Annotated in this window: 55 protein-coding genes (2 of these 55 only partly in view); 26 read left to right on the top strand and 29 right to left on the bottom strand. The window is 63.9% G+C overall.

Translation table 11 applies throughout. From position 1 onward, the window contains the following. The 3 genes from CI41S_RS38975 to CI41S_RS38985 all read left to right on the top strand — a co-directional run. On the top strand, positions 1–900 hold the 3' portion of the coding sequence (locus CI41S_RS38975; protein ID WP_139864310.1) for an ABC transporter substrate-binding protein. It extends 288 nt beyond the left edge of the window; 900 of the gene's 1,188 nt are visible here — the last part of the coding sequence; its start codon lies off the left edge, out of view; its stop codon occupies positions 898–900. 70 nt (positions 901–970) lie between these two features. Further along, a complete protein-coding gene (locus tag CI41S_RS38980; protein WP_139864311.1) occupies positions 971–2,119 on the top strand; it encodes a thiolase domain-containing protein in 1,149 nt (382 codons plus the stop codon). Beyond that, entirely contained in the window at positions 2,119–2,505 is a 387-nt protein-coding gene (locus CI41S_RS38985; protein ID WP_139864312.1) for a Zn-ribbon domain-containing OB-fold protein, read from the top strand. Before CI41S_RS38980 ends, CI41S_RS38985 begins: the two co-directional genes overlap by 1 nt. Before the next feature lie 308 nt (positions 2,506–2,813). Here the strand turns inward: CI41S_RS38985 and CI41S_RS38990 are convergent, their stop codons facing one another. Further along, positions 2,814–4,004 (bottom strand): CaiB/BaiF CoA transferase family protein, encoded by a 1,191-nt coding sequence (locus CI41S_RS38990; RefSeq protein WP_139864313.1) that lies wholly within the window; start codon positions 4,002–4,004, stop codon positions 2,814–2,816. A gap of 25 nt (positions 4,005–4,029) precedes the next feature. Next, entirely contained in the window at positions 4,030–5,328 is a 1,299-nt protein-coding gene (locus tag CI41S_RS38995) for an enoyl-CoA hydratase-related protein (protein ID WP_139864314.1), read from the bottom strand. 124 nt (positions 5,329–5,452) lie between these two features. On the opposite strand from CI41S_RS38995, the gene CI41S_RS39000 reads away from it, so the two are divergent. The 5 genes from CI41S_RS39000 (at position 5,453) to CI41S_RS39020 (ending at position 10,386) form a co-directional block, all read left to right on the top strand. Then, complete coding sequence (locus CI41S_RS39000) at positions 5,453–6,634, top strand: acyl-CoA dehydrogenase family protein (RefSeq protein ID WP_139864315.1); 1,182 nt, start codon at positions 5,453–5,455, stop codon at positions 6,632–6,634. 70 nt (positions 6,635–6,704) lie between these two features. Next, positions 6,705–7,463, top strand: a complete 759-nt coding sequence (locus tag CI41S_RS39005) for an SDR family oxidoreductase (RefSeq protein ID WP_139864316.1) — start codon at positions 6,705–6,707, stop codon at positions 7,461–7,463. An 18-nt stretch (positions 7,464–7,481) separates the two neighbouring features. Further along, positions 7,482–8,276: an enoyl-CoA hydratase-related protein gene (locus CI41S_RS39010; protein ID WP_139864317.1), complete on the top strand. Its 795-nt coding sequence runs from the start codon at positions 7,482–7,484 to the stop codon at positions 8,274–8,276. A gap of 11 nt (positions 8,277–8,287) precedes the next feature. Further along, positions 8,288–9,217, top strand: coding sequence for a 3,5-dioxohexanoate:acetyl-CoA acetone transferase (kce, locus tag CI41S_RS39015; protein ID WP_139864318.1), 930 nt, complete (start codon positions 8,288–8,290; stop codon positions 9,215–9,217). Positions 9,218–9,240: 23 nt separating this feature from the next. After that, complete coding sequence (locus tag CI41S_RS39020) at positions 9,241–10,386, top strand: acyl-CoA dehydrogenase family protein (protein WP_139864319.1); 1,146 nt, start codon at positions 9,241–9,243, stop codon at positions 10,384–10,386. Between the two features lie 36 nt (positions 10,387–10,422). On the opposite strand, the gene CI41S_RS39025 is transcribed toward CI41S_RS39020, so the two are convergent. From CI41S_RS39025 to CI41S_RS39035, 3 genes are read right to left on the bottom strand one after another with little or no spacing between them, the layout of a single operon-like run. After that, positions 10,423–11,607: an acyl-CoA dehydrogenase family protein gene (locus CI41S_RS39025; RefSeq protein WP_139864320.1), complete on the bottom strand. Its 1,185-nt coding sequence runs from the start codon at positions 11,605–11,607 to the stop codon at positions 10,423–10,425. After that, a complete protein-coding gene (locus tag CI41S_RS39030) occupies positions 11,600–12,481 on the bottom strand; it encodes an HpcH/HpaI aldolase/citrate lyase family protein (protein WP_139864321.1) in 882 nt (293 codons plus the stop codon). Before CI41S_RS39030 ends, CI41S_RS39025 begins: the two co-directional genes overlap by 8 nt. Next, positions 12,478–12,930 (bottom strand): MaoC family dehydratase, encoded by a 453-nt coding sequence (locus CI41S_RS39035; protein WP_139485248.1) that lies wholly within the window; start codon positions 12,928–12,930, stop codon positions 12,478–12,480. Before CI41S_RS39035 ends, CI41S_RS39030 begins: the two co-directional genes overlap by 4 nt. A 125-nt stretch (positions 12,931–13,055) precedes the next feature. On the opposite strand from CI41S_RS39035, the gene CI41S_RS39040 reads away from it, so the two are divergent. Next, positions 13,056–14,069, top strand: coding sequence for an NADP-dependent oxidoreductase (locus tag CI41S_RS39040; protein ID WP_139864322.1), 1,014 nt, complete (start codon positions 13,056–13,058; stop codon positions 14,067–14,069). An 11-nt stretch (positions 14,070–14,080) separates the two neighbouring features. Here CI41S_RS39040 and CI41S_RS39045 read toward each other — a convergent pair whose 3' ends face one another. After that, entirely contained in the window at positions 14,081–14,956 is an 876-nt protein-coding gene (locus CI41S_RS39045; RefSeq protein WP_139864323.1) for an SDR family oxidoreductase, read from the bottom strand. A 136-nt stretch (positions 14,957–15,092) separates the two neighbouring features. Between CI41S_RS39045 and CI41S_RS39050 the strand changes: the two genes are divergently transcribed. Beyond that, the gene (locus tag CI41S_RS39050) at positions 15,093–15,896 is read left to right on the top strand and encodes an enoyl-CoA hydratase/isomerase family protein (protein ID WP_210242735.1); all 804 of its coding nucleotides are present in this window, start codon (positions 15,093–15,095) and stop codon (positions 15,894–15,896) included. Between the two features lies 1 nt (position 15,897). On the opposite strand, the gene CI41S_RS39055 is transcribed toward CI41S_RS39050, so the two are convergent. The 3 genes from CI41S_RS39055 to CI41S_RS39065 all read right to left on the bottom strand — a co-directional run bounded on the left by CI41S_RS39055 (position 15,898) and on the right by CI41S_RS39065 (position 19,378). Continuing rightward, positions 15,898–17,523: an AMP-binding protein gene (locus tag CI41S_RS39055; RefSeq protein ID WP_139864325.1), complete on the bottom strand. Its 1,626-nt coding sequence runs from the start codon at positions 17,521–17,523 to the stop codon at positions 15,898–15,900. A gap of 126 nt (positions 17,524–17,649) precedes the next feature. After that, entirely contained in the window at positions 17,650–18,450 is an 801-nt protein-coding gene (locus CI41S_RS39060) for an enoyl-CoA hydratase/isomerase family protein (RefSeq protein ID WP_139864326.1), read from the bottom strand. 46 nt (positions 18,451–18,496) lie between these two features. After that, complete coding sequence (locus CI41S_RS39065) at positions 18,497–19,378, bottom strand: SDR family oxidoreductase (RefSeq protein WP_139864327.1); 882 nt, start codon at positions 19,376–19,378, stop codon at positions 18,497–18,499. Positions 19,379–19,590: 212 nt separating this feature from the next. On the opposite strand from CI41S_RS39065, the gene CI41S_RS39070 reads away from it, so the two are divergent. Further along, the gene (locus tag CI41S_RS39070) at positions 19,591–20,115 is read left to right on the top strand and encodes a MarR family winged helix-turn-helix transcriptional regulator (RefSeq protein WP_139485236.1); all 525 of its coding nucleotides are present in this window, start codon (positions 19,591–19,593) and stop codon (positions 20,113–20,115) included. A 49-nt stretch (positions 20,116–20,164) separates the two neighbouring features. On the opposite strand, the gene CI41S_RS39075 is transcribed toward CI41S_RS39070, so the two are convergent. After that, positions 20,165–21,067, bottom strand: coding sequence for an SDR family oxidoreductase (locus CI41S_RS39075; RefSeq protein ID WP_139864328.1), 903 nt, complete (start codon positions 21,065–21,067; stop codon positions 20,165–20,167). A 199-nt stretch (positions 21,068–21,266) separates the two neighbouring features. On the opposite strand from CI41S_RS39075, the gene CI41S_RS44795 reads away from it, so the two are divergent. Next, positions 21,267–21,770 carry an FAS1-like dehydratase domain-containing protein gene (locus CI41S_RS44795; RefSeq protein ID WP_244626829.1) on the top strand — a complete coding sequence of 168 codons (504 nt, stop codon included), beginning with the start codon at positions 21,267–21,269 and terminating at the stop codon, positions 21,768–21,770. Positions 21,771–21,814: 44 nt separating this feature from the next. Further along, positions 21,815–22,120 carry a MaoC/PaaZ C-terminal domain-containing protein gene (locus tag CI41S_RS44800; protein ID WP_244626854.1) on the top strand — a complete coding sequence of 102 codons (306 nt, stop codon included), beginning with the start codon at positions 21,815–21,817 and terminating at the stop codon, positions 22,118–22,120. A 1-nt stretch (position 22,121) separates the two neighbouring features. Here the strand turns inward: CI41S_RS44800 and CI41S_RS39085 are convergent, their stop codons facing one another. From CI41S_RS39085 to CI41S_RS39095, 3 genes are all read right to left on the bottom strand, one after another. Beyond that, complete coding sequence (locus CI41S_RS39085; protein ID WP_139864329.1) at positions 22,122–23,084, bottom strand: Bug family tripartite tricarboxylate transporter substrate binding protein; 963 nt, start codon at positions 23,082–23,084, stop codon at positions 22,122–22,124. A gap of 180 nt (positions 23,085–23,264) precedes the next feature. Then, on the bottom strand, positions 23,265–23,699 hold the full coding sequence (locus CI41S_RS39090; protein WP_139864330.1) for a hypothetical protein: 435 nt from the start codon (positions 23,697–23,699) through the stop codon (positions 23,265–23,267). A 55-nt stretch (positions 23,700–23,754) separates the two neighbouring features. After that, complete coding sequence (locus tag CI41S_RS39095; RefSeq protein WP_172628371.1) at positions 23,755–24,732, bottom strand: amidohydrolase family protein; 978 nt, start codon at positions 24,730–24,732, stop codon at positions 23,755–23,757. Between the two features lie 168 nt (positions 24,733–24,900). On the opposite strand from CI41S_RS39095, the gene CI41S_RS39100 reads away from it, so the two are divergent. From CI41S_RS39100 to CI41S_RS39135, 8 genes are read left to right on the top strand one after another with little or no spacing between them, the layout of a single operon-like run. Further along, positions 24,901–26,118 carry an NAD(P)/FAD-dependent oxidoreductase gene (locus CI41S_RS39100; RefSeq protein WP_139864332.1) on the top strand — a complete coding sequence of 406 codons (1,218 nt, stop codon included), beginning with the start codon at positions 24,901–24,903 and terminating at the stop codon, positions 26,116–26,118. 22 nt (positions 26,119–26,140) lie between these two features. Then, positions 26,141–27,412: an aromatic ring-hydroxylating oxygenase subunit alpha gene (locus tag CI41S_RS39105; RefSeq protein WP_139864333.1), complete on the top strand. Its 1,272-nt coding sequence runs from the start codon at positions 26,141–26,143 to the stop codon at positions 27,410–27,412. A 14-nt stretch (positions 27,413–27,426) separates the two neighbouring features. Then, positions 27,427–27,912, top strand: a complete 486-nt coding sequence (locus tag CI41S_RS39110; protein WP_139864334.1) for an aromatic-ring-hydroxylating dioxygenase subunit beta — start codon at positions 27,427–27,429, stop codon at positions 27,910–27,912. A gap of 13 nt (positions 27,913–27,925) precedes the next feature. Beyond that, entirely contained in the window at positions 27,926–28,687 is a 762-nt protein-coding gene (locus CI41S_RS39115; protein WP_172628372.1) for an SDR family oxidoreductase, read from the top strand. A gap of 8 nt (positions 28,688–28,695) precedes the next feature. Beyond that, positions 28,696–29,010, top strand: a complete 315-nt coding sequence (locus CI41S_RS39120) for a non-heme iron oxygenase ferredoxin subunit (RefSeq protein WP_139864335.1) — start codon at positions 28,696–28,698, stop codon at positions 29,008–29,010. A gap of 1 nt (position 29,011) precedes the next feature. Next, the gene (locus tag CI41S_RS39125) at positions 29,012–29,695 is read left to right on the top strand and encodes a TetR/AcrR family transcriptional regulator (protein WP_139864336.1); all 684 of its coding nucleotides are present in this window, start codon (positions 29,012–29,014) and stop codon (positions 29,693–29,695) included. Then, complete coding sequence (locus tag CI41S_RS39130; RefSeq protein ID WP_172628373.1) at positions 29,692–30,576, top strand: VOC family protein; 885 nt, start codon at positions 29,692–29,694, stop codon at positions 30,574–30,576. Before CI41S_RS39125 ends, CI41S_RS39130 begins: the two co-directional genes overlap by 4 nt. Positions 30,577–30,588: 12 nt before the next feature. After that, positions 30,589–31,449 (top strand): VOC family protein, encoded by an 861-nt coding sequence (locus CI41S_RS39135; protein WP_139864338.1) that lies wholly within the window; start codon positions 30,589–30,591, stop codon positions 31,447–31,449. 372 nt (positions 31,450–31,821) lie between these two features. Here CI41S_RS39135 and CI41S_RS39140 read toward each other — a convergent pair whose 3' ends face one another. From CI41S_RS39140 to CI41S_RS39175, 8 genes are all read right to left on the bottom strand, one after another. Then, positions 31,822–36,171, bottom strand: a complete 4,350-nt coding sequence (locus CI41S_RS39140) for a translocation/assembly module TamB domain-containing protein (protein ID WP_139864339.1) — start codon at positions 36,169–36,171, stop codon at positions 31,822–31,824. Continuing rightward, positions 36,171–38,171, bottom strand: a complete 2,001-nt coding sequence (locus tag CI41S_RS39145) for an autotransporter assembly complex protein TamA (protein WP_139864340.1) — start codon at positions 38,169–38,171, stop codon at positions 36,171–36,173. The genes CI41S_RS39140 and CI41S_RS39145 overlap by 1 nt, the downstream gene beginning before the upstream one ends. Positions 38,172–38,558: 387 nt before the next feature. Next, positions 38,559–38,981 (bottom strand): hypothetical protein, encoded by a 423-nt coding sequence (locus CI41S_RS39150; RefSeq protein WP_244626830.1) that lies wholly within the window; start codon positions 38,979–38,981, stop codon positions 38,559–38,561. A gap of 30 nt (positions 38,982–39,011) precedes the next feature. Then, positions 39,012–39,944 (bottom strand): DUF2950 domain-containing protein, encoded by a 933-nt coding sequence (locus CI41S_RS39155; protein ID WP_244626831.1) that lies wholly within the window; start codon positions 39,942–39,944, stop codon positions 39,012–39,014. Continuing rightward, positions 39,941–41,611, bottom strand: a complete 1,671-nt coding sequence (locus CI41S_RS39160) for a DUF3300 domain-containing protein (protein WP_139864341.1) — start codon at positions 41,609–41,611, stop codon at positions 39,941–39,943. Before CI41S_RS39160 ends, CI41S_RS39155 begins: the two co-directional genes overlap by 4 nt. Positions 41,612–41,765: 154 nt before the next feature. After that, positions 41,766–42,146 carry a hypothetical protein gene (locus tag CI41S_RS39165; protein ID WP_244626832.1) on the bottom strand — a complete coding sequence of 127 codons (381 nt, stop codon included), beginning with the start codon at positions 42,144–42,146 and terminating at the stop codon, positions 41,766–41,768. 56 nt (positions 42,147–42,202) lie between these two features. Further along, positions 42,203–43,435: an HlyD family secretion protein gene (locus CI41S_RS39170; protein ID WP_139864342.1), complete on the bottom strand. Its 1,233-nt coding sequence runs from the start codon at positions 43,433–43,435 to the stop codon at positions 42,203–42,205. Then, the gene (locus CI41S_RS39175; RefSeq protein WP_139864343.1) at positions 43,428–43,871 is read right to left on the bottom strand and encodes a hypothetical protein; all 444 of its coding nucleotides are present in this window, start codon (positions 43,869–43,871) and stop codon (positions 43,428–43,430) included. The genes CI41S_RS39170 and CI41S_RS39175 overlap by 8 nt, the downstream gene beginning before the upstream one ends. A gap of 156 nt (positions 43,872–44,027) precedes the next feature. On the opposite strand from CI41S_RS39175, the gene CI41S_RS39180 reads away from it, so the two are divergent. Beyond that, complete coding sequence (locus tag CI41S_RS39180) at positions 44,028–44,483, top strand: hypothetical protein (protein WP_139864344.1); 456 nt, start codon at positions 44,028–44,030, stop codon at positions 44,481–44,483. 124 nt (positions 44,484–44,607) lie between these two features. Next, positions 44,608–45,408, top strand: a complete 801-nt coding sequence (gene ppk2, locus CI41S_RS39185) for a polyphosphate kinase 2 (protein WP_139864345.1) — start codon at positions 44,608–44,610, stop codon at positions 45,406–45,408. 36 nt (positions 45,409–45,444) lie between these two features. Here ppk2 and CI41S_RS39190 read toward each other — a convergent pair whose 3' ends face one another. From CI41S_RS39190 to CI41S_RS39200, 3 genes are all read right to left on the bottom strand, one after another. Further along, positions 45,445–45,879, bottom strand: coding sequence for a hypothetical protein (locus CI41S_RS39190; protein ID WP_139864346.1), 435 nt, complete (start codon positions 45,877–45,879; stop codon positions 45,445–45,447). 33 nt (positions 45,880–45,912) lie between these two features. Next, positions 45,913–48,663, bottom strand: coding sequence for an aminotransferase class I/II-fold pyridoxal phosphate-dependent enzyme (locus CI41S_RS39195; protein WP_139864347.1), 2,751 nt, complete (start codon positions 48,661–48,663; stop codon positions 45,913–45,915). Positions 48,664–48,834: 171 nt separating this feature from the next. Then, positions 48,835–50,529, bottom strand: a complete 1,695-nt coding sequence (locus CI41S_RS39200) for a SulP family inorganic anion transporter (protein ID WP_139864348.1) — start codon at positions 50,527–50,529, stop codon at positions 48,835–48,837. 145 nt (positions 50,530–50,674) lie between these two features. On the opposite strand from CI41S_RS39200, the gene CI41S_RS39205 reads away from it, so the two are divergent. Both CI41S_RS39205 and CI41S_RS39210 read left to right on the top strand, forming a co-directional pair. Continuing rightward, complete coding sequence (locus tag CI41S_RS39205; RefSeq protein WP_139864349.1) at positions 50,675–51,562, top strand: alpha/beta hydrolase family protein; 888 nt, start codon at positions 50,675–50,677, stop codon at positions 51,560–51,562. 58 nt (positions 51,563–51,620) lie between these two features. Beyond that, on the top strand, positions 51,621–52,169 hold the full coding sequence (locus CI41S_RS39210; protein ID WP_347339296.1) for an invasion associated locus B family protein: 549 nt from the start codon (positions 51,621–51,623) through the stop codon (positions 52,167–52,169). Between the two features lie 16 nt (positions 52,170–52,185). On the opposite strand, the gene CI41S_RS39215 is transcribed toward CI41S_RS39210, so the two are convergent. The 3 genes from CI41S_RS39215 to CI41S_RS39225 form a co-directional block, all read right to left on the bottom strand. Then, a complete protein-coding gene (locus tag CI41S_RS39215) occupies positions 52,186–52,647 on the bottom strand; it encodes a response regulator transcription factor (protein WP_347339297.1) in 462 nt (153 codons plus the stop codon). A 102-nt stretch (positions 52,648–52,749) separates the two neighbouring features. Then, complete coding sequence (locus tag CI41S_RS39220) at positions 52,750–53,382, bottom strand: response regulator transcription factor (RefSeq protein ID WP_139864351.1); 633 nt, start codon at positions 53,380–53,382, stop codon at positions 52,750–52,752. A gap of 74 nt (positions 53,383–53,456) precedes the next feature. Further along, positions 53,457–55,220, bottom strand: coding sequence for a sensor histidine kinase (locus tag CI41S_RS39225; protein WP_172628375.1), 1,764 nt, complete (start codon positions 55,218–55,220; stop codon positions 53,457–53,459). Between the two features lie 329 nt (positions 55,221–55,549). On the opposite strand from CI41S_RS39225, the gene CI41S_RS39230 reads away from it, so the two are divergent. Further along, positions 55,550–56,218 carry a helix-turn-helix domain-containing protein gene (locus tag CI41S_RS39230; RefSeq protein WP_139485207.1) on the top strand — a complete coding sequence of 223 codons (669 nt, stop codon included), beginning with the start codon at positions 55,550–55,552 and terminating at the stop codon, positions 56,216–56,218. An 8-nt stretch (positions 56,219–56,226) separates the two neighbouring features. Here CI41S_RS39230 and CI41S_RS39235 read toward each other — a convergent pair whose 3' ends face one another. Further along, positions 56,227–56,655, bottom strand: a complete 429-nt coding sequence (locus tag CI41S_RS39235; protein WP_172628394.1) for a potassium channel family protein — start codon at positions 56,653–56,655, stop codon at positions 56,227–56,229. Then, positions 56,655–56,847, bottom strand: partial view of an AI-2E family transporter gene (locus tag CI41S_RS39240; protein WP_139864354.1) — the 3' portion only. 887 nt of this gene lie beyond the right edge of the window; the window shows 193 of its 1,080 coding nt (coding positions 888–1,080); the start codon falls outside the window, past its right edge — the gene reads right to left on this strand; the stop codon is at positions 56,655–56,657. The genes CI41S_RS39235 and CI41S_RS39240 overlap by 1 nt, the downstream gene beginning before the upstream one ends.

A 56,847-nucleotide genomic window follows, 5' to 3' on the forward strand; every position in this document is an offset into this window, starting at 1 on the left:
GACGACGACGGCGTCCTTGCCGAGGTCGGAACCGTCGGCACCGTCCCCAACGTCGCCGTTCAGAAATATCTGAACCAGAACAAGGTGCCGCAGGTGTTCATCTCGGCCGGTGGCCGCCGTTTCAACGATCCGCAGAATTTCCCCTGGACCGTGCCGTTCTATCCGCCGTTCGAAATGGAAGGCGCGACTTTCGGCAAGTTCATCGCCCGGAAGCTGCCCAACGCGAAGATCGCGGTGCTCTATCAGAATGACGATTACGGCAAGGACTATCTGACCGGCTTCAAGTCGGGCCTGGGCGCGGATAGCGCCGCCAAAATCGTGGCGGAGGCGTCCTATGAGCTAAGCTATCCGACCGTCGACTCCGAGGTTCTCAAGCTCAAGGCCTCCGGCGCGGACACGATCGTTTATTTCGCGACGCCCAAGTTTGCCGCACAGGCGATCAAGAAGGCCAACGAAGTGAACTGGAAGCCGGCGCAGTTCCTCGCCAGTCCAGTCAACTCGATCCAAGGCGTGCTGATGCCGGCCGGCCTGGAGAACGTCCAGGGTGCCTACACGACCCAGTTCACCAAGCAGGCTAGCGATCCGGCCTGGGCCGACGACCAGGAGGTGAAGGACTACATCGCCTTCATGAAGAAGTGGGCACCGAATGACAGCCCCAACGATTTCATCGCGCTGTCCGGCTACATCAATGCGCAGGCCATCGCCAAGGGCCTGCAGCGATGCGGCGACAACCTGACACGCGAGAACCTGCTGGCCCAGGCCACGAGCTTCAACAAGGAGCGGGTCGGCATGCTGCTGCCGGGAATCGAGCTCTCCAATTCAAAGGAAAATTTCGCTCCTTACCGCACATTGCGCATGGCGATCTTCGAGAAGAACTCATGGAAGCTTCTCGAAGAGTAGCGCCGCGCCGTGCCTGCCGGGCATGTCCCGGCGGGCCTTTATGCATTCAGAAGCGTTGGCGGAGACCGAGTTGAGCATCAAGGGCAAAGCCTACATCGCGGGAATCTATGAGCATCCCACCCGGCATGCGCCGGACAAATCGATCGCGCAGCTCCACGCCGAGGTCGCCAAGGGCGCGATCGAGGACGCCGGGCTGAGCAAGGACGACATCGACGGCTATTTTCTGTCCGGCGACGCGCCGGGCGGGACCTGGCCGATGGTCGACTATCTCGGCCTGAAGGTCCGTCACATCGACAGCACCGATACTGGCGGTTCCTCCTACATCATCCAGCTCGGCCATGCGGCCGAAGCGATCGCGGCCGGCAAATGCTCAGTCGCCCTGATCACGCTGGCCGGCAAGCCGCGCACCAGCCACACGCCGCCGCGTGCACCCGGCGCGGAAGCCGATTTCGAGACAGCCTATGGCGCGACCACCCACAACGCCTACGGCATGTGCGCGATGCGCCACATGCACGATTACGGCACCACCTCCGAGCAGTTGGCCTGGATCAAGGTCGCGGCCTCCCATCATGCGCAATACAATCCGCATGCGCTGCTGAAGGAGGTCGTCACCGTCGAGGACGTCGTGAACTCGCCGATGATCTCCGATCCGCTGCACCGGCTCGATTGCTGCGTCGTCACTGACGGCGGCGGCGCGCTGATCGTGACGTCTCCGGAAATCGCCAAGAGCCTGAAGAAGCCGCAGGTCCGGTTGATCGGTCACGGCGAGGCCATGAAGGGACCGAACGGCGGCAAGGATCTCGACCTCACCTATTCCGCCGGCGTCTGGTCCGGCCCGCGCGCCTTCGAGGAAGCCGGCGTGACGCCAGGGGACATCAAATACGCCTCGATCTACGACAGCTTTACCATCACCGTGCTGATGCAGCTGGAGGATCTCGGCTTCTGCAACAAGGGCGAAGGCGGAAAGTTCGTAGCCGACGGCAACCTGATCTCCGGCGTCGGCAAGCTGCCGTTCAACACCGACGGCGGCGGCCTCTGCAGCAACCATCCCGTCAATCGCGGCGGCATGACCAAGATCATCGAGGCGGTGCGGCAGCTTCGCGGCGAGGCGCATCCGAAGGTGCAGGTCAGGAACTGCGATCTCGCCATCGCCCACGGCACCGGCGGATTGCTGGGCGTGCGCCACGCCGCCTCGACGGCCATTCTGGAGCGTGTGTGATGAGCGAGAAGACATATCCAGCACCCGTGACAAATCCCGAGACGGCGCCATTCTGGGAAGCTGCCAAGGCCGGCAAGCTCATGATCAAGCGCTGCACCGCCTGCGGCGACGCGCACTATTTTCCGCGTTCGATCTGCCCGTTCTGCTTCTCCGATCGGACCGTATGGGAGGAGAGCTCGGGCGAGGCCACGATCTACACGTTCAGCCTGATGCGGAAATCGCCGACTGGACCGTACGCGATTGCGTATGTGACGCTGAAGGAAGGTCCCTCGCTGCAGACCAACATCGTCGATTGCGATCTGGAGAAATTGAAGATCGGACAGAAGATGAAGGTGGTGTGGAAGCCGACAAGCGGCGCACCGCTACCGTTTTTCACGCTGGCCTGAAGCGCGATGAGATTGGATCGAATCATCATCGCGCTTTAGCTCTTTGTTTTGAGCATGATCTTTTCGGAAAACCGCTTCGCACTTTTCCGGATCATGCTCTAGAAAGTACCTTCTCCCCTTGTGGGAGAAGGTGGCGCGTAGCGCCGGATGAGGGGTATCTCGCCATGCGGCACTGTCCTTGCGGAGCCAACCCCTCACCCGAATGAGTCTGTGGCTGCATTCTCGCAGCCCTCTCCCACAAGGGGAGAGGGCGCAGCAACTCACGCCGTCGCCGCGGAGGCGATCACGGAAGGTGCGCTGCATCACGATCAGCTGATGACTTCGTCGCGACGCAATTCTGCGATGCTCTCGTTCGAAAGGCCCATCTCCCTCAACACATCATCGGTATGTTGCCCTAGCATCGGCGGTGGCAGGCCGGGCGCCCGGTCCTCGCCAACGAATGTCACGGGGTGGCCGACGCAGTTCAAGCGGCCCGCGGCGGGATGCTCATATTGCATGATCAGCTTGTCCGCCTTGGTGTGCGGGTGATCCAGCAGCTGCGCGAGCGTGTTGATCGGCGAGCAGGGAATGCCGACCGCGTTCAGCACCTCGTTCCAGTCCGCAACCGTCCGCGTCGCGATGATCCCCTGCACGTGCTGCAGCGTTTCGGCGCGGTGCCTGACCCGCTCCGCGTTAGTCCGGAACTTCGGGTCGTCGACGATCGCGTTCAAGCCGGCGATCGCGCAGAACTTGCGCCAGAGATTGTCGTTGGCGACGCCGATCATGATCGGCCCGTCGGCGGCTTCGAACGCCTGATAAGGACAAAGCGACTCGTGGCTGGAGCCGCATTTGGCCGGCTGCGTCCCGCGCTGCCAATAGGTCTGCAGATTGTAGCCGAGCAATCCCAGCGCGGTGTCGAACAGCGACACCTGGATCGCCCCGCCCCTGCCCGACTTCTCCCGCGCGAGCAAGCCGGCCAGGATGCCGCTGAAGGCATGTACGCCCGTCATCTGGTCGATCGGCGAGATCGGGCTGCGGATGTACCCGCCGCCCTCGTCGCCGGTCATGGACATGATGCCGCCGAAGGCCTGCAGGATGACGTCGTAGCCAGGCGAGTTCTTGAGCGGTCCGGTCCGGCCGAAGCCGGAGATGCTGCAATGGACCAGCCGGCTGTTGAGTGCGCAAAGGGTAGCGGCATCGATGCCCAGCCGTTCGGCAACACCCGTGCCAAAACTTTCGATGGCGACGTCGGCGGATTTCGCCAGCTCGTGCACGAGCTTTCGTCCCTTCTCCGACTTCATGTTGATCGCAATGCTGCGTTTGTTGCGATTGGCGCTCAGGAACACGGTGCCGAGGCCGGGCGCAGGAAACGGCGGCCACCCCCGCGTCTCGTCGCCCTGCCCCACCGCCTCGACCTTGATGACCTCGGCACCGAGGTCGCCGAGATATTGCGCGCAGAGCGGGCCGGCAAGAACCTTTGAGAGATCGAGAACCTTGATGCCATCGAGCGGTCTTGACACGACAGTCTCTCCCTTAGAGGCGCGATCAATTCAGCCCGGCGGCAAACAAGCCGCCGAGATAGGCCGGAAAGCCTTGTTGTGTGACCAGCACGTAGTCGGCGGCGCGCCGCTCCGCCTCGTCGAGCTCCGAACGCCAGGTCGCGGCCACGGCGTCGGCATCGGCGAGCCGGGCGCGCAGCAATTCCTTGCCCCAGGTTTTCGGCTCGTCGTCGTGCCAATAGACGCCGCCAGCGATCCGGCCATCAAAGCTCGCCTTGCGCTGTCCGTCGCCACGAAAGCCGGCTCGCGCAAACGCCTCGTCAAGCTCCTGTCCTGATCCTGCTTGCGCACGCAGCGCATGCGAGACCGCGCCGACGGCCTGCATGATCCTGGGATCGAGCCCCTTCTTCTTCAGCCGCTCGTAGTCGAGCCTGCCGAGAAACAGCGTCCTGATCATGTTGCGCGGCTCCCGCCGCTGAATCAGTTTTGCAAAGATCTGCATCTCGGTCCGGATCGCCGTATCGAAATCTTGCGGCAATCCCTGCGCGACGCAATCGAGGATCGCCGACGGTGCCGGATAGTGGCCGAGGGTGTCGGCGAGCATTTTGGTCCGGCATGCATCGACCTCGCCTGCGACGCGCTGTGCGGCAGCCGGACGCCAATCAGGTCGATCCCAGGGCTGGGTGGGAGCAGGACGCGACAGGACCCACCGTTCGGCGGCCGCAACCTCGTCGCCCGGCGCGACCAGTTCATGCGCAAGGCCAGCGGCGATCGCGGCCTGCCCCTTGATCCGTGCGCCGTCGAGCAGCACCGGAAGCGCAGCTTCGATTCCGATCAGGCGCGGCAGCCGTTGGGTTCCGCCGCCGCCCGGCAACAATCCGACCAGCGACTCCGGCAAGCCGAATGTGGCCTGCGGCTGGTCGGCGAGCACCCTGTGATGGGCCGCAAGCGCGAATTCACAGCCGCCGCCCAATGCGAGGCCGGAAACCGCGACCGCAATCGGCTTGCCGGCGGTCTCGAGCCTGCGCAAAGCATGGCTCAGCCGAAAGAAGTGGTCGAAGGCAAGACGGTCGCGTTCACCCGGCGGCGCCGCCATGATCATGTCGTACGCCGTCTCCAGCTCGGCCAGATCGGCGCCGGCACAGAAGGCCGACGATTTTCCGGAGCTGATGACGACGCCGGCCACGTCGCTCTGCCTGAGCCAGTCCGCAAACACGCCGAGCTCTTCGATCGCCGCGTTCGAGAACACGTTCATCGACCGCCCCGGCATATCGAAGATCAGGTGCAGGACGCCGTCCCCCGAAGGCTCCATGCGAAACTGCTTCAGCTCCGGTCCGATCGGCATCCTCGCCTCCTCAATTACAGTTCATTGGTGTACGATCACGCTTGCGCTGGCCTAGTTTCGGGTTGTATACCCAATCTAGATACTGTACACTAGCGAACTAAATCAGACAGGACGCGTTTTGACAATGATCGAGCGCACGATCTTTCGCGAAGAGCATGAAATTTTCCGACAGACGGTCCGACGCTTCGTCGACCGCGAGATCGTGCCGTTCCACGCGCAGTGGGAAGAAGACGGCATCGTTCCCCGCGAGCTGTGGCTGAAGGCCGGCGCCGCCGGCCTGCTCTGCTGCACGGTGCCCGAGCAATATGGCGGCATGGGCCTCGATTACCTGTTCGACGTCGTGGTGTTCGAGGAACTCTGGCGGGCCGGCGCGAGCGGCCCGGGCTTTCTGATTCACACCGATCTCGTCGCCACCTATCTGCTCTCCTTCGGCAGCGAGGCGCAGAAGCGCAAATGGCTGCCGAAAATGGTCTCCGGTGAAGCGATCGGCTCGCTCGGCATGACGGAACCGCATGCCGGCAGCGACCTCAAGGCGATCCGCACCAAGGCGGTGCGCGACGGCGACGAATTCGTCATCAACGGCCAGAAGGTGTTCATCTCCAACGGCCAGCTCTGCGACTTCATCGTGCTGGCGACCAAGACCGACAGCCAGGCCGGTGCCAAGGGCGTGACCCTGTTCATCGTCGAGAGCAACCGGCCGGGCTTCAAGCGCGGCCGCAACCTGGAAAAGCTCGGCATGCGGGCGCAGGATACCTCCGAGCTGTTCTTCGACAATGTCCGGATTCCCGCCAGCAACATGCTGGGCGCGGAAGGCAGGGGCTTTGCGCAGATGATGACCAAGCTGGCCCAGGAACGCCTCGCCCAGGCGATCCGGTCGGCCACGGTCACGGAGACCGTGATCGACTGGACGCTGCAATATACCGCCGAGCGCAGCGCCTTCGGCCAGAAGCTCGCCGACTTCCAGAACACCCAGTTCAAGCTCGCCGAGCTGAAGACCAAGGCGGCCGTGGCGCGCGTCTTCACCGACAAATGTATTGCGCTGTTCATGGAGAACAAGCTCGATCCCGTCGACGCCGCCATGGCCAAGATGTTCACCTCCGAGCTGCACTGCGAAACCGTGGACGAATGCCTGCAACTATTCGGCGGCTGGGGCTATATGTGGGAGTACCCGATCGCGCGGGCCTATGCCGACGCGCGGGTGGTGAAGATCGCCGGCGGCTCGATCGAGATCATGAAGACGATCATCGCTCGGCAGATGTATTCGCAGCGCGGCTTCGACATTCAGAAGAACGGGTCGGCCACATAGCCTCTTACCTTCCGACCATCGAAGACCGGCGGCGAAGCGACAGAACGACAAACGACAAGGGAGATCAGCGTTGAAGGGCCTATCTGGAAAGGTTGCCGTCGTGACCGGCGGCGGACAGGGCATCGGACGAGGATTGACGCTGCGGCTGGCGGAAGAAGGCTGCAAGATCGCAATCTTCGACATCAATCCGCAAGGCGGCGAAGAGACCGCCAAGCTCGCGCCGCAGGCGGTCATCAAGACCTATGCGGTCGATGTCGGCGATGCCGCCTCGGTCGAGGCCGCCGTCGCCAAAGTCGAAGCCGAGCTCGGCCCGATCTGGCTGCTGGTCAACAATGCCGGCTGGGACCGCCCGATGCCGTTCCTGAAGACCGACAGGGAGCTCTGGGACAAGATCATCCGGATCAATCTCTACGGCCCCCTCAACACCCATAAGGCGATCGCGCCATTGATGGCCGAGCGCGGCGGCGGCCGCATCGTCAATATCGCCTCCGACGCCGCGCGCGTCGGCACCAGCGACGAGGCCGTCTATTCGGCCTGCAAGGGCGGCCTGATCTCCTTCACCAAGTCCTTGGCGCGGGAGCTGGCGCGCAAGAACGTCCTGCTCAACGCCGTCTGTCCCGGCCCGACCAACACGCCGATGATGGCCGCAGTGCTCGGCGAGGGCGAGCACGCCGTGAAGTGGAAAGATGCGATGGTACGCGGCATTCCGCTCAAGCGGATGGGCGAGCCGGACGATTACGGCGGGATCGTCGCGATGCTCGCCTCCGACGACGGTAAATTCATCACCGGACAAACCATTTCCGTCTCCGGCGGAATGAACATGATCTGATCAGCGGAAGGAAACGCCATGACCGATCCGAAGCAATTCACCGACGTCGTCTATGAAGTGCGCGACCGCGCCGCGTGGATCATCATCAACCGGCCGAAGGTCTATAACGCATTCCGGGCACGCACGCTGGACGAGCTCATTTGGGCTTTCCAGCTCGCCGGCAACGATCGCAACGTCGCCAGCATCGTTCTGACCGGTGCCGGCGAGAAGGCTTTCTGCACCGGGGGCGATCAGTCGGCGCATGAGGGACAGTATGACGGCCGCGGCGTCGTCGGGCTTCCGATCGACGAGATCCAGGGCCTGATCCGCGACGTCCCGAAGCCGGTGATCGCCCGGGTCAACGGCTTTGCGATCGGCGGCGGCAACGTGCTCGCAACGCTGTGCGACCTGACAATTGCCGCAGACCACGCCCAGTTCGGCCAGGTCGGCCCCAAGGTCGGTTCGGTCGACGCCGGCTGGGGCACCGCGTTCCTGGCGCGCCACGTCGGCGACAAGAAGGCGCGCGAGATCTGGTTCCTCAATGAACGCTACACCGCCGAGCAGGCGCGCGAGATGGGCCTCGTCAACAAGGTCGTCCCGATGGCGCAGCTCGATGCGGCCGTAAAGGACTGGACCGACAAGCTCGCCCAGCGCTCGCCGACGGCGATTGCGCTCGCCAAGCGCTCGTTCAATGCCGATTCCGATAACATCCGCGGCATCAGCAATTTTGCGCTCCACGCCGTCAAGCTGTTCTATGACACGGCGGAGTCGAAGGAAGGCGTCGCGGCCTTCAACGAGAAGCGCGATCCGGACTTCCACAAATTCACGCGCTGAGCGGCCCCATCATGGCGCCTCAGAAGGTCATCATCTCCTGCGCGGTCACGGGATCGATTCATACGCCGTCGATGTCGCCGCATTTGCCGGTGACGGCGGCCGAGGTCGCCGAGTCCGCGCTCGGCGCCGCGGCGGCGGGGGCCGCCATCGTGCATCTGCACGCCCGAAATCCGACCGATGGACGGCCGGATCAATCCCCGGAGGCATTCGAGCCCTTCCTTCGCGTGATCAAGCAGAGCTCCAACGTCGTCGTCAATCTGACCACCGGCGGCTCGCCCTACATGACTGTGGAAGAGCGCGTCCGTCCGGCAGCAACCTGGAAGCCGGAGGTCGCGAGTCTCAACATGGGCTCGATGAATTTCGGCCTGTTCCCGATGCTGAAGCGCTACAAGTCGTTCAAGCACGACTGGGAGCCGCAGATGCTGGAAGGTTCCCACGATCTCGTCTTCCGCAACTCGTTCAAGGATATCCGCTACGCACTGGAGACGCTGAACGGCACCGGCGCGCGCTACGAGTTCGAATGCTACGACACCAGCCATCTCTATAATCTGCACTACTTCTGGACCGAGGGGCTGGTGAAGGCGCCGCTGTTCATCCAGACCTGCTTCGGCCTGCTTGGCGGCATCGGCGCGCATCCGGACGATGTCATGCACATGAAGCGGACGGCCGATCGCCTGTTCGGTGACAACTACCGCTGGTCCGTGCTCGGCGCCGGCCGCGCCCAGATGCAGGTCGCGGCAATGGCCGCATCGATGGGGGGCCATGTCAGGGTCGGTCTCGAGGACAGTCTGTGGATCGGCGCCGGCCGCCTCGCCGAGACCAACGCGGCGCGAGTGACGCAGGTGCGCAAGATCATCGAAGGCCTTGGGCTCGAGATCGCAAGCCCCGACGAGGCACGCGACATTCTCCAGCTCAAGGGCGGCGACACGGTCGCCTTCTAGCTCCAACAGACGGTTCGACGGACATGCTGCCAAATCGCCCGGTCTACGACGAAGAGCACGCCCTGCTGCGCGACAGCGTCCGCCGCTTCGCCGCGGCCAAGATCGCGCCGCGCTTCCAGGAATGGGAGAAGGCGGGGATCATCGACCGCGCGCTGTGGCCGGCGGCCGGCGAGGCCGGCCTGCTCTGCCCGCAGGTGCCCGAGCAATATGGCGGGATCGGCGGCGATTTTCGCCATAACGCCGTCGTCATCGAGGAGCTCGCCTATTCCGGCTTCGCAGGTCCCGCGACTGACTTCTCCGTTCACAACGACGTCTGCTGCGGTTATCTCCTGAGCTACGGCACCGAGGAGCAGAAGAAGAAGTGGCTGCCGCGCATGGTCGCCGGCGAGACCGTGTGCGCGATCGCGATGACCGAGCCCGGCACCGGCAGCGATCTGCAGGGCATTCGAACCCGCGCTGTCCGCGACGGCGACGACTACGTCATCTCCGGCCAGAAGACCTTCATTTCGAACGGCCAGATGTGCGATCTCGTCATCGCCGTCACCCGCACCAATCCCGATGGCGGGTCGCGCGGCATGAGCCTGATCCTGGTCGAGACCGACCGCGCCGGCTTCCGGTACGGCCGCAATCTCGACAAGCTCGGCCACCTCTCCTCTGATACGTCGGAGCTGTTCTTCGATCAGGTCCGCGTTCCCGCCAGCAATCTGCTGGGCTCGGAAGGCGGGGCCATGGCGGCGCTGATGAGCGAGCTGCCGCAGGAGCGGCTAACGATCGCGCTCCACTCGATCGCGTCGGCGCAAAAGGCGTTCGACATCACCAAGGCCTATGTGCTGGAGCGCAAGGCATTTGGCCAGGCGGTCGGCACGTTCCAGAACACCCGCTTCAAGCTGGCCGATCTGAAATCGGACCTTCAGGTCGGCTGGGCCTATGTCGACCAATGCCTGGCGCAACACATCCGCGGTGAGCTCACCACCTACGCCGCATCGACAGCAAAACTCTGGACCACCGAGATGCACGGACGGCTCGTCGACCAATGCCTGCAGTTCTTCGGCGGCTATGGATTCATGCGCGAATACGAGATCTGCCGGCTGTTTGCCGACGCACGCGTGCTGCGCATCTATGGCGGCACCTCGGAGATCATGCGCGAGCTGATCTCGCGCAACCTCTGACGCGGGCCGCGCCATCGCGGCCCGCGCCTTTGCGGGTCAGTAGCTCTTCGGCAGATCCAGCACCTTCTCGGCGATGAAGCTCAGGATGAGCTGCTCGGTGATCGGCGCCAGGCGCGTGATCGAGACCTCCCGGAACAGCCGCTCGACGTGATATTCCTTGGCATAGCCGAAACCGCCGTGGGTCATGATGGCCTGCCAGGCCGCATCGTGGCCGGCGCGCGCGCCCAGCAGCTTCGCACTGTTGGCTTCGGCCCCACACGGCTTGTCTGAGTCGTAGAGCCAGGCCGCGCGCATCGCCATCAACCATGCCGATTCCAGATACATCCAATTCTCGGCCAGCGGGTGCTGGATCGCCTGGTTCTGCCCGATCGGACGGTCGAACACCACGCGCTCTCTCGCGTAGCGCGTCGCCCGGCGCAGCGCATCCTGCCCGATCCCGATGGCCTCGACCGCGATCAGGATACGCTCGGGGTTGAGGCTGTGCAGGATGTAGGAAAAACCCTTGCCTTCCTCACCGATCCGGTCGGCTTCCGGAATGAACAGGCCGTCGATGAAGATGGCGTTGGAATCGACCGCCTTGCGTCCCATCTTTGGAATGCGGCGCACCTCGATCTTGGAGCGGTCGAGGTCGGTGTAGAAGATCGTGATGCCGTCGGTCGGCCGCTTGCAATCCTCGTACTTCGTCGTCCGCGTCAGCAGCATGATCTTGTTGGCGACCTGCGCGGTCGAGGTCCATACCTTCTGGCCGTACACCAGATAGCCGCCCGGGACTTTCTCGGCAAAGGTCTTGATGCGCGTGGTGTTGAGCCCGGCATCCGGCTCGGTGAAGCCGAAGCAACATTGGTCCTCACCGGACACCAGCCGTGGCACCCAGCGCCGCTTCTGGTCGTCCGTGCCCTTCACCACGATCGGATGCGGCCCGAACAGGTTGATGTGCACGGCCGAAGCCGAGGTCATGCCGCCACCATGGCTCGCCACCTCGTGCATCATGATCGCGGCTTCGGTCACGCCCAGACCGGAGCCGCCATATTCCTCGGGCATCGTGATGCCGAGCCAGCCGGCATCCGCCATGGCGCGGTGGAATTCGCGCGGGAATTCGCCATCCTCGTCGCGCGCCAGCCAATACTCGTCATCGAAGCGCGAGACGACGGCCCGGACACCCTCGCGAATGGCAGCGTGATCTTCGGGCACGTCGAGCTGATTGGCAAAGGATCTATCCATTCGAACTGCCCTCCCCGACCGACGCCAAGGTTCGTTTCGCGGCGACCAGATGCGGAATGTCGTACATCTTGCCGTCGATGCCGACGGTGCCGACATCGGGCGCGGCCGCGAATGCGGCGACGACGCGCCGTGCGTGCGCCAGATCGTCATCCGACGGCGTGAAGCAGGTGTTGATCGTCGCGACCTGATCCGGGTGGATCGCAATGCGGCCGACAAAGCCGTCGCGGCGGGCGATCCTGCAGCTTTCCGCCAAGCCCTGCTGATCCCTGAAGTCGACATACAGGGTTTCGAGCGCCGCAGCATCGGCGGCCCCCGCTGCAAACAGGCACTGCGCGCGCGCGACCTGATAGGGGAAGGTCCAGCTCCCGTCGGCTTCGCGCGGCGTCAGCGCGCCGAGCGCCGCGCTCAAATCCTCGCCGCCCCAGGTCAGCGCCACCAGGCGCCTGTTCTTGCGCGAATAGCCGCTGAAGCCGATCATCGCCGCCGGCGTCTCGGTCGCGACCGTCAGCAGCTTGACATGACCAGGCGGAACTCCGTTCGCGACCTCGAGCGCGTCGACATAATGCGAGACCAGATCGACATCCTCGATGCCGTTGACCTTGGGAATCAGGATGCCGTCGAGGCCGGGACGGACCACGGCTGCAAGGTCCTCCAGTGTCAGACCGGTGCCGAATGGATTGATCCGGACCAGGAACGACCAGTTCCTCGGACCTCCGCCCAGCAGATTCTTGACCGCGTCGCGCGCAAAGGCCTTCCGGCTCGGTGCTACGGAATCCTCGAGATCGAGGATCAAGGCATCGGCGCCGATGCCGTCCGCCTTGGCGAATTTGCGTTCGCTGTCGGCGGGTACGAAGAGGAGCGAGCGCAGTTTCATGCCGGCCTCCGCATCATCAAGCCGTTTCTGCGGCAATACACCACTTCCTCGTCGCGTTGATTGAAGCCGCGATGCTCGAAGGTCACGATGCCCTGCGTCGGCCGCGACTTGCTCTCGCGCACGGCGACGACCTTCGTCTCGGCGCGCAGCGTGTCCCCTGCAAACACCGGCTTCGGGAATCGCGTGTCCTCCATGCCAAGGTTGCCGACGGTGGTTCCCAGCGTCGTGTCCTGCACCGACAACCCGATGATGAGCCCGAGGGTGAAGATCGAATTCATCAAGGGCTTTCCGAACTCGGTGCCCTTGGCATAGTCGTGATCGATATGCACCGCCGCCGGATTGTAGGTCAGCGACGAGAACAGGATATTGTCCATATCGGTCACCGTGCGCCGGATCTCATGGACAAAAGTTTGTCCGACCGAAAACTGCTCGAAATAGAGCCCCGCCATGTCGTTGCCTCTTGTGCGTCTTGCAGGGTTGCCGGCGGCGACGCCGCCCGGATTTCCTTGTCTCCTGCCGGTTTTCTACCGTATAGTCATATCGTACACAAGCGTACTAATTATGAGGAACGCTCATGTCCGTTCGCGAAAATCGGCAGGTCCGGCTGACCGCCCGGCCGCGCGGCATCCCGCAGCCGGAACATTTCTCGCTTTTCACGGGGCCGGTGGCTGACCCCGGCAAGGGCGAGCTCCTGATCCAGAACCGCTATCTGTCGGTTGATCCGGCGCAGCGCGGATGGGCCAATGATGAGGGGAACTATAGCGCCCCGGTGCCGCTCGACACCCCGATGCGCGCGCTCGCGGTTGGCGAGGTCATCGAGAGCAATGTCCCGGACTATCGTACGGGCGAGCACGTCTACGGATGGTTCGGCTGGCAGCGCTATTGCGTTGCGACGCCAGACGCGGTGCTGCGCCGCGTCGTGCCGTCGAGCCTGCCGCTCAGCGCCAATCTCAGCGTGCTCGGCATGAATGGCATCACCGCCTACCTCGCCTTTCACGGCCTCGGCGATCCCAAGCCCGGCGAGCAGGTGCTGGTGTCGACCGCGGCGGGCAGCGTCGGGAGCTTTGTCGGCCAGTTAGCACGGATCGTGGGCTGCCGTGCGGTCGGATTGACCGGTTCCGCCGAGAAGGCCGCGTTCGCGAAAGCGCGCTACGGCTACGCGGACATGATCAACTATCGCGAAGTGGTCGATCTCGGCGCCGCGATCCGATCGGCCTGCCCTGACGGCAACGACATTTTCTTCGATAATACCGGCGGCGCGATCGCCGACGCGGCCATTCGCACCATGCGCTTACGCGGACGGGTGATCCAGTGCGGCACGGCCGCGAACGCATCTTGGACCCCTGTGCCCACCGGCCCGCGCCCCGAGCGCGAAATTCTCACCCGCCGCCTGCGCTGGTCCGGCTTCATCATCTTCGATCATCTCGCCGAGTTCGAAGCAGCCGCGGCGCGGCTCGCCGAGTTCGCGTTGGCTGGCAAAATCGTTCACGACGAGGAGGTTCTACCGGGTCTGGAGCACGCTCCCGGCGCGATCGCAAAACTCTACCGCGGCGAGAACCACGGCAAGCTGATCATCGAAGTCGACTGAACGCGGCCGGGCTACGCGCTGGCCTTGCGTTTCATCACCTCCGGCAGCTTCACGCGATGAAAACCCTCGAACGGCACGCTGCGGCTGTGCGGCTCGAGTTTCCAGGTGGTGCGCGCGTTGGGCGTTCCGCCGTCGACGCGCAGACACGAGCCGGTGATGTAAGCCGCCGCCGGCGACAGCAGATAGGCAATGGCGGCCGAAATCTCGGCCTCGGTGCCGAACCGTTGCAGCGGCACGCGCTCGGTGAAATCGTGCAGCTTCTTCTGCATCTCCGGTGTGTAGGTATCGAAGCCGCTGGAGACGATGCCGCCGGGGGCCACCGCGTTCACGCGCACGCCCGAGGCCGACCATTCGCAGGCGGCCGTCTCGGTCAGGGTCAACATGCCGCCGCGCGCCGCAGCCGAATGGCCGAATTCGGGCCAGCCGTGCCAGATGTCGGCGATGATGTTCACGATCGCGCCGCCATTGGCCTCCATCCAGCGATTATAGACCTCGCGCATGAAGATGAAGCCGCCGGTCAGATTGTTGCGCACGACGGCTTCGAACCCCTTGGTCGAGATCGCCTTCAAGGGCGCGCGAAATTGCCCGCCGGCATTGTTGACCAGACCGTCGATCCGGCCGTAGCGTGCCAGCACTGCATCGACGGCGCCGACCACCATCGTCTCATCGCGGATGTCGCAGGCATGGCTCATCGCCTGCCCGCCATCCTCCTCGATCTCGCGCTGCACCTCGACGAGCTTCTCCATGGTCCGCCCGACGATCGCGACGTTGGCGCCCAGCGCTGCGAGCTCGTGCGCGGTGCAGCGCCCGATGCCGCTGCCGCCGCCGGTCACGATGATGGTCTGGCCCTTGAACAGATCCGGCCTGAACACGGATTGATACGGCATCCCTGGCTCCCTGAAGCTCTTCAACGCCGGTTATTGCCCCCTGTCTTTTGGCCACAGGAGGCTTCGGCGAGCATTGCGCCCGATGATAGTACACTTTATTACTATCTCCAAGGACAATGAACGATGGGAGCGAGACGTGGCGCAAACCAACACCATCACGACCGAAACGAAGGGCGCGATCGACATCCTGACATTGAACCGTCCGGCCGAGCTCAACGCCGTTTCGCCTGACATGATCGCGGAACTCACCGCCTATTTCTCTGCCCTGCACGACCGGCCAACGACGCGCGTCGTGATCCTGCGCGGCAACGGCACTCAGTTCTCCGCGGGCGCCGAACTCGGCTCGGATGCATTCGCCGCACCCGGCAAGGGCCGGCCGCAACGCCAGCTCAAGATGCAGCAGAACTATTCCGGCGTGATCCGCCTGATGCGATCCTGCCCGCAGCCGATCATTGGCCTCGCCCACGGCGCAGCCTGCGGCGCGGGCTTCTCCTTCCTACTCGCCTGCGACGTCCGCTTTGCCGCGCCCGATGCAAGAATGAACGCCGCCTATATCAAGATCGGCGTCGGCGGCTGCGACATGGGCTCGGGCTATCTGCTGCCGCGCCTGGTCGGGTTGTCGGTAGCCTCGGAATTCCTGCTCACGGGGCGCTTCATCAAGGCCGAGCGTGCCAAGGCGATCAGCCTGGTCAGCGACATTGTGCCGGCGGAAGAGCTCCTCGCAAAAGGCATGGCGTTCGCCGAAGACATGCTGCGCGTTTCGCCGATGGGCCTGCGCATGACCAAGCAGGCTCTCAACACACTGATCGATGCGCCGAGCCTCGATGCGGCGCTGATGATGGAGGACCGCCAGCAGGTCATCCTGCTGGAGACGCATGACCACGCGGAAGCCGTCGCCGCGTTTCGCGAACGACGGTCTCCGACCTATCACGATCAGTAAGCTATTTCGCGTCGGAGAACGCGACGGCGATCTCGCGCAGCTTGAATTTCTGGATCTTGCCACTCGCCGTGCGGGGAAGCTCGGTGACGAGCTCCACGCGTTCCGGCCAGAACTGCTTCGCCATCTTCGCCTCGCCAAGATAGGCCTGCACTGCCGCCAGATCGATCGTGCTTCCGCCGCGGGGAACGATGAACGCGCAGCCACGCTCGCCGAGCCGGGCGTCAGGAAATCCGACCACCGCCACGCCGGAAACGGCAGGATGCTTGTAGAGCAGGTTCTCGATCTCGACGACGGGCACGTTCTCGCCGCCGCGGATCAGGATGTCCTTCACCCGGCCGGAGATCCGGATGTAGCCATCGCCATCCATGTAGGCGAGATCACCGGAATCGAACCAGCCGTCGCTGTCGAAGGTCTGCAGCTCCGGCCGCTTGTAGTAGCCCTTGAACATCTGGGCGCCGCGCACCAGCAACCGGCCCGACTCTCCGGCCGGCAAGGGCCTGCCGTCGGCGTCAACGATCCTGACCTCCATGCCTTCGAGCGCGCGGCCATCCGTGCTCGCCGATTTCTCCGCCGCACGCGCCGGCTCGGTGAGCGTGCCCGACAGGACTTCGGTCATGCCCCAGAGCGAACAGACGGTCAGACCGAGTTCGCCGGCGGCGCGCTCGATCAGGACCGACGGGATCGGCGCGCCGCCGCACAGGAAGGAGCGCAGGCTCTTCGGCTGCGGCGCACCAACCTTGACCGCGTCGCAGATGTCGCTGAGGAATGGAGTCGAAGCTGCACTATAGGTGACTCCCTCGCGCGCCATCAGGCCGACGCCGCGCCTGGCCTCCCAGACGTCCTGAAGGATCATCGTGCCGCCGAGATAGACCGAGAGCAGAACGATGGCGGCATAGCCCGTCATGTGACCGACCGGAGACGCCACGAGCAGCACATCATTGGAATCCAGTCCGAACCGGCCCGACAGCGCCTTGCAGCAGGCGATCAGCGAATTCGAAGTGTGCATGACACCCTTCGGCTCGCCCGTGGTGCCCGATGTAAACATCAGCACGGCCATGTCATCCGGATGCAAGCCAGACGGCAGCCCGGACACCTCCGACGACAACAGAATGCGCTCGAAGCCGGTCTCGCCCTCACCATCGGCGACGATCACGTGCCTGAGATGCGGCAGCTCGGTGCGCATGCCGTGCGCCATCGCGGCATAATCGAATCCACGATAGCTCTTCGGCACGATGAAGACCTTCGCCTCGCAGAAATTCAAGATGTAGAGCAGCTCGCGCTCGCGCAGGATCGGCATCACGGGATTCATCACTGCGCCGATCTTGCTGCAGGCAAAGGCCGTGACCACGAACTCCCACCAGTTGGGCAACTGCACCGTGACGACGTCGCCGCGCCCGACGCCGAGCCGCAGCAGCGAGCTCGCGGCGCGATCGGCAAGATCGTTCAATTCCCTGTAGGTGAAACGCGGCGCCTGGTCGCGATCGGCCCGGTCCGCGACGATGGCGACCTTGTCGGGTATTTTCGCGACAGCCTCCGTCAGGAACTGGTCGACGGTCTTGTCGAGCCAATAGCCGGCTTCGCGAAAGCTCGCGTCGAACGTGTCTCGTATGGCGGCGACCACGGTCATTTCTCCCTCCTGCGGTGTCGTGTCTACTCCGGCTTCGCCGCCGGTTATTGGTTCATGTGTGTACGTTATTGCAGAGTATGATTGGCTGCCAATGCGCAAGATCGTCGCTTGCGGCAGCGTCGCGGGTCATTTCCCCGAGAACATCGGCTTGCGTTTCTCGACGAAGGCGCGGACGCCCTCCTGCGCATCCGCCGTTCGCGAAATCGCGGCCAGCGTCTGCGCCTCCTCCTCGAGCTGACTTTCGAAGGAGCGGTCATTGGTCTGGGAGAACAGCCGCTTGATCGCGCCGAACGCCTCGGTCGGCCCGGCGGCGAGCTCCGTTGCGATCCGCGCAGCCTCGGCCCGCACCGCGCCGTCCGGAACGACGAAGTCGACAAGGCCAAGCGACAGCGCGGTCGCGGCATCGAGCGTCTCGCCGAGCAGGAAGAACCGTCTCGCGCGCGCAACACCAATCCGTCGGGTCACCGTGGTCGTCGATCCGCTGTCCGGACTGAAGCCGATCCTGGAGAATGCCGCGGAGATTTTCGCCGATTCCGCCATCACGATGAGATCGGCCGCGGCCATCAGCGACACGCTTCCGCCCGCGACATTGCCGTGGACGGCAGCGACGACCGGCGCGCGCATGCGCACCATCCGGGCGATCGCGACATGAATGTCGGCGGTCCAGGCCTTGATCGTTCCCGGCAGGGCGTCGCTCTGCTTGACCAGCGACATCAGGTCGCCACCGACGCTGAACAGCCGTCCGCGCGCCGAGAGCAGCACCGCGCGAACGTCCGCACGCTCGCTCAGCTCGGCGATGCCAAGCGCGAACTCGCGACAGAAATCGCCGTCGATCGGATTGCCGCGGGTGGACTGATCCAGCACAATGTGCGCCAGCTCATCCTCGATGGTGCATTGGAAACTCTTGGTCGCAATCCCCAGTCCCATCGGCTCTCCCTTCCAAGGCGTTTGCGTAACGTCGGTTGGCTGAGGCTCAGATCGATCGCGCCTGCTTCTCTTTCTGCACAGATGCCTGGATGGCCTCCCGCGCCCGCTGCCAATCGGCCGGCGAGAGCTTGGAAAGCCCGGCAAACGTGCTCGGCGCCGCCAGATGGTGACCGCCATCGATGCTGATCGTGTCGCCGGTGATGTAGCTGCAGCCGTCCGACATCAGGAAGATCAGGAGATTGCGCAGCTCGTCCATCTTGCCGAAGCGCCGCAGCGGCACCTCGTCGGCCTGGGTCGCGCCGACGCCGGTCACCGCCAGCGGATTGAGCTTGTCCCAGGCGCCTTCGGTCGGGAACGGCCCCGGTGCGATGGCATTGACGCGGATGTTCTTCGGGCCCCATTCGACTGCGAGCGACATGGTCATGGCGTGCACGGCCGCCTTCGCCATCGCCGCCGGCACCACATAGGCCGATCCGGTCCACACCCAGGTGACGAGGTTGCTGATGATGACGCCCGGCAGGCCGGCGGCGATCCAGCGCTTGCCGCAGGCGAGCGAGGCGTAGAACGAGCCGTCCATCACCGTCGAGCGAACCGCCTCATAGCCGCGCGGCGACAGGCTTTCGGTCGGCGCCAGAAAATTCGCGCCGGCGTTGTTGACGAGACCGGTGAGCGGCCCCTCCGCCCAGATGCTCTCCATCATCGCTTCGATGCTGTCGGGGTCGCGCACATTGGCGAGCAGCGCGGACGCCTGTCCTTTTGACCGCGCGCGGATATCCTGCGCAGCCTGCTCGAGCACCTCCTTGCGTCGCCCGCAGATATAGACGTGGGCGCCATGGCCGGCGAAGCCGACCGCCATCTCCTTGCCGAGCCCGGTCCCGCCGCCGGTAATCAGGATGCGCTTTCCCTTGAGCACCGCAGCGTCGAACATGGGGTGGCTCCTTCCCTGTGGCTGATCCTCTGCGGCAGCTTCGCCTGGCCGCCATCGGCGATATTAATACACTAGCGTACTTCTTTTGTAAATCCGCCGCTGGCACCTGATTCGAAGCTTTTCTGCCCATTCCTACGGCCTTCCCTTTAAAATACGCTGGTGTATGGTATTAGTGAACCGGCGGCCCGAATGGGCCTGGAAGGGAAATATCAATGGTTGAACAGCCCGATTGGGATCTCCGGCTCGGATATCTCATCCACGACGTGTCGCGGCTCAGGAGGATGATGTTCGACCGCGCGCTGGCGCCGCTCGGGATCACCCGCTCGCAATGGTGGGTGCTGGCCTTCATCTCGCGCAAGGACGGCCTGCCCCAGACCCAACTCGCCAATGAGCTCGATGTCGGCAAGGTCGCCGTCGGCGCCCTGATTGACCGGCTCGAGGCGTCCGGCTTCGTGCTGCGCCAGGCCGATCCGGTCGATCGGCGCGTCAAGCGCGTCTATGTTACCAAGCAGGCGCGCGGTTTCCTTGAGAAGCTGCGGAAGGAAACCGACAAGTTCAACGCCAAAATCGTCAACGGCATCGACCGCAAGCAGCTCGAGGCGGCATCCGAGGCGCTGCTCGCCATGAAGCACAATCTCATCGCCATGTCCGACGGTGAGACCCCCAGTGGCGCGAACGACGAAGAGGAAGAGGCCCAGCCTGCCAAGACCCGGAAGAAGAAGCGGGCGGCGGCTTAAGGCCTATCCGCCCGCCCCGAGTGCACTCCGGGAGGAGTTTCGCAGATCGCTATGAAGCGATGTCGCGTCCCCAGATGTCGGCGTTTGGACGCGCTCTGCGCACCATCTCCAGGACCTTGGGGCCGAGTTCGTTCGGGTCCTCGACGGGATCGATGCCTGGGCCGGCATGCCAGCCTTCGGCAACCTTCAGGATTCCGTCCCCCGCTTCGAACACGCGGCCGGTTACTTCGCCGGACTGTTCGCTCGCGAGCCAGACCACGATCGGGGCGACCCAGCGCGGATTCCGCCGCTTGATCTCCTCCTCGGTCCGCTCGCGCAATCCCTCCGTCATCCGGGTCTGCGCGCGGGGGGCGATCGCGTTCACCGTGATGCCGTACTGCCGAAGCTCCATCGCGCTGATGATCGTGAACGCGGCGATGCCCGCCTTGGCGGCTCCGTAGTTGCTTTGGCCAACATTGCCGAAGATCCCGGAGGCCGACGAGGTGTTGATCAGGCGGGCGCTCACCGGCTTGCCCTGCGTCTTGGATTGCTGGCGCCAGTACTGCGCGGCATGATGCGACGGCGCGAAGGTGCCTTTCAGATGCACCTTGATCACGGCGTCCCACTCCGCCTCGCTCATATTGACCATCATGCGGTCGCGCAGGATCCCGGCGTTGTTGATGAGCACGTCGAGCCGGTCGAAGCTGTTGACTGCGGCGTCGATCAGCGCCTTGGCGCCCGCCCAGTCGCTGACGTCGTTGCCGTTGACGATGGCCTCGCCGCCGGCGCGCCTGATGTCATCGACGACCTGCTGGGCGGGCGAAAGATCGGCGCCCTCACCCGCCGCGGTGCTGCCGAGATCGTTGACGACGACCTTGGCGCCCTGCTCCGCCAGCATCAGCGCATATTCCCGCCCGAGTCCCCGGCCGCCGCCCGTCACGATCGCGACCCGTCCGGCACATAGTCGTCCCATTCGTCGTCTCCCTCTTTCAGTTCTTCGCAGCGCCGCTCATGACGTCACCGAACAGGTGCCAGGTCTCGCCCTCGAAACGCATCGGTGGAGCCGGCCCGCTTCTATTTTGTACACTACTGTATTATATGATATGATATCATTGCAACTGCCTTTGCGGCAGCGCGATGCTCAGTCGCGCTGGCAGGTATGGGAGGACGCCTTGAATCTTGAAGCCGTCAGAAATCTTCGCTTCGAGCCTGTCACGCAGAATTACACCCGCCGCGATACGATGCTTTATGCGCTGGGCCTCGGTTATGGGTCCGATCCCCTGGATCCGGCGCAGCTCGACTTCGTTTACGAAGCAAATCTCCGTGCCGTGCCGTCGATCTGTTGCGTGCTGGCCCATCCGGGCTTCTGGGCGAAACGGCCCGAGCTCGGCATCGACTGGCTCAAGCTGCTGCACGGCGAGCAGAGCTTTGAAATCCACCATCCGATCCCACCCGAAGGCACCGTGAGAGCCAGCTATCAGATCGCGGCTGTGGCGGATAAGGGCGCCGGCAAGGGCGCGATCCTTCACCTCGTCAAGACGCTCGCCGACGCGAGCACCGGCGCAAGGTTGGCGACGGTGCGCAGCGTGCTCTTCCTGCGCGGCGACGGCGGCTGTGGCGGGTTCGGCGATGCCCCTACCGAGCCTGCAGCGATTTCCGAACGGCCCCCACGCTGACCAGGGATATCGCGACGCTGCCGCAGAGCGCGCTGATCTATCGGCTGAGCGGTGACTACAGTCCGATCCACGCCGATCCCGACGCCGCGGCCAAGGCCGGCTTCGACCGACCAATCCTGCATGGCCTGTGCACGCTTGGCGTGGCAACGCGCGCCGTTCTCGCCACGTTCGCTGATGGCGCAGCCAAACGTCTTGTCTTGCTGTCGGCGCGCTTCAGCCGTCCGGTGTTCGCGGGTGAGACGATCAGGACGGAATTTTTCGCTGACGACGGCCAGGTCCGTTTCCGCTCACGGGTGATCGAACGCGACGTCGTCGTGCTCGATCGGGGAACGGCCGTGTTGCGCGATTGAGCTACTTTTTCTCAATCTTGGCGATCGCGACGATCTCTGCCCAGCGCCGCGTGTCAGCCTCCTCGAAAGCCCGTAGCGCATCGGGCCCCGCTGGGAACGGCTTGGCGCCCACCGACGCCAGATAGCTCGCGGTCTCCTTGTTGTTTACGAAGGCCAGCACGGTCTGGCTGAGCTTAGCGATGATGTCGGAAGGCGTTCCGGTTCGGACGAACACGCCGACCCAGGCCGCCAGCTCAGCGCCGGACAAGCCCGCTTGCGCCAGGGTCGGGATGTCGGGCATCCCTGCCAGCCGCTCGCTGCTCGTCACGGCAAGGACGCGCAACCGGCCGTCCTGGATCAGTCCCTGCGCGCTGGCGGGGTCGGCGAACACGCAATCGATCTGCCCCGCCAGCACGTCGGTCAGCGCTTGCGGCATCCCACGGTACGGCACATGCTGCATCTCGATCCCGGCCCGGGCGCGAAACAATTCCGCAGCACCCCGGCTCGACGTGTTGCCGCTACCGAATGACAGCGGCTTCTGCCGCGACTTCGCCAGCGCGATGAATTCGGCAACGGTCTTGGCCGGAAACTCCGGCTTGACGGCCAGCATCATCGGAATGGTCATGATCCCTGCCACAGGCGCAAAGTCGGTCGCGGGGTTGTAGGGCATCGTGTTGAACAGGCTGACATTGGCTGACTGCGTCGAGTTCGTGGTCACGAACACCGTGTAGCCGTCGGCATCCGCCTTCAGAACGGCGAGTGCCGCCAGATTGCCGTCGGCACCCGGCTTGTTCTCGACCAGCACGGTCGCCCCGGTCTCGGTGCGAATGCTCTCCGCAAGACGCCGCGTCACGGCATCGGTGGCGCTGCCCGCAGGGAACGGCACGATCAGATTGATGCGCCGCGATGGATAGACTTCCGCCGACGCGGGTGTGCCGATCAAAACGGCGATCAGCCACATCACGATCGCAACACGAAGCCGCATGAATTCTCCTTCAGCCTGAAGCGCTTGACGTTTCCATGCGCGGCTCAGCCTCGAACCGCAGTCCCGCTTTGTTCCAATCGTACTCTATCTTACGATTGATAAGAACGTCTGTTTACAGGACAGCTGTCCGGTTTGTTGCCGTACCATGCCGAAGCTGACCTTGCTGCCCCACACGACGGGCTATCCGCACGGCTCCGATTCGCCGCTGGTGCGGCTCAGTTCGACGCGATCGAGATTCGCGAAGAGCCCGTCGTCGAGCCGAATGTCGGCCGCAAAATGCATGGGATCGGCATGGCCGCAGATCACGTCCGGAAAATGCCAGCTCGCGGTGCCCAACACCGTCTCTCCGGCAAGCACCGCGAGCTTCAATGGATGCCGGGCGCCTACGCCTCGCGCGCTCTGATAGCCGTCAGCAATGCAGTAGAGTTCGAGCCGCATTGTGTTCTCGGTCACCCGCTGCACCGATAGCTCGATGTCGCAGAAGCCGAAGGCGGGATCGTCCGTCGAACCATCGGCATAGAAGTAGAACGCGCCGATCTTGCCGTGCGCGCATGGACCAAGCTTGGTGTCTTTCGGCACCTGCGGATCCGGCCGTGCCGGCGTGCGCGGCGGCAAGGGACCAAGTGAGCAGAACTGCCGATTGGAATAACAGCGGGCCAAATTCTCCTCCCTACCCGAGCGCGAGCAGCCGCGCGGCATTGGCCGACAGTGCTGCACGCCCGATCGACAAGGCGTTCTCGGCAAACTGCGCGGGCTTGTCCTGTTTGACCGTGAACGGATAGTCGGAGCCCGCGACGAGGCGATCCGTCCCGACCTTGTCGGCCAAATAGCGCAACGCTGGCCCATCGTAGAGGATCGTGTCGTAGTAAAAGGACCGCACGGCATCCGTCGGGTCTCTCGGAAACAGGCTCCGCAGCGGCGGCCCCATGCCATAGGCGTGGCATAGCCGTGGCAGCAGCCAGGACAACGCACCGCCGCCATGGCTGAGCAGGACCCGCAATTTTGGAAACCGCTCCAGCACTCCGTTCGTCATCAGCGACACCGCGGCAAACGCCGTCTCCAGCGGGAATGCCGCCACTGCCGCAAGCTCCGGACGGCCGCCCATCCGCTCCAGCCCGAGCGGATGCAGCGGATGGATCATCACCATCAAACCTGCCTGCTCCGCCGCGGCATAGACCTCGTTGAGGCGCGCATCGCCGAGCGGCATGCCGTTGATATGCGTGCCGATCTCGATGCCGCGCAGACCGAGCGACTTGATTTCTTCCATGCGCCGCGCCGCGAGCGCGACATCCTGCATCGGAACCATGCCGATCCCGATGAAATGCCGCGGATGTTCTGCGCAAAGGGCAGCGATTCCCGCATTGACATGACGACACAGTGCGTCCGCGTCGCTGGATGGAAACCAATGTGACAGCAATTCCGGCATCGGCGAGACGACCTGCACATCGACGTCGTCGGCCGCCATATCATCGAGCCGGCGATGGGCGTCCCAGCTTCGGTAGTCGACCACGCGAAACACCTTGCCGCCGACCATGACGGCCGCCGATGCATCCCGGAGCTCGACCGAAGGCCAAAGCGGGTTGCGACCTGGTTCCGCCGGAATGTGCTGCGGAACGAAATGGGTATGGGTGTCGATCGGTTCGACCACGACGTCTCCTCGGCGGATTTTTTGCGCTGCACTCGGCGCCGACAAGCTCCCGCAAGGGGAGCTTGCCTACTTACAAGCAGGTTGGACTGTTTTTATTTTCTATGCAATCCATTATTCGTATGCTAGTGCACTATCTAACCAACCTAGCGATCAGGGAGCGAAGCGAACGTGGCGCGAACGATCAACGACATCGTGATCGCAGGAGCCGGTCAGGCCGGAGCGCGCGCCGCCGAAGCGCTGCGGGCGCGCGGCTTCAAGGGGTCGATCACGATGATCGGCGACGAGCCCCACCCTCCTTACGAGCGGCCGCAGCTGTCCAAGGCCATGCTGCAGTCCGCTGACGTGCCTGTCGCCTACATCAAGCAGGCGCAAGATTGGAACGAAGCGCTGGATATCCGAATCCAGACCGGCTCTGCTGCGATCGATGGCGATGCCGATCGCCGCATCGTGTCCACGGCGGACGGCCGCCGCTTTCCGTTTGACGCCCTTCTGCTTGCGACCGGCACGCGGCCACGACGGCTGCCCGCGCTCGACGACACGCAACTCGAGGTTCAGTATCTGCGCAACGTCGAGGACGCGCTCCGTTTCCGCCGCCATATCCGGGCGCGATCGCGCACTGTGATCGTCGGCGGCGGCGTCATCGGCCTGGAAGCGGCTTGCGCAGCCGCCAAGGGCGGCTGCCATGTCACGGTGATCGAGAATGAAGCGCGGCTGCTGGCGCGCGCATTCCCCATCGTGATCAGCGACCTCGTTGCCGACAGGCACCGCAATCACGGCGTCACGTTCGTGTTCGGTGCGACGGTGACGGGAAGCTCCGCGCGCTCCGTGACGCTCAGCAATGGCGCGGAGATCGCAGCCGATCTGGTGCTGATCGGTATCGGCGTCTGCCCTTCAAGCGACCTGGCCAGCCGGCTTGGTCTGCCCGTCGCCGACGGCATCGCGGTGGACGCTTGCGGCCGCACTGCGGCTCCCGGTATCTTCTGCGCCGGCGATGCCGCCTTGCAATGGAGCCGCTGTCACGGCCGCGCGATCCGTGTCGAGACCTGGGCGAATGCCCAGAACCAGGCGATCGCGGTCGCCGCCAACATGATCGGCGAGACGCGGGACTACAGCGACCCGCCGTGGTTCTGGACCGATCAATACGACCTGAACATCCAGGTCGCCGGCGACATGCGCGACGCCGAACACATTGCGCGCGGCGATCCGGACAGCGGCCGGTTTTCGATCATTGCCATGCGCGGCACTGAGCTTGTCGGCGCGCTCTCGGTGAATGCTGCCAAGGACTTGGCCATGCTGCGGCGGATCATTGCGGCTAATGCAAAGCCACAGCGCGCTGATCTGGAATCACCGGATTACGACTTGCGCACCGCGTTGAGGGCACCATGACTAATTCGAGGGAGGGATGGCAATGAATGCATTCCAGCGAATGGACACCGCGTTGATGGTCGACGAGAGCAAGCAGATCTTCAAGGTGTCGCGCCAGGCCTTCGTCGATCCCGACATTCTCGAGGCCGAGCGCACCCGCATCTTCGACAAATGCTGGCTCTATCTCGGCCACGCCTCGGAGCTGCCTAAGCCTGGCGACTTCGTCACCCGCCAGGTCGGCGGACGCAGCATCCTGTTCGCGCGCGACGCCAAGGGGACGCTGCGCGCGATGTTCAACACCTGCCCGCACCGCGGCGCGCAGGTCTGCCGCGAGAAGCACGGCACCGCAAAGTCGTTCCAGTGCTTCTATCACGGCTGGGTGTTCGGGCTCGACGGCGCGCTGCGCAGCCAGCCCGGCGAAGCGTCCTACGCGCCCGACTTCAAGGAGCGCAGCACCTCCAACATGCAGCAGGTGTCGAGGTTCGAAACCTATCGCGATTTCTGCTTCGTCTGCTTCGACAAGAATGCCGAGCCGCTCGACAGCTATCTCGGGCCGGTGAAGGAATATCTCGACGTCATCGCCGACCAGGCCGAGATGGGCATGACCATCGTCGGCGGCACGCAGGAATACTCCATGCGCGCCAACTGGAAGCTGCTCACAGAGAACTCGATCGACGGCTACCACGCACTCACCACCCACGCGACCTATTTCGATTACCTCAAGGCCACCAATGGCGGCCTCGCACCGGTGCCGCTGGAGGGCGCTGCGCGCGATCTCGGCAATGGACATGCGGTGCTGGAGTATAAGGCGCCATGGGGGCGGCCGGTCGCGCAGTGGATTCCGATGTGGGGCGACGATGGCAAGCGCGAGATCGACCGCCTCTATCAGGGACTAGTGACCCGCTTCGGCGAGGAGCGCGCCAGGCGGATCGCGCTCTACAACCGCAACCTGTTCATCTTCCCCAATCTCGTCGTCAACGACATCATGGCCGTGACGATCCGCACCTACTATCCACATGCGCCCGATTTCATGACCGTGAGTGCCTGGGCGCTGGCGCCTAAGGAGGAGACCGATTGGGCCCGCAAATACCGCCTGTTCAACTTCCTGGAATTCCTCGGCCCCGGCGGCTTTGCCACGCCCGACGACGTCGAGGCACTCGAGCAGTGCCAGCGCGGCTTTCGCAACTCGACGGAGGCGCAGTGGAACGACATCTCCAAGGGCATGGGCAAGGCGACGCCGGCCTATGATGACGAGCTGCAGATGCGCGCGTTCTGGTCGAACTGGAACAAGCACGTCTTCGCGGCGTCGGCTTGAGCCGGGAGGGACCCATGCAGAATATCTCGCGGGCCGACGTTGAGGATTTCCTGTTCGCCGAGGCCGAGCTGCTCGATGAGTGGCGACTGCCGGAATGGCTCGAACTGTTCACGGATGATGCGATCTATTACGTGCCGTCGACCGACGTTCCCGCCGACTCCTCGCCCGACAAGAACCTGTTCTATGTCGCCGACGACCGCTTCCGCCTCAGCGAACGCGTCAAGCGCCTGATGAAACGGACCGCGCATGCCGAGTTCCCGCATTCACGGACGCGGCATCTCGTCAGCAATGTACGGATTCGCGGCCGCAGCGACAACGAGATGGAGGTCGCGGCCGCCTTCATCACCTACCGCACCAAGGACGGCGTCACCGATACCTATTTCGGCAGCAACCGCTACCGGCTGGTCGCCGAGAACGGCCGGCTGCGGATCAGGGAGAAACGCTGCCTGCTCGACAGCGAAGGCCTACGCACGCAGGGGCGCGTCAGCATCATCCTCTAGGGAACGTTCAGTCGTGGACAAGAAGCTCAGGAACAACATTGCTGTCGTGACGGGCGCCGCAAAAGGCATCGGCCTAGCGATCGCCGAACGGCTGGCGAAAGACGGCGCCAGGCTGGTGCTGGCCGATCTCGACGAGGCTGGGCTGGAGAAGGCCTCAACACATCTCACCAGCCGGTTCGATACCGAGGTTGCGACCCAGGCCGGCGATCTGTCCGATCAAGGCGTCGCCGAGAAGACCATCAAGCTCGCCTCCGCGCGCTTCGGCCGCCTCGACATCCTCGTCAACAATGCCGGCGGCGGCATCATCAGGCCGTTCGCAGAGCACACGCCGGAGACGCTGAAAACCACGATCGACCGCAATCTGTGGACCCTACTGTGGTGCTCCTGGTATGCGGTCACGCCGATGCGCAAGCAGGGGTATGGCCGCATCGTCAATCTCGGTGCCGACTCCGTGCGCAACGGTCTGTGGGACCATGCCGCCTACAACGCCGCCAAGGGCGGCATGCACGGCCTTACCACGGGCATGGCGCGCGAGTTCGCCAGGGACGGCATCACCGTGAACACGGTTGCCCCGTGCGCGGTGAACACACCGCAAATGGTCGCCATCACGAAGAGTGATCCCGCGCTCGCCGCCAAATTCGTAAGCGTCATCCCGATGGGCCGGCCGGCCGAAATGGAGGAGGTCGCCTCGATGGTCTCCTATCTCGCCTCCGCCGAAGCGTCGTTCGTGACCGGCCAGGTCATCAGCGTCAATGGCGGCAGCACCATGTTGTAGGGTTCGCGATGGCTGAAACGATTATTCTCTGCACGGCTGACGAGGTCATCGAAGGCGAGATCAAGCGGGCGCCCCTGCCCGACGGCACCAACGTCGCGCTCTATCGCGTGGCCGGCACGATCTACGCCACCGCCGACATGTGTACCCATGGCGAGGCATCGCTGGCGGAGGAAGGCATCATCACCGGCAAAATCGTGGAATGCACCTTCCATTTCGGAACATTCGACGTCACCACCGGGGAACCGACCGGCATGCCCTGCGAGATTCCCCTGAAGACATATCCCGTCACGGTCGTGGACGGGCGAGTCCAGATCGAGGTGTGACATGGCCCGCCGTCCTGATCACGCGCCCACTCCACTCAAATCCGCCCGCCGCCCGCTGGCGCCGCCGCGCCGACGCACCCAGGCCGAACGGACGGCGGAGACCCGTCTGCGTATTCTGAAGGCGGCGGCCAATCTGATCCGCCGCCGCGGCTATGCGCGGTTCAGAACAGCCGAGGTTGCGGCCGAGGCCGGCCTGTCCCGCGGCGCCCAGCTGCATCATTTCCCGACCAAGGACGCGCTCGTCGTCGCCACGCTCGAATATGTATTCGAGCAGGCCCAGATCGTCAGCCGGCGCCGCGCCGCCGCGGTCAACCGGCCGCGCGACCTGATCGAGGCTGTCATCGCGGACGCCAGGGAGTTCTTCTTCAGCGAACACTTCATGGTGGCGATCGATATCGTGCTCTCGACCTCCACCGACCAAGCCGTGCGCAAGCAGATCCTCGACATCTCGCGCAGAGCACGCCGTCCCGTCGAGGCGGCCTGGGCCGAAGCACTCGTGGCCGGCGGGGTTCCAGCAACCGTCGCGGCCGACGTCGTCGCGCTGACCCTCGGCGTGGTTCGTGGCATGGCGCTGCGCACGCTCTGGGATAACGATCCGAAGTGGTTCGATCATCTGTTCGGGCTATGGCGGCAGATGATCAGGGTCTTCCTCGAAGCCGAGCAGAAGCGAGGGCGGCTGCGATGAACGCCGTCTTGAACGGATCGAATCCGCTGATTACGTCCGTCTGCTACGTTCGTCATGCGGTCGGCGATCCGCAGGCCAGCGCGCGCTTCGTCTCCGATATCTTCGGGCTGCAGAAGGTGATCGGTCAGGACGGCGAATTCTCCTTCCGCTCCGACGATCGCTTCCGAACCTTGAGCCTGAGCGGCGATCACGACGGCGGCACCAGCATCGGTATCGAGGTCTGGGACGACGCCGCGCTCGAGGCAATCGGCGGGCGGCTGAGCGCACACGGCTTCGCCGCGCGACCGGCGAGCGCAGACGAGTGCCGGCGGCGCTACGTGCAGTCCGCCCTGCTTGCCGGCGATGCGTCCGGCAATCGGATCGATTTCGTGACCCGTCCGACCCGCAGCGGCCGCCGCTACTTTCCGCCGCGCGATGCCGGCATCGTGCAGTTCCAGGGCATCGGGCTGCGCAGCACCGACCACACCGGTGATCTCGCCTTCTGGCGGCTGCTCGGCGCCGGGGTCAGCGATTGGGTCGGCGACATCGCCTATCTCTGCATCGACGATCTGCACCATCGCATCGCGCTCTACCCGTCGCAGCGCAACGGCCTGCTCTATGCGGCCTTCGAGGTGGAGTCGCTCGATCAGATCATGCAGAACAGCTACTTCATGCAGGAGAACCAGGTGAAGATCGTGCAGGGGCCCGGCCGCCAGTCCGCCTCGCAGCAGATCTTCCTGCATGTCGAAGGCCCCGACGGACTGATCCTGTCCTATGTCAACGGCATGGCCGAGATCGGCGACAGTGCGCGACCGCCCCGGCAGTTTCCGCTTGATCCCACCTCGCTCTGCAACTGGGGCAGCGAAAGCAAGGGCGTCCCCGAACTGAGTGCGCAGCGCTAACAGGAGAGATGCATGATCCAGCTGAAGGACGTCAGCTATGTCCGCCTCGGCTCGCCGGATCTCGAGCAGGCCGAGCAATTCGCCACCACCTGCCTCGGGCTGCAGATCGCCGGGAGTGGCAAGGCCGATCTTTACCTGCGGTCCGACGCGCGCGCACACACGCTGTGCTACACGGAGGGCGATCCGAGGCGGCAGACGGTCGGGTTCGAGGTCGAAGACGAGGCGAGCCTGCAGGATGCGGCGTCCACCCTCGACGCGCTCGGCCACGCCGTCCACGCCGGCACCGCGGAGGAAGCCGAACGGCGCAAGGTGAAATCCTTCATCGGCTTCCGCGATCCCACCGGCAACCATATCGAGCTGGTGGTTCGCCCCGAGCGCAGCGGCCGCCGCTACTTCGCGAGCCGCGACGCCGGCATCACCGGCTTCAGTCATGTCGGCCTCAACTCGACCGATCCCGCGCGCGATGAGCTGTTCTGGACCCAGGTCTGCAACGCCCGCGTCAGTGACCGCATCGGCGACATCCCGCTGATGCGCGTCAACGCCATCCATCACACTATCGCGCTGGTCCGCGCGCCCCAGGCCGGCATCCAGCATATCAATCATCAGGTCGAGAGCAGCGACGACGTGCTGCGCTCCTACTACTTCCTTAACGACAAGCGCGTGCCGATCGTATTCGGTCCGGGGCGGCATCCGACCTCGGGTGCCCGCTTCCTCTATTTCAGCGGACCGGACGGCATGATCTTCGAGTATTCGGTGGGGGTCGATGAAATCGAGGATGAGGCAACGCACCGACCCCGGCAATTCGGCTTCGAGCCAGCCAGCTTTTGCATGTGGGGCTCGAGGCCGGCCGGCATGGCTTTGCCAAGCACGTGAGAAAATCGCGCGAACGTTCCCGGCATCACCTGCAGGAGATTTGTGCCTCGATGCGAGGTACCCGAGGCGCTCGGTCTTAGCTTCGCCATTGGCAGTGCCGGCGAACGACAAAATCGCAAGAAATCGTCGTTTGGCGTACAAAATCGCAGGATTGGTAGCGGAGGAACGCTATCGCCTTTCCACGCCACATACCCACCAAACCTACGATATCTCATCCAATCCTTCGCATAACGCAGTCCACGAGCCCGGTCGCGAGTTCAGCTTTTATGCCCTTCGCGACGTACTTTTAAAGGTCGCGATCTTAGTATCGGGCGCGCAAGTGCACTATCGGACATGGAACCGGCGACATCGGTCGCAGAAGTCGCTCTCGCCTTACCATTCGAATCGCGTGCCGACCCCGACGGATGTCGAGCCCTTCGCATCGACATCCGACTCGACGCGGATGTGGCGCGTCACGTCGACATTGGCCGACACTCCTGACTGGCTAGGGCTCGCGCCGGTCCGCACACCCACGCTCAGCCTGTCGCCGATCGCGCGCGACGCACCGACCATTGGACCACTCGCCCCGGCGCCCACGTCCAGATTGTCGACCCCGAGCGAGCGGCGCATGCGGTCCACGGTCCCCTCACCACCGCTTGCGAACTGAGCCGCCGCCCCTGCAAGTTGCAAGGCCTGCGAGCTCGTCAAGCTGCCCGAGGCTTTCTGGAAGAGGATGCGCGACAGGATCTCGTCCTGCGGCAGCTCGGGCTGCGAGTGAAAAGCAAAGACCGGCGCGGCTGCAGGTCCCGAAATTCCGACCTGTGCAGTGATATCGGAGGCCTTTAGCTCTGCCGCGAAATCGAGCTCGGGCGCGAGATCTCCGTTGAAGGAGAGATTGCCCTTGGTGAAGGTCAACGTCTTACCAAGCACCACCAACTGGCCCTGGTAAAGCGAGAAGGCGCCCTTCGTCACCGGACTGTTGGTCGTGCCGCCGACATGAACAGAGCCGCCGAGTTCCGCGGTCACTCCGCGACCGTGAATGAAGACATGGTTCGGCGCCGAGACCGCCACGTCGAGCGCGGCGTTGAAGAGCGCCGCGCGCCCCTTGCTGCCCTTCAGCGCCTCGACCTTCCGCACAGCCGCGAGCCGGGCAGCCGCCTGGCCAGAGGCGTTCACATGGTCGACGCCGTCGATCGGCTTGAGCGTCGAAGGGAGGCGATCCGGAATATCGACATTGACGCGGGTCAAGTCGATGCGACCGGCGATCCGCGGATCGCGCGCCAGGGCGCCCGTGACGTCGAGGGCAAGATTGGCCTGAGCGGTTGCCAGCGCACCGGCGGCGAGGGTCGCCTGCTGGCCACGGATCGAGACCGTGCCTGGGAAGCCTGCATCCGGGGCGAGCCGCACCTGGCCGAAGCCGGACAACGTGCCACCGTTGGGCGTCGCCGCGGCCAGGCGCTCCACGATGATCCGCTCTCCTTCGGCGGTGATTTTCGCCTCGATGCCATCGAGGCGTGTGCCGAGCAGGCTGTCGCGGAAGGCCCCTCCGCTCAAGGTAGCGACCCCACCGATCTGGGGCTTGGCGCGCGTGCCGCCGATACGGGCATCGAGCGCGACGGTGCCGGACACCGTGCGGCCGGAGGCGGACAGCGCGGCATTGGCGACAGCAGCATCAACACGGCCCTTCGCGGTCAGCGCGATAGGACCTGCAGCGTCGAGCGGCACCATGCCCGACGCCGTGATCGCGCCGGCCTTTCCAGCGGCAACCGTGGTGTTCAGGCTGGCACGGCTTCCGTCGAGCCGCCCATCCGCGGCAATGTCGATCGGCGGCAGACCCGCGCTCCTGGTCTGCGGCGCCGTGAGTTGCTTGACGGCCACCTTGTACTGGCCCACCGGCGCGCTCGCGGAGCCGGCGATCCTGGCCGAAGCGTCGAGGGTCCCGGCGAGGCCCAAACCCGGCATCACGACATCGGCCGCGCCGAGCGGGATCGCGCTCGCCACGCCCTTGAGGTCGAGCGCCTTGCCCGCCTTGCCGTCGACCGTGAAGCGGCCACTTCCAATCCCGAGGGCCAGATGCTCGATCAGCACCGTGCCATCGTCGAGCGTGAAACTTGCTGGCCCCTGCAGCGCGATCGCCTGGGCGCCTCGCCGTGCGGTGAAGCGATTGAGATCGAACCGCGTCCGATCCCTTGATGCCAAAGCGCCTGCGGCATCGAGATCGAAGCCAGCGGCCTTGGCGGAGAGAACGATCGTGCTCCCATCGGCGTTACCCTTGGACGTCAGCATGATGTTCGAGACGGTCTGACCGCCGAACGCGGCACCGTTCACCTTGGCATCCGCGTTGAGCACCGGATGGCTATAGAGATCGGCGCCATCGGCACGCAGATCGAAGCTGCGGATGGCTGCACCGGCGGCACGGATTCCGGCGCCCTTGCCAACGAGACGGACGGATTGCTGGCCGCCATCAACCGAAGCGGCAAGGTCGAGTGAGGCCGAACCGGCGAGTTCTGCGAGAGCGAGCGGCGAAAGGTCGGCGAGCGCCCCCGCGGCGAAGCGAACCTGTCCGCGCGCCAGATTCTGTGTGTCAACCGTTCCTGCGCCCTTCAGCGAAACCGAGCCGATCTCGACGTCGAGGGTCTTTGCGTCCCATCCGGCAAACGCCGCAGCTTCGCGATCGTCACGATCCGGCGATCGGCGGCTGACCTGGACAACGCCACGCGCTGGCTTGCCATCGACGGAGCCATCGAGCCTGGCGTCGACGGCGCAGGGCCCGTTGATGTCGTTGACCGTCACGGCGAGCTCAAGGTGCGCAATGGGGCGCCGCATGGCGGTGGCGCGATCCACCGAAGCCGCGAACGAAACGCCGGGACGCGCAAGCCCGCCGGTCAGGCCGACGTCGAGAACTCCAGCACCCGTGAGGCGCGCATCGACTGCCGAAAGAGAGGGAAAGTCCACGCGAGCCGACAGGTCACTCGTCTCGCGAGCCACCGTTCCCTTGGCGCGAACCGCGATGTGCGCGCCGTCGAGCGAAACTTCGCGGACGGTGTAGGTGTCGCGGCCATCGGCAGAGACATCGGCTGTGAGTGCGAGCCGCGACCCTGCGACCCCATCCAGCGCCGCAAGTCCCGTCGCAAGCCCCTCGCCGGTGCCTGACATTCGGGCGTCAAAGCCGCCATGCTGGAGGTCGGCGTCGAGATCGATGCCGAACGCCGCCGAGCCCTTAAGCTTCAGTCCGGCAAGGTCGGCGAAGTAGCCGAGGTCTGGCAGCACCCCGGTTGCACGGCCATGCAGCCGATCGGCGCTGACGTTACCTGTATAGGTGGCCTGAACCGTGGACGTGCCGATCTCCAGCCGCTCGATCCTGGCGTTGCCGCCAAGATCTGTGTCGCCGTGGAGCACGAGCGATGCGGTGCCGCCGATCGCTGCTGCCAGACCGGCATCGCGCGGCGCGATGCCGGAGGCGCGCAGGTTCGCGTCCAGAATGATACGCGTCGCAAGATCGCCGGCTTCGGTACGCGGGACAGCCGTGACGGAAGCGTCCAGCGTGTCGACGCCTGCGTCCGGCAGACGAGCGCCCGACAGCGCGAGCTTGACCGAGCCCGTGGGAGCCTTGAGGGGGCCGTTGACGCGCGCGTCGAAGACGAGGCTGCGGATAGAACCCTGGTCGGTTTCGGTCAGTTCACCGTTGCTTGGCAGGGCGCGGATAGACGCCGCGAAATCCATCATCTTGTCGGCCCCGAGCAGACCCTTCGCATCGAGCTGCGCAAGATGGCTTGTGAGCGTCAGCCCATTCAGCGCAACGCTTCCATCGTCGCCGATACGCGTCATGCTCTCGAGATTGGTTTCTCCGGCAAAGACAGGCGCGGCAATCGCCGGCAGCAGCGGCCCGAAATGGCTGGAAAGCCGGGTTGCGAGTACGCGGCCGCTCCCTTCCCGATCGAGCGTGATCGTGCCGGTCGCATCGATCGTGGGGCCGGCCTGCAACTTCAAGGCACCACGAAAGCTGTCGAGCGTGCCCCGGCCTCCGAGCGCGAACGAAACAGGCGGTTCGCCCGGCAGATGGCCGAGCTTGGACATGAGCCCGTGCGCGGGCTCGTCGAGCGTGACGTTGAGCGTGAGTGCATTTCCCTGTGGAACGTAAGCGAGAGCGGCCTTGAAGCGGCCAGGAAAATCCTGGCGGGTGGCGTCGAGATTGAATACGAGCCCTTCCGAGGGCGAGCCGAGTTCGGTATTGCCGGTCGCCCTGACCTTCAGCCCCTCGCCCAGAATGGACTGTCCCAGCGTCAGGGCATGCAGGTCGAAAGCCTTCACCTGCACCTTCACCGGAAGGTCCGGCAGGATCGGCTGATCGGACTCCGCGACCGGTTGATCGGACGGCAGCGGCTTTCGCCTGATCTCAAGCGTACCAATCTCGAGGCGGTCGATCTCCAGTCGCCCCAGCAGCAGTGCGCTGCGTCGCCAGACGAGGCGCGCCTTGTCGAGCGTCAGCCAGACTCCGTCCTTGTCGGTGATGCTAACGTCGCGGACCGTTGCATCAGAGGACAGCACACCATCGACGGCGCCGACATGGACCTGGGTCGCCGGCGTCGAGAGCGTCCGCGAGACGAGGCCTGCCAACACGTCCTGCTGGTTCTCTCCGCCTCGCACCAGCATTCCGTAGAGCACGACGCCGAGCACCGCGGCAGCGACGAGGCCCAGGGCCGCGACGGCTGAACCGATGATGAGCGGCCGACTGATGCGCATCAGAAAGCTTGCCCAATGCTGACGTAGATCGCGTAACGGCTATCGCCTGGGCGAGGGTTCAACGGAGTCGCGACATCGAGGCGGATCGGGCCGACCGGTGTGAGATAACGCAAGCCAAGTCCGGCTCCGTAGCCCACATAGTTGTCGAAGCCTGGCAGCGATGATCGGGAGGCGGTGCCAAAGTCGAAGAATGGCACGAGGCCGATGGTGGGCGTGATCCTCACCCGCACTTCGGCGGAGCCCTCGATCAGGCTGCGACCACCGGTGATTTGACCGAACATCATCGGCGAAATGGTGTTAAACCCGTAGCCGCGCACGGATCCGCCGCCGCCAGCGAAGAAGCGATGCGCATCCGGTATCTCGGAAAGCGGCGCGCCCGCAAGCGAGCCTGCAGCCAACCGACCCGCCAGAACGTAGTCGGCCTGCTCGTCGAGCGCATAATAGGCCGAGCCCGCAACCCGCGCTTCGAACAGATCGATCGTGGAACCCATCAGCTTCGGATAGGCATTGACGGTCGCCGAGAGGCGCACACCGCGCGTGGGATCGAGCGGATTGTCTGTGGTGTCGTAGCGGCCGGTCGCCGTGAAGCCAATCAATGTCGCATCGACGCGCCCCAGTACGTCCTGCGATTTCGATTGCTCGACCTGAAGACCGGCCTGCAGCGAAGCCGCCTCCGAAAAGCGATGGATCACGCCGAACGTGCCGCGCACCGTGTCGTCAGTGTAACCGCCGAGGTCGTTGTTGCCGACACGCTCGCGGAACGCAGTGGCCTCGATCAGAAGATCGTTGGCCGTCCCGAACAAGCCTGGCTTGATGAAGGTACCGGTAAACCGTGCGCCGAAATCCGAGGCGCGCAGATTATTAAAGCCGGTGAAGGACGTGCCGTCGATCCGTTGCAGGAGCGAAGCGGATGCCTCGAGCCTCAGGCGCTCGCCGCCGCCGAATATGTTCCGATCCTCGTAATAGCCGGCAATGCCGGGACCATCGACGGTGGAATATTTTGCCGAGAGGCCCACCGCGTGCCTGGGCCTTTCCGTCAAATCGATGAAGACCGGCAGATTGCCATTGGCATCGAGCTTGTCGGCCTCGCGGACGCGAATTCCCCCGATGGCCGGGATCTTTGCGATCGAAGTTTTCGCCAAGGCAAGTCGCTCCGGCGAGTAGGGCTCGCCTTCCCTCAGATAGACGTGCGTGGCCACCACTCGCGGATCGACGTCTCCGCCCGAGATCGTCACGGCGCCGATGCCGGCCTTGGGACCTGCTTCGACCCGCAGCCGAAGGTCCATCGCGGCGGCCGCATGATCGACGGTGGCCTTGACGTCGGCGATCTTCGCAAGCGGATGTCCGTTGCTGCGGAACCAGTCAACAAGCTTCACCTGCGCGGCGCGCAGGTCGGCCGAGACCGCTGGATCGCCGGATTTCAGCGCAAAGGCGCGGCGCGGCAACCCATGCGGCGCCTGGTCGCGCGAGTAGTCCACCTCGACGGTGCGCAGCTTGAACAACGGGCCGAGTCGCGCAGCAACCTTGATGGGAACGACCGTTCGATTGCGAAAGGTGTCGGCGCGACGCGCTGCGGCGGCGAGGCCGGTCTCATCGAGGGATACTGGAACTCCATCCACCGTGACATCGATCTCAGCGTTGTAATGACCAAGCCCCCAAAGGGCATCGAGCAGCGGATTGATATCAGCCTGAAGCCGGCGCGCGAGGCCTTCGCCGTCCGGCGGCGGTTCCTGTCGAAGGCGATAGGTGCCGGAGGCATCGCGCAACATCCGCTCGGCGTCGCTATCGCTCTTGCCGTCCGGCGTTTTGGCTTCGATCTCCAGCCGATAGGACAGTGTCGTGGCGCTGACCGGCGGCGGATCGTCGGAACCGAAGAGGCCAAAGAGATCCAGCGCGTGAGCCTGCTCGCACAGCGAGCAACCGGCGACAGCCACGCAAGCCAAATGCAGAATGCGCCCCGCCGCAGCGCTGAAATATCTTCGCCTTGCCTGCCCCGACAAGAGCGGCAGGCATCGTCGCCCCACGATTTGCTTGATGGTTCCGCTCCGCACTCGCCTGTTGACACAACCCGGGTCTTTGCAACTTGGGTCCGGCGATCCCCTGTCTCCGCATTCAACAGGCACCACACGTGAAATTGATAAACATCATGATGGACAATGTAGGGCATCAATAAAATCGCCTTCGTAATCCTCTATTGATCGAACAAAGACCGCGACGTTCAAAAAAGCTCCGCAATTCAAGTACGCTCGCCGAAAACGTTACTCTTCAAAACCTGTTCCTCATCCGAAGAGCAGCGCGCGCAACGCGCTGGCATTGTGGCGTTTGGACGGCATTCCGTGATTGGGTTCTCCCAGACCGTCTTGCAACGCGAGGGTCCACATCGGAACTCACCGCAGCGAGATCGTAAGTCCGCCCAGATTTGCAGCGAATTCGAGCCCCGCTTTCGGCCCTTTGAGCGTAAGCAGAACTCCGTGCTCGTTGCGCATGCTCACGCCGCCGACGCCGGCGGCCCAGGCGCCGCCTCCCCCGACCAGCGTATAGCTGCCGGCGAAATCGTTGACCTCCCTGATGCCTGCGGCAGTGCCTTCCAGCCAGGTCACCGAGGCGCCCGCGCTTATGCCGAGGCTGAAGCCAGACACGCTGAACCGATAGTGCCGCCCACGGTAGCTCAGCGTGCCGCTCCCACCGCCGCCACCGACGACGAGGGCCGCCTTGACGAACTTGACCTGGACGTGGCCGGTCGCCTGTGCGGCGCATGGCGAGGCCGCCAGGACGATTGCCACAAGCGCCAGCAGGACGGAACGGATCATGCATCGCATCACTGCAGCCCCCTCTTTCGCTCAGGGATTTGTCAGGTCCACTTTCTTCCAGGTGTGATCCGGATCGAACACGATCATGCGCTTGGCGATGAAATCGGTGCGTGAGCCGAGATCCTTCTGGTAGACCGTTCCGGTGTGGTTGACGAGGAACGTCATGACGCCAGAATTGGCGTATTCGGCCGGATAGGCGACCAGGGCAAATCCACCGATCATCTTGCCCTTCACAACATAGTTCAGCGCGCCGCCCGGGGCGTCGGAGCCCTGCGCCTTCAGGATCCGATAATAGTATCCGTGGTACGGCGTGCCCTGCTCGCCGACCTTGTAGCCTTCCGCCGTGGCCTGGGCCGCCAGTTCACCGAGCGGGCTCGGATCCTTGTCGTCGCGCCAGAACAATCCGTCGGTCTTGCCCGGGTTGCTGACGATGCGCTGGGCATAGGCGCCGATGCCATCGCCGCGATCCTTTTCGGCGTATTCGTTCTGGGCGTCGACATAGGCAAGACAGGTCTGGATCGCAGCGAGCTCGTTGCGGCCGATCCTGCGGTAGAGGATTTCCCGGCGTCCCGCAGCCGCGTCAAAACTCCAGCCGCCATGGTTGTTGACGAGCGGAATCGGGAACGGAAAATCGTCCGCGCCCAGGATCAGGATGGCCTTCTTGTTGCCGTCGGCCTTGATCGAATGCCTGGCGTCGTAGGCGGACAGAAAGCTCTGCCGCGCGTTGGCGTCGGCGACATCGTCGCCCGACTCGATGATATCGGCAGCATCGCGGCCAAGCACCTTCAGCATGGCCCGACTGGTGCCGGCCTTGACCGCGGTTGCCAGGGCGGACGCCGCGTCTTCCGGATTGGGGAAGCCTTGCTGGGCGCGTGCTGGCGACAGCAGCAGCGCGAGCGCCGCTGCTGCGGCAAGGCCGATGGAAGCAATGCGATCAAATCGCGCGTGCGAAGAGCCTGTCATCGTGATGCCTCCGACGGGGATGGAATCTTTGCGCCGGCGGCAAGCCAGTCGTTGTAACTCCGGAACTTGAGTCCGAGCCTGTCGTAATAGACCCTGAGATAGCCGTCGGCGCCGCGTGTCACCGCCGCCGGCATGATCTGCTCGACCTCCTGCGCCATCACGCCGACATAGGCCTTGCTGCTGCCGAGATAGCTGAAGCGGTAGTAGCCGAGGCCGTTGGCGAGATGGCCAAGCAGTTCGATATCGTGCTTGAGCGCGATGTCGGAACGCCGTCCACCGCCACCGCCGCGGAAGCCTCCACCTCCGCCGCCGCGGAAACCGCCGCCACCGCCCGCACTGAATCCGCCACCGCCACGGCCCGCGAAGCCGCCACCGCCATAGCCACCTCCGCCACGCGGCATGCTCGCCATGCTCGACCGGCCGCGCGCCGATGCGGCTGAAGCCGCCCGGCTGGATGACACGTTCATGGCGCCGCCGCGATTGCCCCCGCCACGATTGCCGGCGCTCCGGTTGGCCGTGCCGGCGCCGCCCCGGTTGGCGGCCTTGGCGCGGTCGCCGCCCTTGGCGCGATCTGCCCCGCCGGCGCGGTCGCCGCCGCCGGGCCGATCGCGAGAACCGGCACGATCTCCACCGCGATCCCCGGCCCGGTCGCCGGCTCGATCACCCGCCCGATCAGCCGCACCCGCACGATCTCCGCCACCCGGCCGATCCTGGTTGGGACGCAGCACCTGCTGCCCGTCGCGACCGCGAAAATCCATCCGGTTCGAGGCGCCGGCCTTGATGTTGTTATTGCCGAAGCGCTGTTGAACGTTGGTGTTGTTATAGCGCACGCCCTGCCGATGCAGTGAATTGTGCTGCCAGCCATTTCCGATGTTGGTGGTACGGTGATTGACGTAGACGTTGCGGTTGCCCCAGTTACAGCCGCCGCCCCAATAATTGCCCCATCGCCCGATCGCCCAACCGGCACCGAAGGCGAGGCCTGCTGCGACCACGCCGGCGCCGATGTAGGACGGATAGCCGAAATAATACGGCGGGTAGTCTGCATAGGGCCACGCCCCGTAGACTGTCGTCGGCTCGTAGTAGGGCACGTATATCGTATTGGGATCGGTCTGCTCGATGACGATGACCTGCTTGTTCTCCTGCGTCTGCACGCTCACTTTCTGCTGCTTGGTCGTCACCAGCTTGTTGTTGGCCTGCGCCTTGCTGCGCAGCCGCTGGATCGCATCCATGACATCGGCCTGTTGGGCCAGCACGGCATCGCCGAGATTCTTGGTCCAATCGATCTTGTCGCTCATCATCGAGAGCACGTCGGCCGTGCTCGCGAGCGCCTTCACGCTGTCGTCCCAGGCCTGCTTGTCGACCTCGGCCTTCAGCGCGTCCCCCTTGAGCGTCTCGCGCTCTTTCAGCCAGCGATCGGCCTGCACGACCTCGAGCGGATAGGTCGATGCCGCCAGCACGTTGGCCAGCAGCGAGTCCGGATAGAGCGCAATCGGCGCCACCAGGGCTTCCAGCTGTTCAGGCTTCAGGAGCTGATCGGCCGGCTGGGCTGATGCGGCGGCCGGCTGGCTAGCCTGGGCCGGCGGCTTGTCGGTGGTTTGCGCAACCGCCGCAACGGGGACTAGCGACGACAGCACGAGCGCGAGCAGGATCTTGCCCGGACGGAACATTGCAACCTCCATCGACGACGATGGCGGGCAGCATCGGATACGGGCATCGCAGCCCCTTGATCAAGATCAAGGAAAGTCGTGTTGCTTCAATCTCGCAAATTGCCTGGTTGCTGCGACGCAAGATCCACGCATCGATTGTGGACCCGGAAACCGTCTAGATCTTGCAGCGGTAGTACGTGGCGTCCATCCCCTCAACACCGGGGAACTGCCGCGTGATGGTGTTATCGTCGACGGTCTTGAGAAAGAATTGCACGTTGGACATCATGATCCCCTGTGCACAGCCGACGATGATATTGATCGTCTGCCCCTCGTCCTTGCGCGACTTGATCGCGCAAATCTCGAACTTGCCTCTCAACCGGTCGGCCTCCACGATGAATCCCTTGCCGTAGACGCCGGAGAGGTTTCTGAAGGTGACCTGGTTCGCCCGCCCCTTGCGGATGAACACCTTACCGCATTGGTCCGCGCTCGTGGCCCATGCGCCGGTGAGCTCGAACGCATGGGCGCAATCCGGCAGTACGAGGATCGTGCTCGCCACGACGATCGCGCGAATCCTGTAGCCTGGGTTCATCCGACACCTCCCCGTTGCGCGCGTCAGTGACCGCTCAGCACGAGCGTCTGGATCGGCAGCAGCAGGGCCTGGATCCGAAGCAGCAATGCATGAACCAGCGCGGTGGCGTCGACGGCGTGCAGGGCAAAGCCCTTCAACGCGCCGGTTTTCGGATCGGAAATCTCGTCATGGTTGCTGGTGTAGGCATTGACGATGCAACTGCTGCCCGGCGTCACGCCGTCAAGCCCGCCCTTGTAGAGCGGCTCGAGGAACACGAGGATCGAACCTGGCTTTTGCAGATTCTGCGGATCGATCAACAGCTCGCTGGCGCGAAACTGGCCGGTGGCGATGAAATCCTGCACGCTGGTAACGACCAGCGGAATGATCACCCACGGCTTCGACATGCAGGTGGCTTCCGCGATCATACCGGGCTTCATCACCTGGGCTTCGATCTGCCCGAACCCCGCCTGCAACCTGTTCCGGCCGGCTTCGTCCGGTATCAGAATTCCGGCCGGCCGCATGATCTGAGCGACGAGGTCTCCGGGTCGAACGAGGAATTGCTCGACGCGGCCATCGACGCCGGCACGCACGAAGGTCTTGTCGAGGTCCACCTGCGCCTGCGCCTGCGCGGCCTCGGCGCTTGCCTTCTCCGCCGGTAGGAGCGTAGAGACGCGCAGCATCGCCGATTCCCTGACGGCGTTGGCGGCATCGACGCCGGACTGCCGCTGATCGACCAGGACCTGCAGCTTGTCGATGTCGCGCTGCGGCACGATGCCGGGATTGCGGCGCTGCAATTCGCTCTTCACATCCAGCTCGTCCCTGGCCTGCTGCAAGGAGGCTTTCGCCTCCCCGACCTGAGCGTCCGCCTTGACGACATCGGCCTTTGCCGAGATTAGCGACGCATCCACCTCGGCGATCTTTCGCTTGGCGGTCTCGAGCGCGGCCTCTTGCCTCGAACTATCGAGCCGGAACAGAACGTCCCCCTTCTTGACCGCCGCGGTGAAGCCGACATTGACCTCGACGACCCGGCCGGAGCCTTCCGGGAGGATCGGCACCGTCCTGAAGTAGATCGCCGCGGCGGTGGTCGAGGGATGAAAGTAGAAGATCATCGTGATCAACGAGACCGTGAGCATCAGGCAGCCAGTGATACCCCACCTCAGTTCGTACCAGACCGAGAAGAACGTGATCTCCTTGCCGAAGCGCTTGCCTTGCCGATAGCGGCGGTAGAGGTAATCCGGCAGGATCGTAACCAGCGAGCAGATCATCAGCTCAAGCATGGCTGTGCACCTCCTGCTTCGTCGGCGTCCGGACGTCTTGACTGCCGCCAGGTACGGCTTCGGCTTCCGGTTCGGCAGCGGGCGCGCCCGGCGTGGCGTCGGCGATGCGCTCGACGGAATCGGCAATGCTGCGCATCGGCGTGCCGAAATCCGGCAGGTCGATCAGTGCCAGCAGCAGGCCGGCAACCCAGAAGATATGCATGTGGGTGAAAAGCGATATCAGGCCGAGGACGGCGACGATCTCAAACTGCAGCTTCTGGCTCTTGTGCGCCATGCGCTCCGGCAGGCTGTGCAGCTTCCAGTACAGAGTGCCGACCCATAGGATTGTGGCTACAAGGAAAATGCCCATCACCAAGGTCAGGGTGTCCGACCCGTCGACGCCAGGAACGAAGAACGGCAGATGATGCGGAGCCAACGGATGAATCTGTTCGCTCAAGCCAATCCTCCCACTTGCGACCGAAACGCATGCGATTCCCGATTGAACCGTGCTGGTCATCCTACCGCGCTTGCTTGATCTGGATCAAGCAAAGCGGTCGGCCCGCCCCTACCGTTCGAGGGCAAGGTCGAAGATCGGGCTTAGGAGTCCCCAGCCATGCCAGACAAAATCGATGACCTGATCCCAAATGCGCGCGAGATCCAGAAACAGGCCGCGCTCAAGGAGGCGGAGAAAGCCGAGGAGCATGCCAAGCGCGCGGCGGCAGCGGAAGCCGAGAAGCGCGCCCTGATCGAGCGGCTGAGCAAGCCGTCCGGGCTCAGCGAGGACGAGAAGGTCAAGCTGGCGTCGACGGTGATCCAGCGCGCGGTGCGCAACGGCCTGACCGAAGTTCAGGTCTACCGATTTCCCAACACGCTGTGCACCGACAAGGGACGGGCCATCAACCAGATGGAGGCGGGCTGGGAGAAGACGCTGACAGGGATACCCAAAGAAATATACCAGCTCTGGGCGGACTACCTGCAGCCGCGCGGCTACCGCATCCGCTATCAGGTCGTCGAATACCCGGGTGGCATGCCGGGCGACATTGGCATCGTCATTGCCTGGGGCGACTAGAGCATGATCCGGAAAAGTGCGAAGCGGTTTTCGGAAAAGATCATGCTCAAAACAAGAAGCTAAAGCGCGATGATGATTCAACCCAATCTCATCGCGCTTCAGTTCTAACGACGGACGGGCATCCATGGCCAAAGACAAGTCCACCGGGAAGATGAAGCGCAAGGACTATGAGGAAGAGCTGCACAAGCTGCAGATCCAGCTCTGCCATCTGCAGGAATGGGTGAAGGCGAACAGGCTCCGGGTCATCGTCCTGTTCGAGGGACGCGATGCGGCCGGCAAGGGCGGGACCATCAAGGCGCTCACCGAGAAGGTAAGCCCGCGCGTGTTTCGCGTGGTCGCGCTGCCCGCACCGTCCGATCGCGAAAAATCCCAGCTCTTCATCCAACGTTACATGCAGCAGTTTCCGGCCGCCGGCGAAATCGTGATCTTCGACCGCAGCTGGTACAATCGCGCGGGCGTCGAGTATGTGATGGGGTTTTGCACGCCGGCGGAGCACAAGCGCTTCCTCGCGCTTTGCCCGCAGATGGAGCGATACATCATCGAAGGCGGCATCATCCTGATCAAGCTGTGGCTCGAGGTCGGGATGGAGGAGCAGGAGCGCCGCTTCAGGGCCCGGATCGACGATCCGCTGCGGCAATGGAAGCTGAGCCCGATGGACACCGAATCCTACCGCCGCTGGTACGACTATTCCCGGGCCCGTGACTTGATGTTCAAGGCGACGAGCTCGAAGCACGCGCCCTGGTACGTCATCCGCTCCGATGACAAGCGACGCGCGCGACTGAACTGCATTTCACACCTCCTGAAGACGATTCCCTACGGACGCGTGAAGCGCGACAAGGTCAAGCTTCCCAGGCGCTCCGATAAGGGCCGCTACAATGATCAGGCCGGTTTGCGCGGAATGAAGTTCGTCGAAGCGCGCTATTGAAGGCCAGGCCGCGCCGAGCGCGGCCCGGGTCCCGGCCTATTTCAGGCGGATCGAGACGCCGCCCACCGCGGCCGACACTTCGGCGCCGACCTTCGGGCCGCTGAGCTGCAGGATCACGCCGTTGGCGTTCTGCAGTTGCACCCCGCCGGCGCCCGCGGCGATCGCACCGCCCGCGCCCGCGACGGTGTACGAACCTTCGAGCGAGGCCGGCCCCCTGAGGTTGATCGCACGCCCGACAAGCTTGGTGGTCGAGGCGCCGATCGTGAAGCCGACGCTCATGCCCGACACGGTGAATGGATAATGCTTGCCGCGCAGGGTCAATACGCCCTCGCCGCCTCCGACACCGACGATGAACCCACCCTTGGTGAAGATCACGGCGACTGAGCCGGTTTCAGCCCGCGACGGTGTGCTGAAGCCGGCGCATCCGATTACCAATGCGGCGACAATTCCAGGCAGATTTGCTTTCCTCATGTTTTCCCTCCAGAGATCGGTTGCGTCAGCAATCTATGATGCAGCCTTGAGCTTCGGTGCCGCCGCCTTCGGCTTGCCCATCCTGGCCAAGGCCTCGGTCGTCACCAGTTTCAGGCCCTCGGCCGCGTCGTAGCCGTGGATTTCCTTGACATCGAGCTTGCGCATGAAGTCGATGGTCTCCTGGGTGATGACCTGGCCGGGCACCATGATCGGGAAGCCCGGCGGGTACGGGATCACGAAGTTCGCGGAGACGAGATCGGGCCCGTTCTTCAGGCGTCGGTCGATCTCGGGATCGTTCAGGCGAATGTATTCGCATCCAGCGGCATCATAGGCTGAATAGAATCCGCCGCGAATGTCACCCTCGTTCGTCTTCGTGCCGGCATCGCCACGGTAGGCATCGTGGAAATGCGAGAAGTTCGGCAGGTCGGGCACGTCCTTCATCAGGCTGTTGACCTTCGCGTCGAAATCGACCTTGGCGTTCGCGCCGCCCTTGGTCAGACCGCGATCGATTTCACCGGAGATTTCGGCCAGCACCCGGACAAGATGCGCGACATCGCTTCGCGTATTGTTGATATTGGACTGGATCAGGACCGAGTTGCGCGAGGTCTTGTTGACCTGGATGTTGTAGCGGCTGGCGAGCAGGCCCTTGAACGACGTTCCGTCGTAACCGGCCGTGCCGCAGACCAGCGTCATGCGGGTCGGGTCGAGGCAGAACTCGTCATCGTTCAGGCTCTTCAGGGCGCTCGACCAGTTGGTGCCCGCCGCCAGATAATCCGTGAATCCGCTCTGGCGATAATCCTTCGGCACCATGGCATCGGCGCCGAGAACCCGGAAATATCTGGAGATCAGCGGATTGGTGTTGACCGCATTGCGGATGGCGAATGCAATCTCCATTGCGTTGGCCACCAGTCCATAGCCCTCGAGTTCCATCTGCCGGCGCGAAACGTCGAGGCTTGCGATCAACTGCTGGTTCGGGCTGGTCGACGCATGCGTGAAGACGGCTTCCTTGAACTGCGCTTCGACGGTGTGGAATTCGATGTCCTTGACGGCCAGCATCGAGCCCTGGCGGATCGCCGACATCGACTTGTGCGTCGAATTGGTCTGGTAGACCCGCAACCGGATCTGGCGCGGATCGGGGATGAGCCTGGTCTTGAGCAGCACCTCGTCCGCAGGGTTCTTGCCAAGTTCGGCCTGCTGCTTCTCGTAAGCGGCAACCGACTTCGGATCACGCATCCAGGCTTCGATCTCGTTCGCCGCGCCCATCGCGGTTCGCCGCCTCAGGAACGGCGAAAACCGTGCGAAGCCGAACCAGGCCTCGTCCCAGAGGAAGATCAGGTCGGGCTTGATCGCGAGACATTCCTCCATCACCCGCCGCGTGTTGTAGATGTGACCATCGAAGGTGCAGTTGGTCAGGTCGATCATCTTGACCCGGTCGAGCCGGCCATCGGCCTTTGCGTTGAGAAGCGCCTGCTTGATCGTCTTCAGCGGCACCGCGCCGTACATCGAGTATTCCGTCATCGGGAATGCCTCGACGTAGAGCGGCTGCGCACCCGCCAGCACCATGCCGTAATGGTGCGACTTGTGGCAGTTGCGATCGACGATGGCGATGTCGCCGGGACCGAGCAGCGCCTGCACCGCCATTTTGTTGGATGTCGAAGTGCCGTTGGTCACGAAGTAGACGCGATCGGCGCCGAGAGCGCGCGCGGCCTTCTCTTGCGCCTTCTTGATGTTGCCGGTCGGCTCCAGCATGCTGTCGAGGCCGCCGGTGGTGGCGCTGCTCTCGGCAAGGAACAGGTTCAGCCCGTAGAATTCGCCCATGTCGCGGATCCAGTCCGACTTGAACACGGACTTGCCCCGCGCGATCGGCAGCGCGTGGAAGGTCCCGATCGGCCGCTGCGCGTATTTTTTCAGATTGTCGAAGAACGGCGTGTCGAAGCGATCCTGCACGCCTTCCAGAATTGAAAGGTGCAATTCCAGTATATCCTCGACCGAGTAGAACACCCGGCGCACCACGTCGGCTTCGGGATTGCCGGCCAACTGCTCGACGTCGCGGTTGGACATCAGGTAGAGATCGAGTTCGGGCCGGATCCGATTCAGGATATGGGCCAGCCGTAGTGCGGACGCATCGGACTCCTCGTTGAGCCCCATGGCGGCGGTCATGGCACGAAGTACAGGCGCGTCGTGGCGCGAGCGCAACCCAAAGCCTTCGTTGATCACCACCGCCGCAAGGTTGGGATTCAGCATTGCCGCACAGAAGGCGTCCTCGAGGCTGCCGACCACCACGGGCTCGTAGATGAAGGCGTCGACCGGGCGCCGCAGCCTGCGCCATTCCGCCAGGAGTCCCGGCCAGTTGCTGGCTGGCACCCCGGTCACGATTAAGGTCTCGAAGTAAGGACGACGCGCCGCCGATGGTCCGAGCGTTGGCGGGAGCAGATCGGGTACGTCGCCATTGCCCTCGTCGCGCGCGCTCCAGTCACTGGCATGCTGGCGGAAGGATTTTGTCTGGAGCGCCTGCGCGATCCGCGCCGAAAGCATATGCGAGGTGGCGGCATCGCCCGCCGCCGCGGCTTCCTTCAGCGCCGTCATCAAATGAAGGCCCGGGTAACCGTGAAACTCCTCGGTGACCGCAAGCGCCGACAGCGCCGCGTCATAGGCCGCTCGGTCGCCGCCCCTGCTCCACGTCTTTGCCGCCTCAACCAGATCGCGCCAACTGTCGGCTCGTCCGCCGGGTCCCGAGAAGAACTGATCGATGCGCTGCTGTGCCGGCTTCGCGTCGTTGGCCATCCCTGTCTCCCGATTTGGCGCTGGTTCCTTCCAATCGTAAGGACCGCACGCGTCGCCGCCTTTGATCCAAGTCAAGCCAGCGCCGGGTTGAGGGAAACCTCGCAGCTGATCGCGATGTCTCGCAATGCAACACAGCCGATACGTCGGGAGCGGTCCGCGCCGCCTCGCAGGCTAGCTGCTCGCCTGCGGCATCCTGTTGCTCAAGACGCTGTCGAGTGAGCGCATCCAGTCACCGCTATCGGTCTTGTCGGCAAGACCGTCCGCCTGCAGCAGATCCCGCAACTGCGCATGCGCGCCGACGATGCAGAACGTGATTCCGCGCGATGCGAGTTCCTGGTGCAGATCATGCAGCATGCGCGACCCCGCCAGGTCGATAAACGGCGAGGCCGACAGATCGCAGGCCACCAGCTTGACATCGGCGGACGTCCGCAGCGCCGCCAGCACCGTCTCGAAGATCGTCTCGGCATTGACATAAAGCAGCGAGGTTTCGGGACGGAACGCGATGATCCCCCTCAACGGCTCCACGTCATCATGTCGCGCCCGGTCGGAATAGCGGCCGCTGCCGGGCTGACGGCCAAGAAACGCGATATTGGGCTGCGATGCGCGGAGCAGCAGCAGGAAGATCGAGGCGACGGCCGCCAACAATACGCCCTGCAGGATCCCGAGGAACAGCACGGACACCAGCGCAATGACCGCGGCATAGAAGTCGATCCGGCTGATCCGCCACATTCTGGCGAGCGCCGGGATATCGACCAGCTTGTAGACGGCCGAGAAGACGATCGCAGCAAGCACCGTCTTCGGCAGATTGGTCAGCAGGCCGGTGAAGAACAGCAGGCAGAGCGCAAGGGTCGCCGAACAGAATACCAGCGCCAGCGGCGTCCGGGCGCCGGCGGCGTCATTGACCGCCGACTGCGACAGGCCGCCGGCGACGGGGTAGCCGTGGCCCAGGGCGGCAGCGAGATTGGCCGCGCCGAGCCCGAGAAACTCCTGCCGGACATCCAGTGCATAGCCGTGCTTGGCCGCGAAGCTTCGCGCCGCGGACACGCCTTCCACGTAGGCCAGGACGAGACATCCGGCGGCGATCGGGAAGAGGTCGTCGAATTCGAGCAAGCCAAAGGTCGGCAGCGCGAGGCTCGGCAGCCCGGTCGGGATGTTGCCGGTCACCGGCAATCCCATTGCAGCAAGTCCAAGTACCGATACGATCAGGATCGAGAGCGCGACCACGGCAAGCCCGACGGGCTTTCCGGGTAGCCTGCGCTCGCCGAGCAGGAGCAGCACGATCGCAACCACGCCGATGCCGAGCACCAGCGGCCTTGTATCGCCCAACTGACCGGCCAGCTTGATCGCGCGATCGAAAAAGTTGTGGCCGCCGCCCGCCACGCCGAACAGGCTGGGCAGCTGGCTCATGATGATGGTCAGCCCTGCCCCGGCCTTGAAGCCCACCAGAATGCTGTCGCTGATCAACCGCACCAGCACACTGAGCCTGAACAGCCAGGCAATCAGGCAGAGCACGGCGACGCTGAAGGCAACTAGGCTGGCGATCTGCCCGTAACGCGTGGCGTCGCCGCCGGCCAGCAGGCCGACGGCGCCGGCGATCATCAGCGAGATCGCCGAAGTCGGTCCCACCGCGAGTTGCCGGGACGAGCCCAGCAAGGCGTAACCCACGCCGCCAAGCAGGTAACCGTAAACCCCGATCTGCGGCGGCAGGCCCGCGAGCCCGGCATAGGCCAGCGACACCGGGATCGCGTAGGCCGCCAGCGTGACCCCGGCGATGGCGTCCGCACCAAGCCAGGATGCGCGGTAATCGGCAAGCCAGCTCGCCGGTGGAAAGTGGCGGATCCAACTCGTCTCCCCCTGGGCTGACATCATACCCGCCGCGTGAAGCGCAATGGTCGGACGTGGTCGCGCCGGCCGGGCCAATTCGCATTGATTCAGATCAAGCCTCGCACTCGCTGGTCAGCGATGGTCGCAAACCTGCACATTGTGTCCGCGGCCCGCCGGAGGGCATGACATGCGCCTGCACGGCCTACGAGTGCTCGCCACCGGAGCACTTCTGTTGCTCGGTCTGATCGCCGCAGCGCGCGCAGACGACCAGGGCACATCCCCGCGCCTCCAGGAGGAGATCTGGGCGTTGCCGCTGCCGCTGCCGATGTTCGCTTATCTGATCCGCCCGCTCGGCGACGGCCCCTTTCCGCTGGTCATCATGAACCACGGCGTGTCGCTGCCCCCCAGGGATCGCAGCTTCTTCCCGCTGGTCGAATTTCGCGATGCCGCGATGTGGTTTGCACGGCGCGGTTATCTCGTGGTGGCGGCGGTCGGTACCGGCTACGGCGCGGCGGCGATCGATATTCCCGAACGCGGTCTCTATGGCCCGTTCTTCTCCAAGATCGGGAAATGCGCCAATCCCAATTTCCTCGATCCGGGCCTCGCCGTCGCGCAGGTCGATCTCTGGATCATCGATTACATGGCCGCCGAAAAGCGCACCCTGCCGGAAGGCGTCATCGTCGTCGGCCAGTCCGCCGGCGGCTGGGCGGCGATCGCGCTGTCGAGCCTCAATCCGCCGCAGGTCAAGGCCATCATCACCTTCGCGGCAGGCCGCGGCGGCCGCGTCGACGGCAAGCCCAACAACAATTGCAATCCCGACAGGCTGGTCGAAGCGACCGGTGCGTTTGGCCACACATCGCGGGTCCCGATGCTGTGGCTCTACATCGAGGACGACACGTTCTTTGGCCCGGCCCTGTCGAAGCGAATGTACGAGGCGTTCATCCGCGCCGGCGGCCGGGCTGAGTATCATCTGTTGCCGCCGTTCGGCGACGAAGGGCATTTCCTGATCGGCTCTCCCGATTCGATTCCCATCTGGTCGCCGTTGGTCGAACGGTTTCTGGACAGCGTTCGCTAGGCGGCCAACCCACGCCGGAGGAGCATCCATGGTCAGATATGGTGCCTTGGCTACCCTCGTGCTGTTGGCGGCGAGCATCAGTGCGGCGCATGGTCAGCAGCCGCTCTCACCGCCAGCCGCAGTCAACGACAGTCCCGAGGTTTCCCCGCGGGGAGCGCGTGCGGCGCGCGACGTCAAGTACGGCGAATGGCGAAAGCTCTGCTTCAACGCTGCCGGCGCCAAGACATTGTGCAGAACGACTATCACCGGCACTTTGGCAACCGGACAGACCGCCGTGCGCGTCGATCTGGTCGAGCGCGAAGACGGGACCTCCCGCCTCCAGCTGTTCCTGCCGGTCGGGATGTACCTTCAGGCCGGGGTCAAACTGTCGGTCGACCAGCGACAGGTCCATCGCATGCCCTATAGCTGGTGCGTGAGCAACATGTGCATCGCGGCCAATGTTGCCGATCCCGGACCGATCGAGGAAATGGATAGCGGAAAGGCACTCGCGATCGAGGTGGTCGACACCAGCATTCTGACGGTGACGACATCCGTGCCGCTCGACCGCTTTGCGACCGTCCGCAAGGGAGCGCCCACGCTGATGCTCGATCAGGTCATTGACGAATGATTGAGGCTCGCGATCGCTAGACGGCGCCAGCCAACAACTGCTCGATTGGCTGCATCAGCGATTTTGCTGTGAATGGCTTGGTCAGATAGGCCACGCATCCCGATGCCATCGCCGCCATGCGCGTCGCCGGGTTGTCATTTCCGGTGATGTAGATAACGGGAACGTCAACGCCCTGATCCGTCAGGCGGTGCCGCAATTCGATCCCCGAACCATCGCTTAGATTGACGTCCAGGATCAGACACAGCGCGCGATCGAAGCCGCCATCCATCAGCAAGGCATTTCCGGTCTCGAACAATCTCGATGCAAAGCCATATTCCCGCAGCAGCCGTCCGATTCCACGGAGCATCGAGGGGTTATCGTCTACGACGAAGACAATTTTCGCGGTCGGCAAATCCGGGGCCTCTACCTTGTCGCGGAATCGGAATCTCCACTTGCTGCCCAGCGTCCGTGCCCGGACAAAGGACACATTGAAGCTCACCGGCGCGCGACATCGTCGCGGCCAACATTGGAGATACGCGCCGTCACAGAGCTTTCATATTGTACCATGGGACATGGACGGGCCGAGGCCGCCCCCGGCCGATCACCCCTTGACCTCGCCATCGAGCTCGCGCGCGCCGAGCCGCTCGGCGATCGAGACCAGCTCGGCAAGTGACTGCACCTGCATCTTCTCCATGACCTGGTGACGGTGCGCTTTGATGGTGCGTTCCGTCGTGCCGAGCTCGTAGGCGATCTGCTTGTTGATCCGACCGCGTACAATCAGATCGAACACCTGCCGCTCGCGCGGGGTCAACCTCGCCAGCAGCGCCCGGAGAGTGTCGAGCTTGGTTCGCGCAGTACGGGTCAACTCGTGTCGAGCAACGGCGCGATCGATCGCTTCAATCAGCCGCTCCGACTCGATCGGCTTGGTCAGGAAATCCTCGGCCCCCGCCTTGATCGCCTGGACGGTCGTCGCCGTGTCGGCGTGTCCGGTGAGAAATACGATCGGAAGCGTCGACTCCAGCTCATTGAGACGGATCTGCAGCTCCGGGCCACTCATCCCGGGAATGCGTACGTCCAGCAGGATGCAGCCAGCCTCTTCATCGCCGGGCAATTGATCGAGCAATTGCCGGGCCGATGCGTATGTCGCAACACGATAGCCCGCAAGCTTGAGCCTGCGCTCGAGAGCCACGCGAAACGAGGCGTCATCATCAACAATATGCACGTAAGCGTGCATTACCCTCTCTCTTCCACCCGACTGACAAGCAGATTATTAGCACTGCCTCTTGCCAAGAAAAGAGCCCAAACGCGCTATGCCGCCAGCGGTAACGAAAGGTGGAAAACCGCTCCGCCGCCGGACTGGTTTTCGGCCCAGATCTGACCACTATGCGCCAGAATGATCGTCCGCGCGATCGACAGGCCGATGCCCATTCCCTGCTCCTTTGTGGTGAAGAACGGATCGAAGATCTCGTTCAGCCTGTCCTGGGGAATTCCCGGGCCGGAATCGGAGATCGAAATCACAGCCGACGCCTCGCCGTTGACTTCGGTACGGCCGATGATCGTGCGTCCGTAGGGCATCTTGGCCATTGCGTCCATGCTGTTGACCGCGAGGTTGAGAATGACCTGCTGCAATTGGACCGGGTCGCCTTTCACCCGCAGGGTCTGCGGCGACGTCTGCAGGTAGATCGCGACGTTGCGCGACGAGGCCTGCAGCTTGAGGAAATCGAATGCTTCCCGCATGATCTGGTTGAGATCGATCTCCTTCTTCTCAAATGGCGCACGCTTCAGCAGGCTGCGCATCCGGCGGATCACCTCGCTCGCACGCAGATCATCGCGCTTGATGTCCGAAATGATCTCCCGCACCTCCTGAAGGTCGGGCGTTGGCGAAGCGAGGATCAACTCCGCCGTCTCCGCATTGGTCAGGATCGAGCCGAGCGGCTGATTCAGCTCATGGGCGATCGAGGACGACAGTTCTCCGGCGGTCGCCTGCCGATTGATGTGGGCAAGCTGGGACTGCTGATTGCTGGCCTCGACCTCGGCCTTCCGCCGCATATGCCGCTCGTGCAGCAGGAAGGCGATCAGCAAGGACTGAACCAGTACCGCCGTGGCAAGCGCAACCGCCCGCCAGCGATACCTTTCCAGGAAGCCTGGCTCACGGAAGCGGATTTCGCTGCCCTGCGGCAGACTGGCCTCGCTGACCTCCCAGCGCTCCATCTGCCGCCAATTGAAGATCGGCTTCACAGCACCGACGACCGACGGCGGCAGGTTCTCCGGCGCCTCTCCATCCAGAATCCGCAGCGCCCTTTGCGCGGCCTCGGCACCGATCAAGGACGGAACGAGAACATATCCGCCGACGCCGCCTGGCTCGAGAAAGGTCTCCGCCGGCACCACGATGGGGCGATTTGCCTTCACCACGACAAATGCGAGGGCATCCGAAGGTGGATAGTAGTTGCCTTTGCCGTCGCTATAGAGGCCCGTGTAGACGATCGCGCTGTGGTCAGGAAGCGCGGCGACCCGCGCAACGATATCCGGCATCGGGCGTCCGACTATTTCGATAATATCGACGCCCGGAATGCCGGCCGCTGCCTGGTCTTTCCAGTTGCGAAAGATGACCTGCCGCTCCCATTCCGCGCCGACGAGCACGACGGTCTTGAGGTTCGGCACCACGGCGCGGGCGGCCGAGACGGCATCCTTGAACTTCAAGTCCAGGATGCCGCCGGTAACATAGCCAGGCGGCCGCAATCGCTTGAAATCGGCCTCTTCCACCAGCGCAAACACAATCGGCGCGTCGGGCCAAAGCTGCGGGCGCCAGCGGAGCGCAAGCTCGAGCGCCGCCGCTCCAACGACAACCACGACGCCGATCGGCCGATCGCGATATTTCACCTCGAGAAACCTCTGGAAGCTGTCCTGATAGGCCTCGCCGCCGAAGCGATTGAGATCGAGGCTCTCCGTGTAGACGGTCGTCGGAGCGTGACCGTGCGCGCTCACGGCATCCCTCAACCCGACGAAGACCTGGTAGTAGAACGGACCGCGCCGGTCGGACTGGTCGAGCACCAGCATGGAATGTGGACGCATCTGCTGCGCCCGGAGACCAGCCGGCAACAGCAACGTAGCCAGCAGGATGATCAGTCCAGAGAGCCGAATTGCCTTGCCCATAGCGCTCGGAGCCGGAGACCGACGGGTTCAAGAAAGCTAGCACCCCGTCATCGTCGTGAAAATTGAAAAGTAATCTAAGATTGTGTGCAGCAATTGCGAAGAGATTATCGCATTTTGCGCACCCTGTCCTTTAGGACAATGACCTCAAGACCAATAGAAGCTGTTCGATCCGTGTCGTAGTCATTGCGCGCGGTCAGGCATTTCGAACCGCGCGGACGCCGCAAGTTCATTACAGAGTGAGTTGGTCCATGTTCGCTCACGTCAATGTCAGACCGGCCAACGTGCCGAGCATCCTCGGCGGGCTGACCGCCCAGCACGCCAATTTCATCACCAGCGAATTCCACTACAGAAAGGGCGCCGAGATCTACGGCGAGAAGGAGCCAGCGGAGTACGTCTACCAGGTCGTCTCCGGCGCCGTCCGCAGCTACAAGCTGCTGTCCGACGGGCGACGCCAGATTGGCGCCTTTCATCTCGTCGGAGACATTTTCGGACTTGAGAATGCCGAATTCCATCGCTTCACGGCCGAAGCTATCGTCGACACGAATGTGCGCCTGATCAGGCGAACGAGCCTCGAACGGGTGGCCCGTTCCGATTCCGCCCTGGCTCGCAACCTGCTCGTCATGACTACCAGCAACCTGCAGCACGCTGAAGACCATATGCTGCTGCTCGGCCGCAAGACCGCGTTGGAGCGGGTGGCCGCGTTCCTGCTCGAAATGGATCGCCGGCTGACCGGGGTAGGCGTCGTCGCCCTGCCGATGTGCCGGCGCGATATCGCCGACTATCTCGGGCTGACCCTCGAGACCGTATCGCGCGCGCTATCCAAACTGCACGCCTATGGGGCCCTCAACTTCCTCGGTTCGAACCAGCGCGAAATCATGCTGGTTGACCGCGAGCAGTTGGCCAGGCTGGACAATTGACCGCGACGTCACGAGGATCTCGCCTGGCGCTCGATGGTCTTCTGCAGCACTTCGAACAGGACCGCTGTCGACCAGCCGAACATCAGAATGCCATTCATGGCGGCCATCGGCCCGATCAGTTGCCACTTCTTGACCGGAACGACGTCGCCATAGCCAAGCGTTGTGTAGTTCACAAAGGCGAAATAGAGCAGATCGCTGCCGGCCGGCGCGGCACTGCATACAAAATAGGCCAGTGACCAAACCACGATCTCCAACGTGTGGGCTAGCATCAGGATCAGCGCAGTCGCCACCATCACGCCGCTGAGTTGCAGCCCAGACCGGCCGGTGGCGCTGAAGGTGACATTGCGCAACAGTCCGATCACCGCGACGGTGAACAACGAGTGCAGCACAATATTGATCGCACTGACCGCCGATCCCACGATGAGCTGAAATAGCATCATCGCTGCCCCGCCAGCCGGGCGCGGTCATCGCGGATCCACGCCGTGATCAACTCCCAGGCGACCGCGAGAATAATTGGCCCAATGAACAGACCCACGATGCCGTGCGCAAGCGTGCCACCGATCACGCCGACGAAGATGACCAGCGCCGGCGTGGTCAGGCCCCGCCCCATGACCAGCGGCTTCAGCACA

The sequence above is a fragment of the Bradyrhizobium ivorense genome (assembly GCF_900696085.1).
Lineage (GTDB): Bacteria > Pseudomonadota > Alphaproteobacteria > Rhizobiales > Xanthobacteraceae > Bradyrhizobium > Bradyrhizobium ivorense.

Excerpts from the sequence above, each read along its gene's own strand:
- CI41S_RS38985 (WP_139864312.1), top strand. The coding sequence starts at position 2,119 with ATGAGCGAGAAGACATATCCAGCACCCGTGACAAATCCCGAGACGGCG.
- CI41S_RS38995 (WP_139864314.1), bottom strand. The coding sequence starts at position 5,328 with ATGCCGATCGGACCGGAGCTGAAGCAGTTTCGCATGGAGCCTTCGGGG.
- CI41S_RS39000 (WP_139864315.1), top strand. The coding sequence starts at position 5,453 with ATGATCGAGCGCACGATCTTTCGCGAAGAGCATGAAATTTTCCGACAG.
- CI41S_RS39010 (WP_139864317.1), top strand. The coding sequence starts at position 7,482 with ATGACCGATCCGAAGCAATTCACCGACGTCGTCTATGAAGTGCGCGAC.
- kce (WP_139864318.1), top strand. The coding sequence starts at position 8,288 with ATGGCGCCTCAGAAGGTCATCATCTCCTGCGCGGTCACGGGATCGATT.
- CI41S_RS39020 (WP_139864319.1), top strand. The coding sequence starts at position 9,241 with ATGCTGCCAAATCGCCCGGTCTACGACGAAGAGCACGCCCTGCTGCGC.
- CI41S_RS39025 (WP_139864320.1), bottom strand. The coding sequence starts at position 11,607 with ATGGATAGATCCTTTGCCAATCAGCTCGACGTGCCCGAAGATCACGCT.
- CI41S_RS39030 (WP_139864321.1), bottom strand. The coding sequence starts at position 12,481 with ATGAAACTGCGCTCGCTCCTCTTCGTACCCGCCGACAGCGAACGCAAA.
- CI41S_RS39035 (WP_139485248.1), bottom strand. The coding sequence starts at position 12,930 with ATGGCGGGGCTCTATTTCGAGCAGTTTTCGGTCGGACAAACTTTTGTC.
- CI41S_RS39040 (WP_139864322.1), top strand. The coding sequence starts at position 13,056 with ATGTCCGTTCGCGAAAATCGGCAGGTCCGGCTGACCGCCCGGCCGCGC.
- CI41S_RS39045 (WP_139864323.1), bottom strand. The coding sequence starts at position 14,956 with ATGCCGTATCAATCCGTGTTCAGGCCGGATCTGTTCAAGGGCCAGACC.
- CI41S_RS39055 (WP_139864325.1), bottom strand. The coding sequence starts at position 17,523 with ATGACCGTGGTCGCCGCCATACGAGACACGTTCGACGCGAGCTTTCGC.
- CI41S_RS39060 (WP_139864326.1), bottom strand. The coding sequence starts at position 18,450 with ATGGGACTGGGGATTGCGACCAAGAGTTTCCAATGCACCATCGAGGAT.
- CI41S_RS39065 (WP_139864327.1), bottom strand. The coding sequence starts at position 19,378 with ATGTTCGACGCTGCGGTGCTCAAGGGAAAGCGCATCCTGATTACCGGC.
- CI41S_RS39070 (WP_139485236.1), top strand. The coding sequence starts at position 19,591 with ATGGTTGAACAGCCCGATTGGGATCTCCGGCTCGGATATCTCATCCAC.
- CI41S_RS39075 (WP_139864328.1), bottom strand. The coding sequence starts at position 21,067 with ATGGGACGACTATGTGCCGGACGGGTCGCGATCGTGACGGGCGGCGGC.
- CI41S_RS39085 (WP_139864329.1), bottom strand. The coding sequence starts at position 23,084 with ATGCGGCTTCGTGTTGCGATCGTGATGTGGCTGATCGCCGTTTTGATC.
- CI41S_RS39105 (WP_139864333.1), top strand. The coding sequence starts at position 26,141 with ATGAATGCATTCCAGCGAATGGACACCGCGTTGATGGTCGACGAGAGC.
- CI41S_RS39110 (WP_139864334.1), top strand. The coding sequence starts at position 27,427 with ATGCAGAATATCTCGCGGGCCGACGTTGAGGATTTCCTGTTCGCCGAG.
- CI41S_RS39120 (WP_139864335.1), top strand. The coding sequence starts at position 28,696 with ATGGCTGAAACGATTATTCTCTGCACGGCTGACGAGGTCATCGAAGGC.
- CI41S_RS39125 (WP_139864336.1), top strand. The coding sequence starts at position 29,012 with ATGGCCCGCCGTCCTGATCACGCGCCCACTCCACTCAAATCCGCCCGC.
- CI41S_RS39130 (WP_172628373.1), top strand. The coding sequence starts at position 29,692 with ATGAACGCCGTCTTGAACGGATCGAATCCGCTGATTACGTCCGTCTGC.
- CI41S_RS39135 (WP_139864338.1), top strand. The coding sequence starts at position 30,589 with ATGATCCAGCTGAAGGACGTCAGCTATGTCCGCCTCGGCTCGCCGGAT.
- CI41S_RS39140 (WP_139864339.1), bottom strand. The coding sequence starts at position 36,171 with ATGCGCATCAGTCGGCCGCTCATCATCGGTTCAGCCGTCGCGGCCCTG.
- CI41S_RS39150 (WP_244626830.1), bottom strand. The coding sequence starts at position 38,981 with ATGATCCGTTCCGTCCTGCTGGCGCTTGTGGCAATCGTCCTGGCGGCC.
- CI41S_RS39155 (WP_244626831.1), bottom strand. The coding sequence starts at position 39,944 with ATGACAGGCTCTTCGCACGCGCGATTTGATCGCATTGCTTCCATCGGC.
- CI41S_RS39160 (WP_139864341.1), bottom strand. The coding sequence starts at position 41,611 with ATGTTCCGTCCGGGCAAGATCCTGCTCGCGCTCGTGCTGTCGTCGCTA.
- CI41S_RS39170 (WP_139864342.1), bottom strand. The coding sequence starts at position 43,435 with ATGCTTGAGCTGATGATCTGCTCGCTGGTTACGATCCTGCCGGATTAC.
- CI41S_RS39180 (WP_139864344.1), top strand. The coding sequence starts at position 44,028 with ATGCCAGACAAAATCGATGACCTGATCCCAAATGCGCGCGAGATCCAG.
- ppk2 (WP_139864345.1), top strand. The coding sequence starts at position 44,608 with ATGGCCAAAGACAAGTCCACCGGGAAGATGAAGCGCAAGGACTATGAG.
- CI41S_RS39190 (WP_139864346.1), bottom strand. The coding sequence starts at position 45,879 with ATGAGGAAAGCAAATCTGCCTGGAATTGTCGCCGCATTGGTAATCGGA.
- CI41S_RS39195 (WP_139864347.1), bottom strand. The coding sequence starts at position 48,663 with ATGGCCAACGACGCGAAGCCGGCACAGCAGCGCATCGATCAGTTCTTC.
- CI41S_RS39200 (WP_139864348.1), bottom strand. The coding sequence starts at position 50,529 with ATGTCAGCCCAGGGGGAGACGAGTTGGATCCGCCACTTTCCACCGGCG.
- CI41S_RS39205 (WP_139864349.1), top strand. The coding sequence starts at position 50,675 with ATGCGCCTGCACGGCCTACGAGTGCTCGCCACCGGAGCACTTCTGTTG.
- CI41S_RS39220 (WP_139864351.1), bottom strand. The coding sequence starts at position 53,382 with ATGCACGCTTACGTGCATATTGTTGATGATGACGCCTCGTTTCGCGTG.
- CI41S_RS39225 (WP_172628375.1), bottom strand. The coding sequence starts at position 55,220 with ATGCGTCCACATTCCATGCTGGTGCTCGACCAGTCCGACCGGCGCGGT.
- CI41S_RS39230 (WP_139485207.1), top strand. The coding sequence starts at position 55,550 with ATGTTCGCTCACGTCAATGTCAGACCGGCCAACGTGCCGAGCATCCTC.
- CI41S_RS39235 (WP_172628394.1), bottom strand. The coding sequence starts at position 56,655 with ATGCTATTTCAGCTCATCGTGGGATCGGCGGTCAGTGCGATCAATATT.